This window comes from Azospirillum palustre, from assembly GCF_002573965.1.
Classification (GTDB): domain Bacteria; phylum Pseudomonadota; class Alphaproteobacteria; order Azospirillales; family Azospirillaceae; genus Azospirillum; species Azospirillum palustre.
Genome location: NZ_PDKW01000037.1, coordinates 270,598 through 327,963, shown reverse-complemented (window position 1 = coordinate 327,963; position 57,366 = coordinate 270,598). Strand labels below are relative to the sequence as shown.

General features: G+C 65.5%; 52 protein-coding genes and 3 pseudogenes (1 of these 55 only partly in view). 23 read left to right on the top strand and 32 right to left on the bottom strand.

The features are described from left to right. Positions 1-868 carry the 3' portion of an IS21 family transposase gene (gene istA, locus CRT60_RS03385; protein WP_098735030.1) on the top strand. Its footprint begins 680 nt before the window's first position, so only the last 868 of its 1,548 coding nucleotides appear in the window; its start codon lies beyond the left edge, outside the window; the stop codon is at positions 866-868. 9 nt (positions 869-877) lie between these two features. Continuing rightward, positions 878-1,630, top strand: a complete 753-nt coding sequence (istB, locus tag CRT60_RS03380) for an IS21-like element helper ATPase IstB (protein WP_098735029.1) — start codon at positions 878-880, stop codon at positions 1,628-1,630. A gap of 295 nt (positions 1,631-1,925) precedes the next feature. Here istB (CRT60_RS03380) and CRT60_RS03375 read toward each other — a convergent pair. After that, positions 1,926-2,174 (bottom strand): annotated as a pseudogene (locus CRT60_RS03375) (transposase); the annotation flags it as partial. 128 nt (positions 2,175-2,302) lie between these two features. Here CRT60_RS03375 and istA (CRT60_RS03370) point away from each other — a divergent pair. The 3 genes from istA (CRT60_RS03370) (at position 2,303) to CRT60_RS03360 (ending at position 8,699) form a co-directional block, all read left to right on the top strand. Continuing rightward, a complete protein-coding gene (istA, locus tag CRT60_RS03370; RefSeq protein ID WP_098735136.1) occupies positions 2,303-3,820 on the top strand; it encodes an IS21 family transposase in 1,518 nt (505 codons plus the stop codon). Next, a complete protein-coding gene (gene istB, locus CRT60_RS03365; protein WP_098735028.1) occupies positions 3,817-4,608 on the top strand; it encodes an IS21-like element helper ATPase IstB in 792 nt (263 codons plus the stop codon). Before istA (CRT60_RS03370) ends, istB (CRT60_RS03365) begins: the two co-directional genes overlap by 4 nt. A 530-nt stretch (positions 4,609-5,138) precedes the next feature. Then, positions 5,139-8,699 (top strand): DEAD/DEAH box helicase, encoded by a 3,561-nt coding sequence (locus CRT60_RS03360; RefSeq protein WP_098735027.1) that lies wholly within the window; start codon positions 5,139-5,141, stop codon positions 8,697-8,699. 479 nt (positions 8,700-9,178) lie between these two features. On the opposite strand, the gene CRT60_RS36390 is transcribed toward CRT60_RS03360, so the two are convergent. The 18 genes from CRT60_RS36390 to trbB all read right to left on the bottom strand — a co-directional run bounded on the left by CRT60_RS36390 (position 9,179) and on the right by trbB (position 24,451). Then, a complete protein-coding gene (locus tag CRT60_RS36390) occupies positions 9,179-9,817 on the bottom strand; it encodes a hypothetical protein (protein ID WP_167421613.1) in 639 nt (212 codons plus the stop codon). 48 nt (positions 9,818-9,865) lie between these two features. Beyond that, the gene (locus tag CRT60_RS35435; protein ID WP_143273049.1) at positions 9,866-10,249 is read right to left on the bottom strand and encodes a hypothetical protein; all 384 of its coding nucleotides are present in this window, start codon (positions 10,247-10,249) and stop codon (positions 9,866-9,868) included. A gap of 13 nt (positions 10,250-10,262) precedes the next feature. Next, positions 10,263-10,508: a DUF4167 domain-containing protein gene (locus tag CRT60_RS03345; RefSeq protein ID WP_098735024.1), complete on the bottom strand. Its 246-nt coding sequence runs from the start codon at positions 10,506-10,508 to the stop codon at positions 10,263-10,265. 85 nt (positions 10,509-10,593) lie between these two features. Then, entirely contained in the window at positions 10,594-10,902 is a 309-nt protein-coding gene (locus CRT60_RS03340; protein ID WP_146203742.1) for a hypothetical protein, read from the bottom strand. A 330-nt stretch (positions 10,903-11,232) separates the two neighbouring features. Beyond that, positions 11,233-11,913 carry a DUF3102 domain-containing protein gene (locus CRT60_RS03335; RefSeq protein WP_098735022.1) on the bottom strand — a complete coding sequence of 227 codons (681 nt, stop codon included), beginning with the start codon at positions 11,911-11,913 and terminating at the stop codon, positions 11,233-11,235. Next, on the bottom strand, positions 11,906-12,553 hold the full coding sequence (locus CRT60_RS03330) for a ParA family protein (protein ID WP_098735021.1): 648 nt from the start codon (positions 12,551-12,553) through the stop codon (positions 11,906-11,908). The genes CRT60_RS03335 and CRT60_RS03330 overlap by 8 nt, the downstream gene beginning before the upstream one ends. 126 nt (positions 12,554-12,679) lie before the next feature. Beyond that, positions 12,680-13,609 (bottom strand): replication protein RepA, encoded by a 930-nt coding sequence (locus CRT60_RS03325; protein ID WP_098735020.1) that lies wholly within the window; start codon positions 13,607-13,609, stop codon positions 12,680-12,682. Positions 13,610-14,028: 419 nt separating this feature from the next. Then, positions 14,029-15,414: a TrbI/VirB10 family protein gene (locus tag CRT60_RS03320; RefSeq protein ID WP_098735019.1), complete on the bottom strand. Its 1,386-nt coding sequence runs from the start codon at positions 15,412-15,414 to the stop codon at positions 14,029-14,031. Then, entirely contained in the window at positions 15,411-15,860 is a 450-nt protein-coding gene (locus tag CRT60_RS03315) for a conjugal transfer protein TrbH (RefSeq protein ID WP_098735018.1), read from the bottom strand. Before CRT60_RS03315 ends, CRT60_RS03320 begins: the two co-directional genes overlap by 4 nt. 3 nt (positions 15,861-15,863) lie before the next feature. Beyond that, positions 15,864-16,823 carry a P-type conjugative transfer protein TrbG gene (gene trbG / locus CRT60_RS03310; protein WP_098735017.1) on the bottom strand — a complete coding sequence of 320 codons (960 nt, stop codon included), beginning with the start codon at positions 16,821-16,823 and terminating at the stop codon, positions 15,864-15,866. An 11-nt stretch (positions 16,824-16,834) separates the two neighbouring features. Continuing rightward, entirely contained in the window at positions 16,835-17,533 is a 699-nt protein-coding gene (gene trbF, locus CRT60_RS03305) for a conjugal transfer protein TrbF (protein WP_098735016.1), read from the bottom strand. 56 nt (positions 17,534-17,589) lie between these two features. Beyond that, entirely contained in the window at positions 17,590-18,834 is a 1,245-nt protein-coding gene (trbL, locus tag CRT60_RS03300; protein WP_204561641.1) for a P-type conjugative transfer protein TrbL, read from the bottom strand. A gap of 223 nt (positions 18,835-19,057) precedes the next feature. Beyond that, positions 19,058-19,771, bottom strand: a complete 714-nt coding sequence (locus tag CRT60_RS03295) for a TrbJ/VirB5 family protein (RefSeq protein ID WP_098735014.1) — start codon at positions 19,769-19,771, stop codon at positions 19,058-19,060. An 8-nt stretch (positions 19,772-19,779) separates the two neighbouring features. After that, positions 19,780-20,385: a hypothetical protein gene (locus tag CRT60_RS03290; protein WP_204561638.1), complete on the bottom strand. Its 606-nt coding sequence runs from the start codon at positions 20,383-20,385 to the stop codon at positions 19,780-19,782. Continuing rightward, a complete protein-coding gene (locus CRT60_RS03285; protein ID WP_098735013.1) occupies positions 20,369-22,837 on the bottom strand; it encodes a VirB4 family type IV secretion/conjugal transfer ATPase in 2,469 nt (822 codons plus the stop codon). The genes CRT60_RS03290 and CRT60_RS03285 overlap by 17 nt, the downstream gene beginning before the upstream one ends. A 9-nt stretch (positions 22,838-22,846) precedes the next feature. Continuing rightward, complete coding sequence (locus CRT60_RS03280) at positions 22,847-23,146, bottom strand: conjugal transfer protein TrbD (RefSeq protein ID WP_098735012.1); 300 nt, start codon at positions 23,144-23,146, stop codon at positions 22,847-22,849. After that, on the bottom strand, positions 23,143-23,508 hold the full coding sequence (locus CRT60_RS03275; RefSeq protein ID WP_098735011.1) for a TrbC/VirB2 family protein: 366 nt from the start codon (positions 23,506-23,508) through the stop codon (positions 23,143-23,145). The genes CRT60_RS03280 and CRT60_RS03275 overlap by 4 nt, the downstream gene beginning before the upstream one ends. 7 nt (positions 23,509-23,515) lie before the next feature. After that, entirely contained in the window at positions 23,516-24,451 is a 936-nt protein-coding gene (gene trbB, locus CRT60_RS03270; RefSeq protein ID WP_244592236.1) for a P-type conjugative transfer ATPase TrbB, read from the bottom strand. A gap of 530 nt (positions 24,452-24,981) precedes the next feature. Between trbB and CRT60_RS03265 the strand changes: the two genes are divergently transcribed. Beyond that, complete coding sequence (locus tag CRT60_RS03265) at positions 24,982-25,266, top strand: helix-turn-helix domain-containing protein (RefSeq protein WP_143273045.1); 285 nt, start codon at positions 24,982-24,984, stop codon at positions 25,264-25,266. Further along, positions 25,214-25,558, top strand: coding sequence for a helix-turn-helix transcriptional regulator (locus tag CRT60_RS37710; RefSeq protein ID WP_425290391.1), 345 nt, complete (start codon positions 25,214-25,216; stop codon positions 25,556-25,558). Before CRT60_RS03265 ends, CRT60_RS37710 begins: the two co-directional genes overlap by 53 nt. A 64-nt stretch (positions 25,559-25,622) precedes the next feature. On the opposite strand, the gene CRT60_RS03255 is transcribed toward CRT60_RS37710, so the two are convergent. The 3 genes from CRT60_RS03255 to CRT60_RS03245 are packed head-to-tail and all read right to left on the bottom strand — an operon-like array spanning position 25,623 to position 27,218. Next, positions 25,623-26,054, bottom strand: coding sequence for a hypothetical protein (locus CRT60_RS03255; RefSeq protein ID WP_098735007.1), 432 nt, complete (start codon positions 26,052-26,054; stop codon positions 25,623-25,625). A 5-nt stretch (positions 26,055-26,059) separates the two neighbouring features. Beyond that, positions 26,060-26,833 carry a nucleotide-binding protein gene (locus CRT60_RS03250; protein ID WP_098735006.1) on the bottom strand — a complete coding sequence of 258 codons (774 nt, stop codon included), beginning with the start codon at positions 26,831-26,833 and terminating at the stop codon, positions 26,060-26,062. A gap of 10 nt (positions 26,834-26,843) precedes the next feature. Further along, positions 26,844-27,218: a hypothetical protein gene (locus tag CRT60_RS03245; protein ID WP_098735005.1), complete on the bottom strand. Its 375-nt coding sequence runs from the start codon at positions 27,216-27,218 to the stop codon at positions 26,844-26,846. Between the two features lie 348 nt (positions 27,219-27,566). On the opposite strand from CRT60_RS03245, the gene CRT60_RS03240 reads away from it, so the two are divergent. The 14 genes and pseudogenes from CRT60_RS03240 (at position 27,567) to CRT60_RS03175 (ending at position 41,949) form a co-directional block, all read left to right on the top strand. Then, positions 27,567-27,917 carry a plasmid mobilization protein gene (locus CRT60_RS03240; RefSeq protein ID WP_098735004.1) on the top strand — a complete coding sequence of 117 codons (351 nt, stop codon included), beginning with the start codon at positions 27,567-27,569 and terminating at the stop codon, positions 27,915-27,917. Continuing rightward, complete coding sequence (gene traI / locus CRT60_RS03235; protein WP_098735003.1) at positions 27,914-29,914, top strand: TraI/MobA(P) family conjugative relaxase; 2,001 nt, start codon at positions 27,914-27,916, stop codon at positions 29,912-29,914. Before CRT60_RS03240 ends, traI begins: the two co-directional genes overlap by 4 nt. Further along, a complete protein-coding gene (locus tag CRT60_RS03230; protein ID WP_098735002.1) occupies positions 29,911-31,791 on the top strand; it encodes a type IV secretory system conjugative DNA transfer family protein in 1,881 nt (626 codons plus the stop codon). The genes traI and CRT60_RS03230 overlap by 4 nt, the downstream gene beginning before the upstream one ends. Further along, on the top strand, positions 31,788-32,327 hold the full coding sequence (gene traF / locus CRT60_RS03225) for a conjugative transfer signal peptidase TraF (RefSeq protein ID WP_146203743.1): 540 nt from the start codon (positions 31,788-31,790) through the stop codon (positions 32,325-32,327). The genes CRT60_RS03230 and traF overlap by 4 nt, the downstream gene beginning before the upstream one ends. Then, complete coding sequence (locus CRT60_RS03220) at positions 32,324-32,938, top strand: lytic transglycosylase domain-containing protein (RefSeq protein WP_098735000.1); 615 nt, start codon at positions 32,324-32,326, stop codon at positions 32,936-32,938. Before traF ends, CRT60_RS03220 begins: the two co-directional genes overlap by 4 nt. Beyond that, positions 32,889-33,152, top strand: a complete 264-nt coding sequence (locus CRT60_RS03215; protein WP_244592235.1) for a hypothetical protein — start codon at positions 32,889-32,891, stop codon at positions 33,150-33,152. Before CRT60_RS03220 ends, CRT60_RS03215 begins: the two co-directional genes overlap by 50 nt. Then, positions 33,139-35,397: a zincin-like metallopeptidase domain-containing protein gene (locus CRT60_RS03210; protein ID WP_098734999.1), complete on the top strand. Its 2,259-nt coding sequence runs from the start codon at positions 33,139-33,141 to the stop codon at positions 35,395-35,397. The genes CRT60_RS03215 and CRT60_RS03210 overlap by 14 nt, the downstream gene beginning before the upstream one ends. A gap of 283 nt (positions 35,398-35,680) precedes the next feature. Continuing rightward, a complete protein-coding gene (locus CRT60_RS03205; protein ID WP_098734998.1) occupies positions 35,681-36,277 on the top strand; it encodes a DUF6088 family protein in 597 nt (198 codons plus the stop codon). Next, a complete protein-coding gene (locus CRT60_RS03200) occupies positions 36,270-37,304 on the top strand; it encodes a nucleotidyl transferase AbiEii/AbiGii toxin family protein (protein WP_098734997.1) in 1,035 nt (344 codons plus the stop codon). Before CRT60_RS03205 ends, CRT60_RS03200 begins: the two co-directional genes overlap by 8 nt. 361 nt (positions 37,305-37,665) lie before the next feature. Continuing rightward, a complete protein-coding gene (locus CRT60_RS03195; protein WP_098735133.1) occupies positions 37,666-38,601 on the top strand; it encodes an IS110 family RNA-guided transposase in 936 nt (311 codons plus the stop codon). A gap of 281 nt (positions 38,602-38,882) precedes the next feature. Then, a pseudogene (locus CRT60_RS03190) lies at positions 38,883-39,032 on the top strand (helix-turn-helix domain-containing protein); the annotation flags it as partial. Position 39,033: 1 nt separating this feature from the next. Continuing rightward, positions 39,034-39,411 (top strand): annotated as a pseudogene (locus CRT60_RS03185) (DDE-type integrase/transposase/recombinase); the annotation flags it as partial. 455 nt (positions 39,412-39,866) lie between these two features. Continuing rightward, entirely contained in the window at positions 39,867-40,871 is a 1,005-nt protein-coding gene (locus CRT60_RS03180) for a methyl-accepting chemotaxis protein (protein WP_143273041.1), read from the top strand. A 109-nt stretch (positions 40,872-40,980) separates the two neighbouring features. Beyond that, positions 40,981-41,949 (top strand): IS5 family transposase, encoded by a 969-nt coding sequence (locus CRT60_RS03175; RefSeq protein ID WP_098735132.1) that lies wholly within the window; start codon positions 40,981-40,983, stop codon positions 41,947-41,949. A 238-nt stretch (positions 41,950-42,187) separates the two neighbouring features. Here the strand turns inward: CRT60_RS03175 and CRT60_RS03170 are convergent, their stop codons facing one another. The 10 genes from CRT60_RS03170 to CRT60_RS03125 form a co-directional block, all read right to left on the bottom strand. Next, on the bottom strand, positions 42,188-43,489 hold the full coding sequence (locus CRT60_RS03170; protein ID WP_098734995.1) for a TRAP transporter large permease subunit: 1,302 nt from the start codon (positions 43,487-43,489) through the stop codon (positions 42,188-42,190). A 16-nt stretch (positions 43,490-43,505) separates the two neighbouring features. Continuing rightward, positions 43,506-44,006 carry a TRAP transporter small permease gene (locus tag CRT60_RS03165; protein WP_098734994.1) on the bottom strand — a complete coding sequence of 167 codons (501 nt, stop codon included), beginning with the start codon at positions 44,004-44,006 and terminating at the stop codon, positions 43,506-43,508. 71 nt (positions 44,007-44,077) lie between these two features. Beyond that, positions 44,078-45,130, bottom strand: coding sequence for a TRAP transporter substrate-binding protein (locus CRT60_RS03160; protein WP_098734993.1), 1,053 nt, complete (start codon positions 45,128-45,130; stop codon positions 44,078-44,080). Between the two features lie 48 nt (positions 45,131-45,178). Next, complete coding sequence (locus CRT60_RS03155) at positions 45,179-46,891, bottom strand: hydantoinase B/oxoprolinase family protein (protein ID WP_098734992.1); 1,713 nt, start codon at positions 46,889-46,891, stop codon at positions 45,179-45,181. Positions 46,892-46,918: 27 nt separating this feature from the next. Next, on the bottom strand, positions 46,919-48,997 hold the full coding sequence (locus tag CRT60_RS03150) for a hydantoinase/oxoprolinase family protein (protein WP_161957962.1): 2,079 nt from the start codon (positions 48,995-48,997) through the stop codon (positions 46,919-46,921). Between the two features lie 59 nt (positions 48,998-49,056). Continuing rightward, positions 49,057-50,385, bottom strand: coding sequence for a Rieske 2Fe-2S domain-containing protein (locus CRT60_RS03145; protein ID WP_098734990.1), 1,329 nt, complete (start codon positions 50,383-50,385; stop codon positions 49,057-49,059). A 206-nt stretch (positions 50,386-50,591) separates the two neighbouring features. Next, positions 50,592-51,959 carry an MFS transporter gene (locus CRT60_RS03140; protein WP_098734989.1) on the bottom strand — a complete coding sequence of 456 codons (1,368 nt, stop codon included), beginning with the start codon at positions 51,957-51,959 and terminating at the stop codon, positions 50,592-50,594. Between the two features lie 40 nt (positions 51,960-51,999). Further along, positions 52,000-52,632 (bottom strand): MarR family winged helix-turn-helix transcriptional regulator, encoded by a 633-nt coding sequence (locus tag CRT60_RS03135; RefSeq protein ID WP_204561635.1) that lies wholly within the window; start codon positions 52,630-52,632, stop codon positions 52,000-52,002. Between the two features lie 103 nt (positions 52,633-52,735). After that, complete coding sequence (locus CRT60_RS03130) at positions 52,736-54,019, bottom strand: Gfo/Idh/MocA family oxidoreductase (RefSeq protein ID WP_098734987.1); 1,284 nt, start codon at positions 54,017-54,019, stop codon at positions 52,736-52,738. 26 nt (positions 54,020-54,045) lie between these two features. Continuing rightward, complete coding sequence (locus CRT60_RS03125; protein ID WP_098734986.1) at positions 54,046-54,819, bottom strand: sulfite exporter TauE/SafE family protein; 774 nt, start codon at positions 54,817-54,819, stop codon at positions 54,046-54,048. A 250-nt stretch (positions 54,820-55,069) separates the two neighbouring features. Here CRT60_RS03125 and CRT60_RS03120 point away from each other — a divergent pair, with 250 nt between their 5' ends. Together CRT60_RS03120 and CRT60_RS03115 are read left to right on the top strand one after the other, a co-directional pair. Beyond that, on the top strand, positions 55,070-56,041 hold the full coding sequence (locus CRT60_RS03120; protein ID WP_204561632.1) for a PDR/VanB family oxidoreductase: 972 nt from the start codon (positions 55,070-55,072) through the stop codon (positions 56,039-56,041). 259 nt (positions 56,042-56,300) lie between these two features. Further along, the gene (locus CRT60_RS03115; protein ID WP_098734985.1) at positions 56,301-57,269 is read left to right on the top strand and encodes an ABC transporter substrate-binding protein; all 969 of its coding nucleotides are present in this window, start codon (positions 56,301-56,303) and stop codon (positions 57,267-57,269) included. Positions 57,270-57,366: the final 97 nt, after the last annotated feature.

Sequence of the window (57,366 nt, the reverse complement as noted above, 5' to 3'; positions counted from 1 at the left end):
TTACGACCCGGAGCTCAACCGCAGTTATGCCCACATGGCGCACGCCTACAGCGTCGGCATCCTGCCGGCGCGTCCGCGTCGCCCGCGTGACAAGGCCAAGGTGGAAGCCGGTGTGCGCATTGCGCAATACTTCATCCTCGGCCGGCTGCGCAATCTGCCGTTCTTCTCCCTGGCCGAAGCCAATGGCGCGATCGACCGGGTGCTGGAAGACCTCAACACACGACCCCAGCGTCGCCTTGGGCTCAGCCGCAGGGAGCTGTTCGAACAGCTTGATCGGCCGGCGCTGCGGCCGCTACCCGACACGCCCTACGAATACGCGGAGTGGAAGCTCGTGCGCGTCGGCCCCGACTACCATGTCGAGGTCGCCGGCTTCTACTACTCGGTACCGGCGGCGCTGATCCGCCAACAGATCGACGCACGCCTCACCGCCACCACGGTGGAGTTCTTCCACCGCGGCCAGCGGGTCGCCGCCCATGCCCGCCGACACGGCGGCGAGCGCCACAGCACCGTGCCCGAGCACATGCCGGCGGCACACCGCCGATACGCCGAGTGGAGCCCTGAACGTTTCGAGCGGGACGCCGGCGACCTCGGCCCCAACACTGTGGCGTTGATCCGCGCCATCCTCGCCAGCCGGCCGCACCCGGAACAGGGCTTCCGCACCTGCCGTGGCGTGCTGAAGCTGTTTCGCGGCCCCAACCGGGCCCGTGCCGAGGCGGTGAGTGCCCGGGCGCTGGAGATCGGCGCCACCACCGCCGACAGCATCGCCTCGATCCTACGCAACAACCTGGACCGGGTTCGCTCCACCGCCCGCCCTGAGGCGCCGGCGCTGGACCACGCCAACATCCGCGGCTCGCGGTACTTTCATTAGGAGCCCACCATGCTTTCCCATCCCACCTTCGACCAGCTCAGCGACCTGGGGCTGCACGGCATGGCCAAGGCGTTGCGCGAGATGCAGACCAACCGCGAGGCCGGCACCCTCAGCCATGAGGAATGGCTGGGTGTGCTGCTCGATCACGAGGTGACGCTGCGGCGGCAGAAACGTTTCGAAGCGCGCGCCAAGAGCGCCCGGCTGCGCCATCCCGCCGTGATCGAGGATGTTGATTTCCGGGCGCCGCGTGGGCTGGACCGCGCGCTGTTCCAGAAGCTGGCGACCTGCCGATGGATCCACGACCACCAGAACGTGATCATCACCGGGCCGACCGGCATCGGCAAATCCTGGCTGGCCTGCGCGCTTGGCCACCGTGCCTGCCGCGAAAACCTATCGGTACTCTACCAGCGGATGCCCCGGCTGTTCGAGACCCTGGCCCTGGCACATGGCGACGGCCGTTACGCCCGCCTGATGCGTGGCTTCGCCCGCGTGCGACTTCTCATCTTGGACGACTGGGGACCAGAGCCGCTGAACGCAGAGCAGCGCCGCGACCTGCTCGAGATCGTAGAGGACCGCTACAACGCCGGCTCTCTGCTGATCACCAGCCAAATCCCCACGGACCGCTGGCACGAACTCATTGGGGATCCGACTCTCGGGGACGCGATCTTGGACCGCATTCTTCACAACGCCTACCGCATCGACCTCACCGGAGACTCAATGCGCAAGCCGCGACGCCAGCCAGCCCTGTCCGACGGAGAGTGACGAGACCGCCGGGCGCCCCCGGAGCTCCACAGGCACCTCCCAGGCAAGCCGGCCGCTCTCCAGCGTGATGAGGCGCGCTCGCGACCGGCTTGCCCGGGGCCCTCCTATGGATTCCGGGGACGCCCTCCACCTCGACATGATCATGGCGGCTTGACCCGACGCCATGCTCATGCGACACGAAAAACGCCTCGCGGGGATACGCCACCCCGGCCGCTTTCCTTCGGAACGCTGGCCGGCTTCAGTTCGGAACAGTGGCCGCTTTCAAATCGGAATACCCGGCCGGCTTCATCGGAATCTGCAGCCAAGGCCGCCCGAAGGCGAAGCGCAGCATCAGCCCCGTCTCGATGGCGATGGCCGAGTAATGCAAAGGCCGACCGCGCCGCCCCGTATTGGCCGGCGTCCAGGCGGCGATCGCCTCACGCGTCACTCAGATCGTCAGGTCGCCGCGCCGGCGTAGCGCAGCGTCGTAGGCCGCCCAGTTCGCAACCCGATAGCGGGCCTTCGGAATCTTGTGGCGGCGGGACTCGTTGGCCTTGTACGGCATCGGGGTCTCGGCTGACTGTGCTATCGAAATCCGGCCCACCGTGCTGATGAAATTTGGCCCCCTGTCCCGATCGTGCACCGTTCCTTTCCAGCGACAGCTGGAGGGGCGACATGGACAGGAGACGGAAGGTGGAGCTCTTCGAACAGCTACGGCGTGAATACGAGTTTGGCGTCGGTACGGTCAAAGGCGTGGCCCGGAAATTTGGCGTCCACCGACGTATGGTGAGACAGGCTCTGGCGAGCGCGATCCCGCCGGAGCGCACCTATAAGGAACGCGTCAAGCCGGTGCTGGGGCCGGTCGCCACGTTCATCGACAGCATCCTGGAGGCTGATCGCCGCGCTCCGCGCAAGCAGCGTCACACGGCGCGTCGGATCTGGAAACGGATCCGCCAGGAGATGCCGGAGGTGGCCGCTGCGGAGAGCACGGTGCGCAACTACGTGCACGAGCGCAAACGCGCGTTGGGTCTGATCAGTCGGGAGACCTTCGTGCCGCAGTCCTATGATTGGGGACAGGAGGGCCAGGTGGACTGGTATGAGGCCTACGCTGATCTCGACGGCGAGCGCCTCAAACTGCAGGTCTTCTGCATGCGGGCGATGGCCAGCGGTGGCGCCTTTCACCGCGCCTACCGACATGCCACCCAGCAGGCCTTCCTGGAGGCGCACGAGCATGCCTTCCATTACTTCGGCGGGGTGTTCAGAGTGCTGCGCTACGACAATCTCGGCAGCGCGGTGCGCAAGGTGCTGCGCGGGCGGCTGCGTGAGGAGACGGAGAGGTTCATTGCCTTCCGCTCACATTGGCGCTTCGAAGCGCAGTTCTGCATGCCGCAAGCCGGGCACGAGAAAGGCGGGGTTGAGGGCGAGAACGGACAATTTCGGCGCAATCATTGGGTTCCGGTGCCGTGCGCCGGCGATCTCGCCGTGCTCAACGAGGTGCTGCTGCTGGGCTGTCGAGAGGATGAGCGGCGCGTCATTGACGGCCGCCAGCACAGCGTCGGAGAGGCGATGGCTATCGAACGCGAGCACTTGATCGACTTGCCCGAGAATGGCTTTGATCTCGCCGACATCAGCTTCCCACGGGTCGACAGCGCCGGCTGCGTGCTGGTCAAGACCAACGCTTATTCGGTCCCGGTACGCGTCGGCACGCGTGTGCACGCCAAGCTTTATCCGGCGCATCTGGAGGTCTGGCACGAGGGGCGGATGGTTGCCCGCCATGAGCGTTGTTACAGACGGCGCCAGCAGATCCTCGATCTTGAACATTACCTGGAGGTGTTGGAGCACAAACCCGGAGCCTTGGCCGGTTCCAAGCCGCTGGAGCAGTGGCGTCAGCGTGGCCGCTGGCCGGCTGCTTATGACGCCTACTGGCAGCGCCTGATCGAACGCCATGGCCGTCAGCACGGCACCCGCGCCATGGTAGCGGTGCTGGGGTTCGGTAAGATATTCGGTTATGAGCGCTTGCAGGAGGCGGTGGCCGCGGCTCTACAGATGGGCTGCTCGGATGCCGAAGCTGTTCGCTATCTGCTGACCGCCGACCGATTGCAGCGTCCACCCCTGGACAGCGTTGAGGTTGGGGCACTCGCCCGGTTCGACCGGCCGGCGCCCTCGCTGGACAGCTATGATCAGCTGCTAAGCCAAGAGGTCGCGCCATGAACCGGACCACAGCCACCTTGGCGGCCAGCACCACGCTGATCGAGCAGTCCATTCGCCAGTATTGTCGTCTTCTGAAGATGCCCACGCTGGCGGCACAGTTTGACCGTCTGGCGCAGACAGCGCTGCGCGAGGGGCACAGCCACGTCCAATACGTAGAGGCCTTGCTGGCAGCGGAGGTCGAGGAGCGCGAGCGCAAGGCGGTGCTACGCCGCATCCAGGAAGCCCGCTTGCCACGCGTGAAGACCCTGGAGGAGTTCGAGTTCAGCCAATCGCCACTGCAGGCCAGCCGTCTGGCCGATTTGGCGGGTGGCGGCTACATCGAGCGTGCTGAGCCGATCGTGCTGATCGGGGAAGCGGGTACCGGCAAGACGCATGTCGCAATCAGCCTGTGCGTGGCCGCCTGCCGACAACGGCGGCGGGTACGCTTCACGACGGCAGCGGCGCTGATCAATGAGCTGGTCGAAGCGCGGGCGGAGAACCAGTTGAGCCGCGCTCTAGGGCGCTGGGAGCGGGTGGAGGTGGTGTGCATCGACGAGTTGGGCTACGTGCCGCTCGCCGATGTCGGGGCCGAACTGATGTTTCAAGTTATCGCTGACCGAGCGGAGAAGGCGGCGCTGATCGTGACGACGAACCTGCCGTTTTCCGAATGGGGCCAAGTGTTCCCCAATCCTCGGCTGTGCAAGGCGGTGCTCGACCGTGTCACCGATCGCGCGCACATCCTCGAAAGCGGCGATACGTCCTATCGCTTCCGCCGCACCCTGGCCAAACGCGGGCAGAAACATGAATGAAATCTTGCGATCGACGCTCGCCCCGGCGGGTCCACAGGCAAGGCGGGGGCCGCCACCCAGCGCAATGAAAACGCGGCGGCGGCCCCCGTTGCCTATGGACTGCCGGGACGAGCTGCTGCGCACAGCCAAGAGGTCGGTTATCGGCCATTCAGCTGCCAACCCATGGGAGGTGGGCCAGATTTCATCAGCAAAGTGGGCCATGGTTCGTTGACACAGCCATCGGCGTCAGCGGGCCGCCTCTATACCCGTTTGCACCCCCCCACCGCCACCAGCCGGGCACTTTTGCACCAACGTCCCTCACCATAACCTCCCTGAGGAGCATGATAGTATACGCGGTGTCCACGCATTCGGCCCTCCATCAATCCTGTGCCGTTTATGCGCTGCCCCGGCCCCAACCACATTTGGAAGTGTCACCTACTGCGCTGACGCCGCTTGCGACCGAGGAGTCAGCTGCGGATAATGCGCCACCTTCTGTCATTGCAGGTCGCCCGTTCCAACCACATCTGGACACGTGCGAGGAGACATAGCGCGTGTTTGCCCCCTCCGACCTTCGCCGCTTTGTCGATGCTGGCTCGCTTGAACGGGGGCGGCAATATTGGGCAGATGGCCGCGTTCAGACCATTGAGGTGCAGCAGCGGCGGGGAGATAGCTGGAGCGTGTTGTCGACTGTCAGGGGCTCGGGTCGCGCGCTTTACGCCCAGGACATAACGGTGAAGATCGTCAATGGCGCGCTGCGGCAGGTTGAAGGCGAGTGCGACTGTCCGGTGGGGTACAATTGCAAGCATGTCGCCGCAGCGCTGCTGGCCTGGATAGAACGCGCCGCCAGCACCTCCGCGACCGGCCGGCGGTCTGAACAGCCATTCTCCGGTCTGTCCAGCCCATCATTGCCGGCACCGGCGACGGCTGCCAATCGAGAACAGATGGCTCCCGCGGAACCCGGCCTCTCCTTTCCGGTGAGGGACCTGCTGGCGCGGCTCAATGCGGCGGCGCTCCGTGAAACCGCAGAGCAGTATGCCGATACCGTCCGCAAGCGGCTGCTCTATGTCCTGTGCTTGGATGACACCCCCTCCGGCGAGCGGACGCTGTTGCTCCGTGTCATCTCCGCCACCCTGCGCAAAGACGGCCAGTTCGCCAACGACGACAAGGCGTATGACGCCTATCAGTTTGGTACCCTGAGTTCGGCGAAGTTCGTCACCCCGGCCGATCACGCGCTGCTGAATGCCGTGTCGCGCAACGCACAGGCCGGTTCGTACGGCTTCCTGCTGCCGGCCGATATGGCACCCTGGTTGATCGAGCGCATGCTGCGCACCGGCCGGCTGTATTGGCGGGACTTCCGCACCGGCAGTCCGCTGCACTCAGGCCCGCCGCTGATCGGGACGCCACGTTGGGAGGCCGATGGCGCCGGCCGTCAGCGTTTCACCATCGCGCTTCAGCCGCACTCCACCGACATGGCGCCAGCGATCGTGCTGCCGACGGTGCCGCTGCTCTATGTCGATCCCACAAACGCCACCTGCGGCCCTGTCGACGCCACAACGGTGTCCCCGCAGATCGCCGTCACCCTGCTGACGGCCCCGCCGCTGCCGCCGGGCGAGGTGGCCGCCTTCCGGGCCGAGGCGGAACGGCTCGGCGACCGGCTGCCGGTGCTGCCGGACGCCCCGACACGGACCGAACACCGCCGTATTGTGCCGCGGCCGGTCTTGCGGCTGGGCGTGGCCCGACTGGCGGGAATGTCTTCCTTGTACCCGTCAGCCTATGGGATGACGGAAATGCCCGAACTCCCGGTCGCCGACCTGCACTTCGACTATGCCGGCACCCGCCTGCATTGGAAACGGCGAGGGCCGCCGCTGCAATGGATGGAGGACGGTGTCCTCGTCACCGCCGAACCTCAGCCAAAAGAGGAGAGGAAGGCGATCAAGCGGCTGGAGGAGGCTGGCCTCGCCGTCCCGCCACTGCCGCTCAGCGTCGGTGGCGTCTCGCCGGTCCGTGAGGAGCTGTTCGCCGCCCCCGGCGACGACCTTGATGTGCGCTCGATCTGGTTGAACTTCTGCCATTCAGGGCTCCCCGGACTGCGGGCCTCCGGCTGGAGCGTCGAGATCGCTCCCGATTTCCCCTTCGAGGTTCTGGAGGCGCCGAAGGATTGGGCCTTCGAGGTCGAGGACGGCTCCGGGATCGACTGGTTCGGCCTGTCGCTCGGCGTCGACATTGGCGGTGAGCGCATCGACCTGCTGCCGGTGCTGCGCGAGGTCATCGATGCGCTCGCCCGGATTGGTCCGGACCTGCTCGACGACGGCATGTTTGAGGATGACTTCTTCGTCGATGAGGAGAACACCGCCGGTAGGGCAGGCAGGCTGTCGCCGGGACTGGAGGCAGTGCTGGAGCAGCTGGCGCCTTCCGGAACAATGTTCGTGCGGATCGGCTCCACCCGCTACCTCCCGCTGGAGGTGGAGCGGGTGGCGCCGATGATCGGCGTGCTGATGGAACTGTTCGGCCTTCAGCCGGGCGGTGGGCAACTGCGGATCGGCCGCTCCCATCTGGGCGACCTCTCGGCGCTGGAAGAAGCCGCATCGGCTGCCGGCATCCCACTGCTCGGCGCTGATGCCGTGCGTAGCATGGCCAAGGCCCTGCGCAAGGCGGGAGGCGTTCCGGCGGTGGCCCCGCCGCAGGGGCTGCGCGCCACCTTGCGCCCTTACCAGCAGATTGGGCTTGATTGGTTGCAGTTTCTGAGCACCCACGGCTTCGGCGGCATCCTGGCCGACGACATGGGGCTGGGGAAGACCGTGCAGGCGCTGGCCCACCTGCTGGCAGAAAAGGAGGCCGGCCGGCTTGACCGCCCGAGCCTGCTGATCGCCCCGACCAGCGTGCTTGGCAACTGGCGGGCGGAGGTGCAGCGTTTCTCTCCCGGCCTGCGCACGCTGGTTCTGCATGGTCCCCGGCGCAAGGCGGCGCAGGGTTCGCTGGCCGAGTTCGATCTGGTGGTGACCTCCTATGCGCTGCTGCCGCGCGATCGCGACGTCCTGACGGCCCAAGCTTGGCATCTGGCGATCTTCGACGAAGCACAGTGTCTCAAGAACCCCACCGGCCAAGCAAGCAAGGCGGCACAAGCTCTGCAGGCGCGCCAGCGCCTGTGTCTGACCGGCACCCCGGTGGAGAACACATTGGACGAGCTGTGGGCGCTGTTCGCGGTCAGCGTGCCGTCGCTGTTCGGTGACCGCACCGGCTACCGCCGCACCTTCCGCACCCCCATCGAAAAGCATAGCGACGCCGAGCGCCAACGCGTGCTGGCTCGCCGCGTTCGCCCCTTCCTGTTGCGTCGCACGAAAGAGGAAGTCGCGACGGAGCTGCCGCCCAAGACGGAGATTATGGAGGCGGTGGAGCCCGACAGCGGCCAGCGCGACCTCTACGAGACCATCCGCCTGACGATGGATCAGCGCGTGCGCGACGAGGTGGCGCGCAGGGGGCTGGCGCGCAGCCGCATCACCATCCTAGATGCGCTGTTGAAACTGCGGCAGGTCTGCTGCGATCCGCGGCTGGTGAAACTGGAGAGTGCGCGCAAGCGGGCGGCCAAGGGAGCTGCGTCGGCCAAGTTGGTCCGACTGCTGGAGATGCTGCCGGAGCTGCTTGCCGATGGCCGGCGTATCCTGCTGTTCTCGCAGTTCACCTCAATGTTCGACCTGATCCGGCCGGAACTCGACCGGCTCGCCATCCCTTTCGTTGAACTGACCGGCGACACCAGGGACCGTGAGACGCCGGTCAGGCGGTTCCAGGCAGGCGAGGTGCCGCTGTTCCTCATCAGCCTGAAGGCAGGCGGCACCGGGCTGAACCTAACCGCCGCCGACACGGTGATCCACTATGACCCGTGGTGGAACCCGGCGGTCGAAGACCAAGCGACCGACCGTGCCCACCGCATCGGCCAGGACAAGCCGGTCTTCGTCTACAAGCTGGTCACCAGTGGCACGGTGGAAGAGCGCATGGTGCAGCTTCAAGAGCGCAAGCGCCGGCTGTGCGACGCGGTCTACGAGCAGGGGCAGACGGCGGAGGATCTGCTCACCGCAGACGACCTTGATTTCCTGCTGGCTCCCATCGATGGGTGACATCGGCCGGGCGGATGAGGCTCTCACCAGACCACGCTCCGGTTTGACCGTCCCCTCTCAGCCCAGTTTGATGTTATTGTTCTCAGTGGGAGGGGGCATAACAGCAATGGCAGAGAGCAGCTGACGTCCTTTTGTGCCCATGCCGCACGTCAATCCGCTTCCCCTGAGGAGGATCGCGAGCCGCTCTCCGGCGTGGTCGAGCGCGTAATGATCCGGGCGCGGGCGGACATCTCTTACGCTCTGCTGGACGCGGTATCCGATAGACACCGCGGCCTGCCCGAAGACGACGACCTTGGACTGACGGCACCGTGCTGCAACACGGTGGTCTCCTTCATCCGCTCTGCTCGCCGCAGGCTTCCATGGCGCAGGAAGAGAAAGTCCAAGGTGGGTGGGCTCTTGTTCTCTGATGCTGGGCGGTCGCAGCACGCTCCGTGGAGCGTTCGACATAGCCACTATCGAAACGCGGATAGGGGTCCGTCCTACCCCTCGCGGCTGCCGGGCGCTTCGATCAGGACGCGTTGCGCAACCACAGTGTCAGGATGCCTCTGCATCGCCGCAGCATCCACCATGCTCCAGCAGTCAAGCCCCTCCAGCCTGATGACACAGGCGATCGCCGCCGCGCGGGTCAGGAATTCACGGGGCAGCCGCTGCCCGGTGGGCAGATGCGTCACCACCCACACCATCACGTCATCTGCTGCCGCACGTTGGTCAATGCCGAAGGCGCCGCACACCTCGCCTTCAAGCGCAATGGTGATCACGGCCCCGGTGCCACCATGCTCAGCCGCGACCGCCTCAAAGGTTGCTGGCGTCCAATCCTTCCTGTCGAGCAAGGTGGCATTCCGCCCCGTCGTTTCGAACACCGAACTGTTGTCGTGCCCCGTGTCGATCGGCCCGATGCTGGCACTCGTCTGCTTCGAGCCGGCATCCTCCCGTTTATGCCCGCGGACCTGCAATGGAGGCTCTGATCGCCATTGCATGATTGCTCGGACGGCCGCTAAGGCATCCTCGTTGCGCTGAAGCGGAAAATGCCGGCGCAGCTCGGCCACGGCAGCCCACTCACCGCCGGCCTCGAACACCTGACGGATGGCAGCCCGCTCCTCCTCACTCACCACGAACATGCGCTCATCCTTGCCGCATGGGGGCATTCACCGTCAGAACAGGCTGTATCATGCGAGAAGCCCAGGGCCAGAACCACCTTGTGACGCGTTGTCTTGATCTGCCGCTTGGACAAGGCCGAGCTCTTCAAGCAGATGGCAATACTCGCCCGGAGGAAGGGCGCGCTGATCCTTAGCTATCTGCCGCAGAGCAGCAAGACCGGCCGTGGTGAACCGGGCCCGCAGCCAATGGGCCCCGTCATCCCGCAGCTCCAGCAGACCGCGATCAAGCATCCCTTGAATGACAGCCCCAGGCTTTGGTTTGCCCTTGTTCGGACCGGTCGCCCACCGCTTCACCAGGATGCCGGCGTCCAGCCGCGGCGCTTGGCCGAAGCGGACCATGAACTCGTTGCGGATCAGGGCTCGCTCCTGTGCGCTTAGGACGCTGTCGGTCATGGCATCATCTCCCTTAGTCCTGCCCTCGTGACACGCGGAACCAGTGCTCGGCGTACTGACGGCAGAGTTCGGCCTCCACGCTGTCACCGCTGCGCTCGGCATCGGTTGCTCGAGCAAGCCATTGAGTCTGCTTTTGAAGGGCTGTGCCGTCGACGCGCGCCGGCGCTGGGCGAACACCGGCTGGGCCTGCGCCAGAAGTCCGCGCCTTGCTGAAGCTCGGTCGCGGTGGATGGCCGCCTCGGGGGGTGGGGGGTGCCATACAACCTTTCGGGTTTGTTCGAGAATGGGATGAACGCTTCAAGGGGGGCCTGAGAGCAAACCTTTGTCATCGTGGATTGACCATCTTACGCTTCGCGGCAGACACCAGCGTCGATGCAGGCCGCCAACACAATATCTGTCAGCGGCTGATGAAGCTCCACGGGGAAGGTGATGGTTGGGCTCCACTGCCCGTCGGTGTCCCGATGGAGCGGTGAGGTAACGGACGTCGCGTGATTGCCATCCATGATTTCCCGCGAGACGTGAAGCCCGCGGACCTTGAACTCGATGCCGTGAATGGCAATAGTAACATCGACCAACGCCAGAAGCTTTCCACCAACAGGTGCCTTTCGGACTGCGATGACTTCAGCAGTGACGGTTTCAGTCTCGCTCATCATAGTCTCAGAATGCTGTCGACAAGCCAGTTTTGCGGAAGAGTAGCGTTTCGGTCAACGCTTTCATTTTCAATGTGTGAGTAGGACTAACCTGCCTGAACTCCGCCGACTGTTGGTCAACTCATCCACACTGCAGAGGTGGGGCAAGCGCTGCAGTGCATCACCCCTAACTGGGCCGTTTGGTTAACGCGGTCGATCTGCGGGAACGGGATGCCTCTGTCCGTACATTGAGAGGATGGTTCCTCAAAAAGCCGGCGTGGCTTGGAAACCTTACGGTGTGAGCCGCCCGTCACAGCATGACGGGCGGCATTTTCTAAACCACGGTTTAGACTTTCACGATAGCTCGCGTCCGAGCAATGCCTGCAGTTCGGCCAGCCTCTTACGATCACGTTCCATGCGGGTCAGGAGCTGAGCGAGTTCCCTGCGTGCGGCCGCTCGCTCGTCGACCTCGCCACCGCCCTTACGAAGCCTTCTCTTAAATTCGGCAATCTCACGGCGCGTCACGTTGGGTCGGACGAGTCCCTCCTCCAGCGCCTTCGGGCGCTCGTCATCCTTCAATGTGACCAGCGCGTGAGCAACCGACCAGTTGGGCGGGAGGACAGTCTCCGGATAGATGCCATCATCGACAGCCCTCGCGATCGCCATAAGCCGCTCGGCAATATCGATCGAAAAGGGGAGACGCTGCTGAGCCAACTCCATGAACTCGCCATGGACGAGGGTCGCCTTCGCTTGGTTGATGCGTCGCCCAACTTGGACGAAGGTGCGGCTAGCCTCCCCCCACAGCCGGCCAACCTCATAAGCATATTCGTCTACTGTGCTCAGGGTCGCGTAATCGGCCTCGATCACGTCAGACGCCGGCATCCGGGTAGCCGGCAGTGTCTTGGCAAGAGGTTGCAGAACGGTTTGAACATCCGTCGCTGAAATCGCCTGCAGTTTGTTCCGGCGGCCGCGCGGCTTTGACACAGTCGTGGCGCCAATCTCTGGATTTGGTGCATTTGATTCCCGGTCAACCATGAGCTTCCTCCAGCTTCCGGGTGATCTCTACAGCCATGGCCTCCACGTCGGCGCGAATATGTTGGTCAGCCAGGGGCGAAGCGCCTGCGAAGGAAGACTGACTATAGGCGGTGCGCGATGGAAGATCGGCACCGAGCGCTGACAGGCCGAGGGATTCGAGTTGGCTGCGGCTGTGTTCCGTCACCACGGCGCGACGATTAACTTGTGTCAGGACAGCGAAGTGAGGCGTTCGGAAGTCTGGGATCCGGCGGCGCATCATCTGTTCGGCGTTCTTGACGAATTGCTGCGTCCGGATCGCTTCCATAATGTCCTTGAAGTCTGGCCGTGTGGGAATTAGCACTAGGTCAGCCACACCGGCAGCGTAGACAAGCGCCTGCCCCTGGCTGCCGGCGACATCGATAATGACAACGTCGAACGCTTCGCTGGCTGACTCTGCTTCCTGCACCACATCGTCGTCGCCAACGACCGCACAGGGGAAGGGCTGTCCAGCCCGGCCGAGCCACTGGGAAAGGTTTTTGTTGGGATCTGCGTCTATACACTTCACCGAAACGCCGGCGTCGTGCCAGTAGCTGGCAAGGCACATCGCGAGCGTAGTCTTGCCTGGGCCTCCCTTTGTGGAGGCCGAGACGATGATGCTCATTGGGGTCTCCGTCGGCGCAAGCAATAAAGCTGGCCGGAGAATAGCAGTGACCGTGTAAAGTGCGCACGCTTTCTGGCTGCAGACTGGCACCTAACGGTGTGGCGTGGCGAAAAGGCCGCAGCCGGCCTACAAAATCCCAAGCCTGTCGCGAGACTTAGCGATTGGCGGTGCGCTTGGGTACAAGGTGATGCTGGTAGATTCCACCTGCACTTTGGCATCTGGGTAGGCTGCCAATGCCATGCGAAGCGCCTCAGTGAAGGCTGGCTTGAAATTGCGCATCGCGTTGAACCCAGCACCGAACTGAGCCATTAGCGCCGGCCAAGAAACCGGTGTAGGTTTGCTGAGACTGTGAAGGCGGTAGGCGAGCCAGACATAGATGTCGATCGCCATGGACTTGTTGCCGATCTCTCGGAGCGCCGTTTCGCTCACTGGTACGGGATGGTCGATCAAGGAGCGGTAGAAGGCGTCGTTTAGGGTTACCTTGTCTTGCCACAGGGTCGGCTGGTTGTCATCGTTCAGCATACCGGCCAAGTCGAAGTATTCTTCGACAAACGCACCCTTGGCGACCCGGTCTGCGTGGCCGTGATCCGTAAAGAAGGTCAAGCGGCATGCGGAGATGCGACGAGCCTGCTCGGTAACCATCTTATAGGTGGCTCCGCCGATGGATGCCATTCCCATGTTCTTCATCCAGCCCTTGAGAGATCCGCCGAGTTCAACTTCGCGGCATCGAGTGCGGACGGCCTGGGTTTGAAGGTAGATGAGGATCATTCGGGCTTTTGAACCGTATGGGATACCTACTACATTGCCTTGACGGTCACGGCCTGATTCGACCATCAAGGTAATTCGATGACCCTCACGGCGCCAGAAAGGCTCTATAATGTCTTTGTGAGGTAGCGAAGTCAGAGCAAAACCGGCATGACAAATGCCGAGGGTCTCGCTTTCTTCTGCCAGAACAGCAGCGGCAATCTCCAACTGACGCCGCTCGGCTTTGTCGACGACAAGCTCACGAGCGGCATCAAGGCCATGATCGATCAGCAGCTTATGAATGTTCCTCATGTGGCCTATTTCCTCATTGAGCTGAGAAATCGTCAACGGTGGAATCTACCAGCGCAGGCTATTTGGAGCTATTTGGTTCAACCTATTTGCTTGTCTGGCAGATTCCACTGAGCGACTCGGCTGCCTGCTGGTAAATTCCACCCGACTGGCTTCCAGACTCCACTGAACAACTTTTTCCGCCTGCCAGAGCGATAGATGTCCAGTGGAATCTACCAGCGTGATTGGCCGAATCGGGGACTTTTGAGTGGTGGAATTTACCAGCGTACGCGACTCGGAGGTTGGCTCTTGTACCTAAGCCGGCGGTGGATTCTACCAGCAGAACGGCAACGGCAATGTCAGTGGAATCTACCAGCTTCGGTTCACTTGTCCGGGCGCATGGGTGGAATCTACCAGCAAGGCTGTGGGTCGCACTGTTGGGCTTACCGTAGCCAGGGCTGCATGACCATGTCCTTGCTGACCATGATGTTGAAACGGTAGCCAGGACGGATTTCCAGCGTCGGAGCGACGTTCAGGCCTTTGCGGGCGTACTCCGCACCGAGTTGGCCCATCTGCTGGCCGAGGCTGCCGGCGATGATCTGCTGCGCGTCGTAACCGCCGCGGGTGTCGCCGCGCTGCTGCGGCTGGGAGAGCTGGACGCCGGCCGAGAAGATCGATAGCAGCAGGGCGTTGCCGAAGGTCCGGACATAGTGGTTGTTCACCTGATCGGAGAAGCCGGCATAGCCACCCTGATCGGCGCCGGGCATGCTGCCGAGATCCAGCGACGAGGCGTCGGGATAGATGATCCGGTTCCAGGCGATCAGCACCCGCTCCTGCCCCATCTCCACCCCGTTGTCGTAGCTGCCGATCAGCATGGAATCCTTGGGGATCAGCAGGTATTGCCCGGTGGCGGTGTCGTAGACGTTCTCGCGCACCCGCGCCTTGATGATGCCCGGCAGGTCCGAGTTGATGCCGCTTTCCATGACACCAGGGATGATGGCGCCGGCCTTCACCTCATAGGGCGACAGTGCCGCCTCGCGGGTGCCGGCGAGATAATGCGAGCCACGCGCCGGCTGCTGATTGAGAAAGTTGTGCTTGGCATCCGGGCCGGTGCCCTGGCCCCCGCGCCCTTGGCCGCTGCCATAGCCGCCGGCACCGCCACCAGTGCCACCGGCGGCGCCCAGGCCGCCGCTCGTGCCTGAGCTGCCGAATCCGTTGGCGAATTGGGCAAGTGCTTGCGAGTTGGTGCTGGGGCCGCCCGGACTGGCCGCGGCCGGCTGCTGCATCTGCCCGGGCTGGGTGCGGTTGCCGGGAACGGTGGTCGGCGCTTCCAGAGCCGCCTTGAGGGCTGCCCGGCGTTGCTCCTCGATCCGCCGCACCTCGGCGTCATACTGCTGCCATGCCCGCATCCGGGCATCGTCCTCCGGCGTCCGCCCGCCGTAGGCGCCGGAGGGCCGCCCCATCGGATCCGATGGGGCCCCCGGCATGGTGGCGGGAGTGATCGGTGGCGCCGCCGGGGTGGTCGGGGTCGGAGTTGCCCGCCGCGCTTCGATGATGCCGGCATTCTGCGCCGCGCCGAACAGCGGCTTGGCGTCCACCGGCTCCGGCGCCGCCACCACCTCGCTGTTGCCGGCGCCGGCCGCCCGGCGCTTGGCTCGCTCATTCATCGTGTAGGCGATGGCGATGGCCACGAGGGCGGAAATGCCAATCAGGATGTAAATCGGCACCCGGGTCAGGCGCCGGCCACCGGTCTGGCGCAGGATCGGACCAGCGAGGAAGTCGGGCGAGCGGTCGGGGCCATCAGCCGGTTGTTGCGTCTGATCGGTCATTCTGCGGCGTCCTCCCGCACGGTGAAGGGGGAGCCGGCCTGGAGGGTGCCGGCACTGTTGCGCAGCCACAGGCGCGAGGCCGTGGTCCGGTCGACCTGGAGACGCACGAGCACCCCGGCATCGAGCGGCGTCACCAGATAGCGCAAGGGGTGGGCGCCTGGTGCTTTTTGACCGGCGTCCGCCACCCCGAAGCCGATCCGCCGCAACTCGCCGCGCAGGACCGGCGTCAGGCTGTCGCTGGCCAGCTCGCCGGCCGGCGCATCAAGCGCCATGGTGGTGGCCGCCGCCGGCAGGCGCTCCGCCACGAAGCGGGCGATGTCGGCCGCCAGCACCGGGGCGTCTGCCGGCGTCACCGCCTCGACGTAGGAGGACCGCGGGCCGACGCCGGCACAGCCACCGAGCAGCAGCATCGCGCCGATCGCCGCGGCATGCAGGGGGTGCCGCATGGCTCAGTTCCTTTCGCGCAGGATCTCGACCTTGGTCTGGTCACTGCCGACACCGGAAATCAGCGCTGCATGGCGCAGCACCTTGTCGACCACATAGCGGTCGCCGCTGGCTCGGTAGTTGACGAGCTGTTCCTTGTCATCCGCGCCGATCGCCACCAGGGCGGGGGACTCGTCATAGCGCATCTCGCCGGGAAACTGGATGTAGGTCTTGCGCCCGTCTGTGTAGACCCGCACCGGCCGCCAGGATGGGCTGTCGCCGCGGATCGCGAAATTGAAATCGAGGTTGGCGGCATTGAGGCCATCGGAGAGGGTGGTGGCTTGCTGGCGCCGGTTCACCGCCGCCCGGTAAGCGTCCCAGTCCTGCTGAACGTCCTCCGGATAGACGAAGGATACCAGCGGCATCCAGTCCTTAGTCCGGCTGACGAGCTGGACCACATACATCCGCCGGTCGGTGGCGACGGTCATAGTGGTGGTCAGGCCGCTGTCGCTCGCCTTGATGACGATGACGCTGGTCTGGTTAGCGCCGGTTCCGTAGACGGTCGGCGTGGCCTTCCAACGGGCAATGTCGCCGAGGTCGATCTGCTGGACCACCTCGCCCGGCTGGAGTTCGAGGTTGCAGACCCGCAGAGGCGCGCAGACGACGGAGGGCAGGGTGGAGCCGTAGGTGAAGGTGACGCGGCCAGCCTGCCCGCGCGCCGGGCGGTCCTTGCCGCCGCGCCACTCGCCGGAGAGCGCGATACCGCGCTGTTCCTTGGCGTTCAATTCGGCCTCCTTGCCCGACATCAGGTTGACCGGCGGTGGGGTGCCGGTGCGGCGGGTCAGGACGGCCGGAGGATCGCCGGCCGGCGGTGTGGCGCCGGGCGCTTCCGTCTGCGCCGTCTGGATGGCCGGAACCTGTTGGGCAAGCGCCGGTCCCGCGACGGTCACCGCCAGGGCGGTCAGGATGAAGGTTTCCTTGAGCATGGGGGCACCTGTCAGATGAGCCGCTGGGACCAGGAGTAGCTGTTCACGTAGACCCCCATGGGGTTCATGAGGATCGCCTGTTCGGTGGCCGGCGGGGCGATGCTGATCGTCACCGTGGCCTGCCAGGAGACCGGCGGTTGTTTGGCCGAGCCGTCCCGGTTCATCACGCTTTCCCGCCATTCGATTCGCCACGTGTCCTGACTAATCGGCAGCACCGATTGCACCTCGACGGTCACGGTTTCGGTTTCCGCGCGCTTGAAGGGATCGTTGGACCGGAAGTGTTCGAGGATTTGCGGATAGGCAGCGCCGCGCTTGTTGAGCATGGCGAAGGCTTCGTCGATCAGCGCCCGCTCCGCCGCGGCATCGACATAGACGGAGCGGATGTTGCTGACCCAGCGGGCGAGCTGGGAGCGGATGACCCGCTCGTTGGGCACATAGATCTGATCGGCCCGCCGCACCCCCACCGCATCGCCGAGCTTGTTGGTTTCCACGACATAAGGGACGAGGCGGTTTTGGCTGCCGATCCAGACCACGCCCCCGACCGCCAGGGCAGCGATGGCGAGGCTGGACAGCGCCGTCAGGCGCCAGGCATTGGCGCGGGCAATGTAGGAACCATACCGCTCATTCCACTCGCGCCGGGCCGAGAGGTAGGGGGTCTCGGTCGGCGGTTTTGCCGGAGCTTTCGGCTTGCGAAGGGCGCGGGTCTTCATAGTCGATTGCCTATAGAGCGAAGGACTCCATCCCCTTGGCGTTCAAAACCGAACGCCTATTCGGGGCGGATCACGTTGTCGGATTGGGCCGGCGGCTGTGCCTGCTGGGGGGCTTGCGGAGCCTGTGGCTTTTCGGCAGCGGCCCGCAGCTCGCGGGCCTTGTGGATCATGCTCTCGCCCATGCGCCCGCCCATGGTGCCGTGGTGGCGGCCGGACAGGCGGCGGCCCACGTCCTGCACCGCCGCTTGGCCGAGATTGCCGGCGGCGCGGGCGGCCATACGGGCGGCAAACGCCGGCGGAGGGGACGAGGACAGGCCAGAGCTGGCGAGCTGGGCACTGGCAAGCTTGGAGGCGCCGCCGACCGCCATCCCGGCGCCGGCCGCACCTGCTGCTACACCAGCCACTGCGCCGCCAACAGCGGCGGTAGCTCCAATCAAGGCCCCGCCACCGCTGGGGGCAGTGCCGTTCACGAGGCTCTGCACCATGTCCGGCACCACCTTGGTGATTGCCAGCATGACGACGCCGGAGCCGACGATGACAAAGATGTCGGAGGTGGTGTTGACGAGCCGGGCTTCCCAGCTCTGAATCAACGCTTGCCCAAGTCCGACGAGCAATTGCAGGACAAAGAGTTTGGCGCCGACCGCCACGGCGTAGACCATGATCTTGACGGCATAATCCTTGGTCCAGCGGGAGCCACCGAAACCCATTAGCAAAACACCGGCAGATATGACGATGTAGCTTTCCACCAGGGCCAAGATCAGGAAGGCAGCGATTAGCGCAAAGCAGATGAGAACGATCAGCGCAGCCAGGACATATCCAGCGCTATCCCCAGGAGAGAAAAGCGAAACTTGGTCAACAATACGAGTGGCTAATCTCAGGCCCACATCAAAGATGTTCGAAGGCGTAATCTGCTGCATACCGCCACCGGCCGCACTCGCCTGATTGGCGGCTTGCCGGAAGCTATCGACGATAGCTTGGGCATAGTCGGCCGAGTTGAGCAACAGGGTCAGGAAGAAGCCGATGAAAAGGACTTGGTTGACGACCTCTGTCACCCACTCGCCAAAGTCGGCGCCTCGCAGCACAAGACGGATAGCGGCCCAGGTGAACTCAATCGCTGCCAACAGCCAGAAGAGATTGAGAGCAGCATTCCGCAAGGTTGCCTGCCAAGCAGCCGACCTCTCCTGATACAGCGTTGTGATTTCATCAAGGGAGTTGTTGGTCACCTGTGCGAGAGCATCGCCCGCAGTCAGGATGACTGCACAGAAGGATAAGATAACAAGATATTGAAAAACTGCTCTCATCCGCATCATACCCTCCCTTTTAGAATGCCTTGCCATCCCTAGTGTTTACCGTTGGGCCTGGACCAATCGGTAACCGCCCCAGTGGAACCGGCTCAGCGGTGGCGCAGGAAACGCTCACACTGTAGCGAGTTACGATGTGTGTGATGACCGCAGATCCGGCGATTGAACTCACGAGAATGAGAATAGCGACAGACGTCTTTACTTGGAGCATTCCATTTTCCCTTTAGAAGGCTTTACCGTCCCCGGTTGGTACAGTGGCGGGAGCGGTGAAGCGGCGCAGAAGTTCGGTTTGAGCGTCAGAGCGTGTTTGCGCCGCCGCCGCCGCACTCGCGGTGACCCGGCCGGTGGTCGCCATGGTCATGGTCATGTCGCCGAGCTGGGTCGCCAGCAGGGCCAGCATTTCGTTCGTCGCCTGGAGCTGGCGCACCTCGCCGTCCGAGGATCGCGCGTCGGCCAGGATGCCTTGCGCGGCCGAGACGTTGCGCTGGACGTTGCGCACCACGCCCTGGCTGTCCATCGCCGTGCGCGAGGCGTCCTGCAATTGGCTGGACCAGCGCTGGTAATAGGGCGCTACGTCCTCGGTCGGCACCGATTGCCAGTTCGTTCCCGGCGGGAAGAGCTGGTTGAATTCCTGTTCGATGCCGCCGAGCTGGTAGCCGATCCCCTGAACCCGGCTCATCACCGCGTTGAGCTGGCCCACCTGCTGGCTGAGGTTGCCGTTCAACTCACCGAAGCTGCCGCCGCCCAGCATCTGGAGCGTGCGGGCTTGGTTCTCGATCATCTGAACCTGATTGCTGATCTGCTCCATCTGGTTGGCGACCTGGGTGATCATCTGCGCGATGGCCGAGACGTCGATCACCGGGATGCCTTGCGCGTGCGCCGGCAAGGTCTGGAACACCAGGATGGACAGCAGGATGGCGGAGAGGGGCTTGCGCATCGGGGCACCTATTGCATGCGGACGCGGTGAAAGAGCCGGGAGTCGATGTAGACGTCGAAGGCTTGCGGCGACTTCGGTTGCAGCCATTGCACGGCGTCGTAGATGGAGACGGTGATCCGCTCATCGTCCGAGCCGCCTTGGACGGTGGTGCCCAGCAGGGAGCCGACACAGGCACGCGGCCCCAGGCGGCCGCCGTGGTCGCTGGTGATCGACGCTTCTGACTGGGCCGGCCGGGCGGTTTGCCACTCGGCTGGCAAGCCCCCAAGCGGTAAGAGTCCAAGCAGCGAGCGGCTGCCGACCCACTGGCCGGCCGGCGCCGGCTGGAGACCGGCTGGGCAGAGGTCGTAGGGGTCAAACACCTGCTGGACGTAAGAGCCGCCGCTCTCCGGCGAGCCGGCCATGTCGCAGGTCGGGAAGCTGCCGCCGCGGCGCAGATGCCGCCACAGCCGCTCGATCGGCGGAACGCATTCCGAAAACTGGGTCGGGCCGCCGGGGTTGCTCATGCAGAGCAGGACCTGACAGCCCCAGTCATCCGCCCGAGCCGGCGCCGGCAGCAGGGCGAGGCCGGCCAGCAGCGCGCCGGCCGAGGTGACGGCATTACAGAAGGTGGTCATAGCGCACCCCTTTCTTCTGGAGCCACTGGAAGGGCCAGTTGGCGCCATGGCTGGCGGCCAGCTCGCGCACCTGCACCACGCTTTCCTTGTCGGAGACGCCGACGAAGGCGAGGGCCACCGGCCCGAGAGCGAGCGAGAACAGCCGGCGGCCGTCCGGCGACAGGTAGTAGTAGTCGCGCTTCTTGGCCGCGGTCTTGAGGATGCCGATCTGCACCTCGTTCAGCCCGATGGCGCTGTAGAGGTCGCGCGGCCCGGGAACCTGCGGGGTGCCACCCTTGTTGGCTTCCTCGTTGGGCAGCAGCAGCTTGGTGGGACAAGACTCCAACAGCACGTCGAGCAGGCCCGAGCGCACCGCATCCGACAGGCTTTGCGTGGCGAGCACGACGGCGCAGTTGGCCTTGCGCAGCACCTTCAGCCATTCCCGGATTTTCTCGCGGAACACCGGGTGCCCGAGCATGACCCAGGCCTCGTCCAACAGCAGAAGCGCCGGCTGGCCGTGCAGGGACTTCTCAAACCGGCGGAACAGGTAGAGCAGGACTGGGATGAGGCTCTTCTCGCCCATGCCCATCAGCTCCTCGATCTCAAAGACGGTGAAGGCGTCCTCGCCCAGCCCGTCGCGGGTGCTGTCGAGCAGATGGCCGAGGGGGCCGCTGATCGTGTAGGGCGTCAGGGCCGAGCGCAGCTTTTCGTCCTGCACCGTCAGCAGGAAGTCGGTCAGGGAGCGTTCCTCCGGGCCCTTTTCCTGGCTCAGCAGCCGCATGGCGCGGTGGATTTCCTCGCGCTGGGCTGGGGTCGGCGGCATGCCGCTCTGGAGCTGGTAGCAGGACTCGATCCAGTCTTCCGCCCAGGCGAGATCCCCGGCGGTGTCGAGCGCGGCGAGCGGGGCGAAAGAGAGCCGGCTGGCCTCGCCGGCGATGTCGTGGTGAGCGCCGCCGCAGGCGAGCGCCAGGGCCTGCATGGAGCGGCCCTTGTCGAAGGCCACCACGGTGGCGCCGGGATATCGGCGGAATTGGGCCGCCACCGTGCCCAGCAGGGTGGATTTGCCGGCGCCGGTCGGGCCGAATACCAGAGTATGCCCAACGTCGCCAACGTGCAGATTGAGCCGAAATGGGGTCGATCCGGGGGCAGAGCCATACAAAAGCGGCGGTGACGCCTCCGGATAGAAGGGGCAGGGGGCGGCATCCAGCCCAGCCCACACGCTGGCGAGCGGCAGCAGATCGGCGAGGTTCAGCGTATGGATCAGCGGCCGGCGGACGTTGGGGTTGGGATGGCCGGGGAGGGTGCCCAGCCATGCTTCCACAGCGTTGATCGTTTCCAGCCGGCAGGCGAAGCCGAGGCGCTGCACCTCGCGCGACACCAGCCGGGCGCTGTCGAGCAGTTGGCCGCGGTCCTCGCCCATCAGCACGATGACCGGGGTGTAGTAGCCGAAGGTCACCAGAGCCGAACTGGCGTCGGTGATCGCCGCTTCGGCTTCGCCGGCCATCAGCAGGGCATCCTCATTGATGACGCCGCCTTGGGTGCGGAAGACCTGGGACCAGAAGCCGCGCACCTTCTGCTTCCATTTGCGGCGGTAGCGGTGGAGGTGGGACACCGCCTCGTGCTGGTCGAGATGGATGAAGCGCGAGGACCAGCGATAGGCCACCGGCAGATGTTCCAGCACGTCGAGGACGTTGGGATGGGAGGCGCCGGGGAAGCCTTCGAGCGAGACACAGGCGATGTAGCGGTCGCCGATGCGCGGGGTGTCGCCGGTCCACAGCTCGCGCCCGCCAATCACCGCGTCGAGATACATCCCGTCCGGCGGGATGTTGAGCGGGGTGTCGTCGCCGGTCAGGCAGAAATGCAGATAGTCGACCAGCTCGTCGCGCAGGTGCTCGCGGTCCTGGGCGCAGACATGGGTGTAGCTGGTCATGCGGCGCACCGTCAGCACGGTGCCGAGCGCGTCTTCCAGATCGTCGAGCGCCTTCCGGAAAGCGGCCAGCGTCTGATCGGCTGGCGACAGCGGCGCCGCGGTCGGATCCTCATCCCACAGGTAATCCTGGATCTTGGTGTTGCGCCGCAGCGGCGGGGTGTATTGCACCACCAGGGCATAGTCGGACTCGTAGTGCGCGCCATGGGTGGTGAACTGGCGGCGGCGCTCCGCCTCGATCAGGCGGCTGACCGGATCGGGGAACGCCGACGCCTCGGCAGACGGATAGCCGGCCGAGGGCAGGCGGGCGGCCTCGAACCAGCTCGCCCAGCCGCTTCCCAGCCGGGCGAGGGCGGCGTTGACCCGCTCCGTCACATAGTTGCGCTCATCGGCGGTCGAGGAGGCGGTATCCGGTCCCCGGTAATAAAAGCCGGCGAGCATGGCGCCGCTCTTGCCGAGAACGATCCCGTCATCGACCAGGGCAGCCCAGTCGAGCAGATCGGGCACGCCCCTGGCCTTGTCGCGATAGGTCTTGAGAGCCAGCATGCCGCCTCCTTATCGGTCGCGGGAGGGCCGCGACCGGGCCGGGTAGTAGGCTTGGTATTGGAGATGGCGGGTGTAGACATGGCTGAGGCGGGGATCGGCTTTGGCCATCGTCCGCAGGAAGCCGATCAGGCCGAACCAGACGCTGAAACCGACCGCCGTGGCGATCCAGTTCTGCGCCGTCAGGATCAGGCCGCCGGCCACGAGCGCGGTGAACATCACCAACTCGCGCTCGCCGCCCATCAGCAGGTTGGCGCGGTGCAGCGCCCGGCGGAACTCCGTCCGCCGCAGGCCGCTGACGCCGCCGCTCACGCCAGCACCACTCCGGCGCCGGCCGCGGCGATCACCGCGCCGACACCGAAAAGCTGGGTCAGGATGTTGGTGGCGAAGACCAGCAGGGCGACCACCAGCACCAGCATGACGAAGCGGCGGGCGAACTCGTTGATTTCACCGCCCCAGATCAACATGGCGCCGCAGACGACGATGCCGAGCAGCGAGATGGCAAAGGCGACCGGCCCGGTCAGCGAGTTGACGAAGGTCTGGAGCGGCGCTTCCCAGGGAAGCCCGCCGCCACCACCGCCAGCAGCGAGCGCCGGTTGGGGAGCAGTCAGCAGAACCGTGAGGGCAGCCGTCAGGGTGGCGGCTGAGACGCCGCGTAAGAGGGGATTGCGCATGGGGGCTTTATCCGAGTTGTGACAGGACGTAATTGCTGCCGTCGAACCCCTCGACGGCGAGAACGGCGGCGATGCGCCGGCCGGGGCTAGACGAGGTCTTTTCGATGTTCACCACCAGGTTGACCGCCTCGGCGATCAGCGTGTGCATCGGCGTCGGGGTTGCTTCGGCAATCAGGCTTTCCAGGCGGACCAGGCCGGCGGTGCCGACGCTGTCGCTGGTGTTGGAGTGGACGGTGGCGACGCCGCCGGGATGGCCGGTGTTCCAGGCTTTCAGAAGGGCCAGGGCCTCCGGACCGCGGGTCTCACCGACCAGAATGCGATCGGGACGCAACCGCATGGTGGCCTTGAGAAGGCGCAGCATGCTGACATGCTCGGTGGCGCGCAGCGGCACCGCGTTGGGCGCGCTGCATTGAAGCTCCACCGTGTCCTCGATGATGATCAGCCGGTGGTGCGGGGTGGCAAGTTCGATTTCCTTGATGAGGGCGTTGGTCAGCGTCGTCTTGCCGGTGCCGGTGCCGCCGACCACCAGGATGTTGCGGCGGGAAGCGACGGCCTCCACCAGCACCGCCCGCTGGCACTCGGTCATGATGCTGCGCTCGACATACTCGTCGAGCGTGAAGACGCGCGACGCCTTGCGGCGAATGGCGAAGGTGGGAGCGGCAGCGACTGGTGGAATAAGGGCCTCGAACCGGGAGCCGTCAAAGGGCAGCTCGCATTCGAGAATAGGATTGTCGCGGGTGATGGTGGTGCGCAAAGCTGCGGCCACCGTGGTCATCAGGGATTCCGCCTGGCTGGCCGACATGGTGCCAACCGGCATCATCTCCTGCCCCAGGCGCTCGACCCACAGCCGGCCGTCCGGGTTCAGCGTGATTTCCACGACATCCGGTTCGGCCAGAAAACCGCACACCAGAGGGCCAAGCTCACGGCGTAGCTTCTCTTGCACGCGACGGTCGTGTTCCTGTTGGAACGAGGCGGCAGTGGTCACACTCATTGGCACCTCATGGTGTCGCCGTTTCGTTCTCTCCTGCGGCAGCCACTATAGCCCCGACATAATCATCTAAGAACGGCTAAAAGGGCATAGGAAGACCCATCAATGGTCGTGGTAAGGTTGTACCGTCAAAAGGACAGGACCGCCACAGAGGAGTCCGCACACGCATTGTTTCACAAAATGCGCGCATATTTGGGTATGCCGTTTGAGTATACGGGTTTAAGCGCAAGCGGCTTGAATTCCAAAATTGCCACAGTACTGTGGAAGCGAGAACACGGCAGTGTAGCTAATTGGGCAGGGAGTGGGACGTGACGTTCCTAACAAACAGGCCGCAATATTGGGGTTTTGTGCAGTTACGCGTCTTACAACGTTCATCGAAAGTTTGAGTGAACGAGCTTCTCAAGCCGGTTGTGATACAGAACTACCTGCTCAGCCAGCTTGTTGTGATGCTCACCGTGACAGAATAGTAGGCGCGGGCAAAAGACTTGACCGGACCAGAAGAAAAGCCAGAGCCAGCTCTTCCCAAACGTCGGATGTCCCACAAAGACAAACCGGTGGAGCTGTTGATCTTTGCTCATAATTTTAAACAGGCCCGCCTCGCTGCAGGACTGACACAAACCGACATCACCAAAAGAATCGGCATTTCCCAGGCTTATGTTTCGGAAGTGGAGCGTGCGGTTGTTGACCCGAGCTTGACCCACATGGCTTTGCTGGCACGTGTGGTGGGCAGACCTCTGCACGAGCTTCTCAAGCCTTCACCAACGAAGTGATGGTCGTCAAGCTGTGACGGAAGAAGGCAAAAAGTCCCGTACCCCGCGCAAAACTCATAAGCAGCGCGTCACTGAAGAGACTGCGCCGCCAGAGCTCCTAACATTCGCAAGAAATTTCAAGAAAGCCCGGCTGGAGGCAGGCCTTTCTCAGTATGATATCATGAGGTTGACAGGTATAAGCCAGACCTACCTCAGCTTTCTCGAAAGATCACTGCACTCGCCAAGTTTGAGCTATATGTCTTTGCTGGCGCGGGTCGTTGGAAAGCCATTACACGAGCTGCTAGAACCATAATTCATTGTGCCCTGGCGTTAGACCGATCGGTGAGCGTCGGGTGAAACATTCGGAGACAGATTCGCTAAAAGGCGATGGCTCCCACCAGAAGGCCGAAGAGGCAACACACGGCCCCCACAGCCACCAAGGCGGCGTAGAGAGCCGTCCGGCGGGCCATGGCCGCCTGCTCGGCAGCTTCCTGTGCTGCCTGCACCTGCCGGCCGAGTGAGGCGAGAAGCTGCGCCTGGACGGCCTTCCCGGCTTCCTCAACCTGCCCGGCCACGTAGCCTCCAGTTTCGGTGACCAGCTTGCCTGCCAACTCACGAGCTGCGGCGATCTGCTGAGCCGATCCCGCAGCCGTCCGATCCTCAGCCTGCTCTAATACCGCATTCAGCCGCTCTACGTAGCTGGATAACACCAGCTCGTTGAGGGTGAGTGTGACGAGGATCGGGTCAGAGGGGCCGAGCAGTACGTTGTGCCGCTTGGCAACCTCCCCGATTAAGCGTTGGACGTCCATGGCGGTCAGACGACAAGAGCGATCTGATTGAAAATATCACGTTTCATCATCGTCAGACGTTGCTTTGCCATCAGGCCAAAATCGGGGCTGCTGACTGCCTCATCAAATGTGAGCTTGCGATCCAGCATCATCTCCATGTCCTTGCCGAAGGTCTCTCCGGTGTAGCGTTTGATCTTTACCAGCCCTTTTACCAGATGCTTGTTGAACTGGTATGTCTTCATTTCTTCGAAGTTCTTTCCGTCGGCGACGATGTCGCCGAAATACTCGTTGAGCCACACCACCATCTGGGCGCTTTCGGGAAGCTGGCGGGCGAGCTGATCAAAGCCGGTAAGGGTATCCATGATGGCCTGACCGCCAGTGACGACGGTATGGATGACGAGCTGCCTTCTTGAAGCGGCCAGGAGGTCGGCAACGCCGTTCTCGAGCATATAGCTGGTGAGGGGCAGAAAGGAGGCGGCACCATTGTCGACCACGACGCTGGCGTCCTCTGACACCAGCAGCTCGATCATGGTGTCGAAGTTACGGGTGTTGATCTGATTGCCCTGGAGGAGGTCGAGGCGGTGGGCGTTGAGGGCTCCGTAGCCCGAGAGAGTGTCGTTGACGGGATCGGTGTCGATGCAGGTGACGGGCCGGTTATGGGTGATGAGGTATTGTGCTAGGAAGGACGAGACCATTGACTTTCCGACACCCCCTTTTCCCTGGAGTGTCATGTGAATTTGGGAAGGCGATTGGGGTAACGCTGCGAGCTCATCAGTGGCCTGTTTGACCTTTGTCGTCATCGGTGACTCCTTAAATCAGGTCCTCGGGGTTTTTCGCGCGAGGATTGTATGTAAAATGACGGATCATGGGACCGGCGTTCGGATCGGAGGGCGGCCGCGGCGTAGGGGACGCGGGTAGGTCGGCCTTATTGGGAGGAGCGGTCACGTCCCTGTCGCTCTTTCGTCGCCGACTTTCTGCAGTGTCCACCTCAGTGATGTAGCGTTGCACATAGCGGGCGAAGCTTGAGTAGCTGACACCCAGACTGGCGGCGTAACGCTGGTGGATCACCGTCAGCGGGTAACCCTGGGTCACGTCCTTGCGAACGGGTTCAAGGATGGTCAGGAAGGCGATTCGGCCGGCGCCCCAGTGGCGCGCAGGGCCGGCACTGTCCGGCTTGTCCATCATCGGCTCTCTCAGCGGCTACTGAGGCCCGAGTCTCGCAAAGTTTCGAAGAGTTCCGCAAACTCTCCGACGGTATAGACTGCGAAACTCTGCGAACCATTGCGAAGGTTTTAGAGGCTCTGCAAATCTTTGCGATTGAGACTCAGGTGGGATAGACCGTCGCAGAGACTTGCAGACTATTGCAGAGTTTCGCAGAGTTTTGGTTGGCAAGATATGTGGTGTAGGCCTACACGGCAAAGCCGTGCAGGCCTACACCACCCGCGCTTACTCGCCCTTTGGGCTCGACGCTGATCTTGCTCTGCGAGGCATACGGCGGCTGCCGCCGCTTTGAACGCCAGGAGAGAAACCCCCATGACAGCACTGACTGCGGGTGAGACCCGCGACCGGCAGCGGCCATTGAAGGTATGGGTGAATGCGGCCGAGCGGGTGCGGATTGAGGCGCAGGCTGAAGCGGCCGGATTGTCGGTGTCGGCCTATCTGCGCAGTGTCGGGCTGGGGCACCAGCCGCGTAGCGTGGTGGACCTCGATGCAGTGGAGCGGCTGATAAAAGTGAACGCCGACTTGGGGCGGTTGGGCGGCCTCTTAAAGTTGTGGCTGACCGACACACCAGGGCGGGGGGCCGCGGTTGCCGACGTGCGCGAGCTGCTGGGACACATCAAGGATACCCAGGACGAGCTTCGCCATGCGGTGACGCGATTATGATCGCCAAGCGGGTCAAGCGCACCAAGGCGACGTCCGATTTTGCAAGACTGGGTCGTTATATTCTGGCGGCCAAGACCGAGGCGGCGGCGCAGTTATGGACACGGACGGCGGACTACATTCTGGACGTCGAGGGCGGCGGGGAAAAGCTGGCGTGGTCGCGCATCACCAACTGCACCAGTGACGAACCGGGGTGGGCGATCCGCGAGATCCTGGTGACACAGGAGCGCAACAAGCGGGCGAAGGGCGACAAGACCTATCACCTGATCGTCAGCTTCCCCGAGGGGGAGGTGCCAACCAGGGCCCTGCTGGAGGACATCGAGGACACGTTGTGCGCCGGCATCGGTTATGCCGAGCATCAGCGGATCAGCGCCGCCCACAGCAACACCCAGCACTTCCACATTCACATCGCGATCAACCGGGTGCATCCCCGCACTCTGCGGTGCGTCGAGCCGTTCTACGACCACCCGACTCTGTTCCGGCTGTGCCGGGCGCTGGAGCAAAAGCATGGCCTTCAGCTCCATCCAATGGATGGCTCGACGCTGCCCGGCCGGCCGGGCGACATGGAGGCGCATTCCGGTGTGGCGTCGTTCCTGCGGTGGGTGAAAGAGACCGCCGGCGCCGAGCTGGTGGAGGGGGCAGCCAAGGCGGCGAGCTGGGGCGAGCTGCACGCGGTGCTGGAGCGCTACGGGCTGGCGATCCGTCCCAAGGGTGCCGGTCTGGCCATCGTGCAGGAGGCAACAGGGCTCGGCGTGAAGGCGAGCAGTGTCGACCGCAGCCTGTCGGCCAAATCGTTGACCAGGCGGCTGGGCGCTTACGAGCCGCCCCCAATGGCGGCCCAGCGCCGGCCGAACGGTGCCAGTTTGCAAGGAGGCGCGGACGCCGCCCGTTTTATCACATCGGCGCCGGCGGGCGATTCCGCGCACCCAGGGCGCGGCTACCAGAGAGTGCCGCTGCACCGCCATGGCAACAGTGAAGCGCTGTACCAAGAGTACCAGGCACAGAGGGAGGCGCTGCTCAAGGCACGGGCCGCTCAGCGGGCGGCCCTTCGGCAAGCTCAGGCGGACCACGCCAAGGAGCTGGCGGCGTGGTATGCGGCACGGCGGGCGGAGATCAAGCGCAGTCCGGTGCTGACGGCGGCCGAGCGCCGCCATGCCTACGCGATGCTGGCGCATCAGCGCCGGGCCGATGCGGCTGCGTGGCGGCAGGAGCGAAGCCGGCAGCGCCAGGGTGCGGCAGAGCAGGGTTTGCCGACGTGGCAGGAGTTCCTGACGGCAGAAGCCAGCCGGGGCAATGAGGGCGCGGTGGCGGTGCTGCGCAGCCGGTCCCGCCGGCAGCGCCGCATGGCGGAGACCCTGCTGACCGCTGCCGACGCCGATGTGGCCCGGCACATCGTCTATGAACGGCTGCGCCCGAAGGCCGGCAAGGACGGCGCGCTGGTCTACCGGGTCGAGGATGGCGGGGTGGTCAGCGACGAGGCAGCCCAGGTGCGGGTGACCGAGGTCACCGCCGGGGCGGCCTTCCTCGCCCTGTCGCTGGCCGACGATCGCTTCCGCGGCCAAGCCCTGGTGGTCGAAGGCACCGACGCCTTTAAGACGCAGGTGGCGCAGCTCGCGGCGGTGAAGGGGTTGGAAGTGCGCTTTGCCGATCCTGAGCTCGAGCGGGAGCGCACTCGAATGGCTCAGCCTATGACCCAGGCCGAAGGATCTACATCCGTTACCGACTTCATCTCCCGCCGGAACAATAGGAGGGAGAGCGTAACGTCGATAGACTATACGCGCCTGTGGACGGCGAAGGACGCCGGCCCGGTGGTCTACCAAGGCCGCCGTAGGTTGCAAGACGGTGCCGAGGTGGTGCTGCTGCATCGAGGCGGCGAGACGCTGGTCAAGCCGGTCACCCCCGCCCAAGCCGCCAAGGCGAGCACATGGCAGCTGGGGCAGACGGTCGAGCTGGACAGCCGGGGCCGCTTCCTATCCCCATCGAGAGGGCGCAAGCGATGACGACGGCCGGTCCCTTAAGTCCGACCCTCCAGCCCAAGCGCAAGCGATCATGGGTGCGGCTGTTCGGGCCGCTGCTGCTGGCCGGGACGGCGGTCGGGCTGTCGAGCGTCTGCACCCAATATGTGGCGCAGAGTCTCGGCTATCACCCGGCGCTGGGGGAGCCAGTGATTGGGGTGGTCTATCCGCCATGGGCGTGGTTCCGCTGGCAGATGGACTGGTACTGGAACGCCAAGGAGGTGTTCGACACAGCCAATCTAGGCTTTCTCGGCGGCTTGGGCGCCAGCATCCTGACCACTGTGCTGGCCGTTGGTTTCGCGACGCGCAGCGCCACCCGGCATGAGGGCGTGCATGGCACCGCCCATTGGGCGGGCCGCAGCGAGGTGGAGCGCAGCGGGCTGTTGCCGGCGGCGGACAAGCCGGGTGCCGGCGTCTATGTCGGCGGCTGGACTGATCCGGCGACCGGCCGGCTGCATTACCTGCGGCACAACGGGCCGGAGCACATCGCCGCCATCGCGCCACCGCGATCCGGCAAGGGCGTCGGGCTGGTGGTCCCCACCCTGCTGTCCTGGCCGCACAGCGTCGTGGCCCACGACATGAAGGGCGAGCTGTGGGCGATGTCGGCGGGCTGGCGCAAGGCGCAGGGCCATGTGGTGATGAAGTTCGATCCGGCGGCGGCCGAGGGCAGCGTTGCCTTCAACCCGCTGGCGGAAATCCGCTTCGGCACGCTCTACGAGGTGGGCGACGTGCAGAACGTCGTCACCATCATGGTTGACCCCCAGGGCACCGGGCAGTTGGACCACTGGGCGGCATCGGCGCATGCGCTGCTGACCGGGGTCATCATTCATCTCAGCTACAAGGAAGCCAAGGACGGGCGGGCGGTCACCCTGCCGGCGGTGGCGCAGGCCCTGTCCGATCCAGAGCGGCCGGTGATCGAGCTGTACGAGGAGATGCTGGAGAACCGGCATCTGTGGAAGGCGGGGGCCAGCGAGGCGGTGGCCCATCCGGTGGTGGCGGCAGCGGCCCGCGACATGCTGAACACCGAGGACGAGGAACGCGCCTCGATCCTCTCGACCGCACGGCGTTTCTTGAGCCTCTACCGCGATCCGCTGGTGGAGCAGAATACCGGGCGCAGTGATTTCATGGTCGGCGATCTGATGGACCATGAGCGGCCGGTGTCGCTCTACCTGGTTGTCCGCCCCGCCGACAAGGACCGGCTGAAACCGCTGATGCGGCTGGTCATCAACCAGATCGTCCGGGTGCTGGTGCGCGACGAAATGACCTTCGTCGACGGCCAGGAGCAGGCGCTTCATAAGCACCGTTTGCTGCTGCTGCTGGACGAGTTCGCCAGCTTCGGCAAGCTGGAGGTCTTCCAAGAGGCGCTGTCCTTCATCACCGGCTACGGCATCAAGGCGTATGTGATCGTTCAGGACGTGGCGCAGCTGTGGAGCCTCTACGGCAAAGACGAGAGCATTCTGTCCAGTTGCCATGTCCGGGTGGCCTACGCGCCGAACAAGGTCGAGACGGCCGAATGGCTGTCGAAGATGACCGGCACCACGACGATTGTGAAAGAAGACATCTCCACCAGCGGGTCGCGCTTCGGCGCCGTCTTGCAGACCGTGACACGCTCCTATCACGAGGTGAGCCGGCCGCTGCTGACGCCCGACGAGGTGATGCGGCTGAAAGCCCCGGTGAAGGACGAGACCGGCCGGATCAGCGAGCCGGGCGACGTGCTGGTGTTCACCGCCGGCCATGCCCCGGTCTATGGTACGCAGAGTCTCTACTTCCGCGATCCGGTCTTCGCCGACCGGGCCAAGGTCCCAGCTCCGCCGACCGACCGATTGCGCGGCCCGGCACCGGGCAAGGCGTTCGTGCTGTGAGCCGGCGCTTTGCCATGGGAGTATGGTGCGCCGCCATCCTGACCACGGTGGCGACCACCACCGCCGGCACGGCCGGCTGGCGGATCAACGCCACGCCATCCCTGCCGGTCGGGCTGTGGCGGGTCGATGCGGCCGGCGCCGTGACTCTCAGCGTGGTGGTCGAGTTCTGCCCGCCCAACAGCGAACCATTCCGGCTGGCGCGCGAGCGCGGCTATGTGCCGGCGGGGTCCTGCCCCGGCGGCTATCAACCGCTGTTCAAGCCTATCGTCGCCCAGGCCGGCGACGAGGTAGTGCTGACAGCCGAGGGGGTGCGGGTGAACGGCGTGCTGCTGGTGAACAGCCGGCCGCTCGCCACAGACGGCGCCGGCCGGCCGATGCCGGTGCTACCGCCCGGCCGCTACCGGGTCGAGGCCGGCACCGTGTGGGTGGTGTCCTCCCATCACCCGGCTTCCTTCGACAGCCGCTATTTCGGGGCGCTGCCGCTGGAGAGCATCCAGGGCACCGCGCGGCCCATCCTTGTGCAGGGGGCGTCATGATCGACCTCATTCTTGCCTGCGCGCCGGACGTGGCGCCGCAGACCGTGCAGGAGATCATCCGGGTGGAGAGCGGGGGCAATCCCCTGGCAATCAACATCAACGGCGCCACGCTGGCGCGGCCGGCCATCGATGTGGCCGACGCGGTGAAGTTGGCCAGTTCGGCACTGGCCGCCGGCCACACGGTCGATCTCGGCCTTATGCAGGTGAACTCGGCCAACCTGCCGAGGCTCGGCTACACGGTCGAGCAGATGTTCGACCCCTGCACCAACCTGAAAGCCGGGGCGGCGATCCTGACCGCCAACTATGGGCGGGCGATCGAGCGCCACGGCCCCGGCCAGGAGGCGTTGAAGGCCGCGCTCAGCGCCTACAACACCGGCAGTTTCGAGCGCGGGTTCCGCAACGGCTATGTCGCCCGCTACTACGGCGGGGGCGTGACGCTTGCGGCCGGTGCAGCTTCGGGCGACGCGGCAGCGCCGCGCCAGCCCTTCCCCCAGCCGGCGCCCAAGGCGGTGCCGGCCGATCCGTATCACGTCGAAACCACGGCTTACCGGAGGACGACCAATGTCCAACAGCAGCTTGACCGCCGGGGCTCTGCCCCCGGCCGCCAATGACGCCGAACAGGCACCGACCCGCATCCAGCAGGACGCGATCCTCTCCACCAGCCTGTCGGACTTCGGCACGCCAGGGGTGGTGGTCGAGGTCGATCCCGACGAGGCCGAGGCGCTGGGCGCGTTCGAGGAAACCGCGCTGACCGAGGCGGCCGCTTGGGAGTCGAACGCCGACTTAGGCGACGCGCTGGAGGGCCACGGCCATGGCGTCGAATGAGTTCGTCCAGACTGTCGCAGACACCATCATCAACCAGCTCAAGGAGGGAACGGCGCCCTGGATCAAGCCGTGGAAGCCGGGCGAGCGGCACCTGCCCTACAACCCAACCACCGGCAACGACTATCGCGGCGCCAACACCCTGTGGCTGATGGCGGTGGGGCAGGCCAGGGGCTACGGCGATCCGCGCTGGATGACCTACAACCAAGCCCAAAGCTTTGATGGCCAGGTGCGTAAGGGGGAGACGGGCACCCGCGTCCAGTATTGGAAATGGCAGGGCCTGGAGCCGGTGCTGGGGCAGGACGGCAAGCCGGTAACCGGCGAGGACGGCCAGCCGCTCAAGCAGATGGTGCGCTATGAGCGGCCCCGCGTTCTCTCCGCCGTGGTGTTCAATGCAGCTCAGGTTGACGGGCTGCCGGCGGCTGAGGCGAAGCCGGCGCTGCCGGAGTGGCAGCGGCAGGAGCAAGCGGAGCGCCTGCTGTCGGCCGGCGATCCGAAGATCCTCCATGAAGGCGGCAACCGCGCCTTCTACAGTCCAGTATGGGACCACATCGTGCTGCCGGAGCGCTCGCAGTTTCCGAGCGCCGACGGCTTCTATGCGACGGCGCTCCACGAGAAGGGGCATTGGACCGGACACAGCTCCCGCCTGGACCGCGACCTGTCGCACCCGTTCGGCTCGGCGGGATACGCGAGGGAGGAATTGCGGGCGGAAATCGCCTCGATGGTGCTGGGGCAGCAGCTTGAAATCGGCCACGACCCCGGCCAGCACGTCGCCTACATCGGCTCGTGGATCGAAGCCCTGCAGGAGGACCCGCGTGAGATTTTCCGCGCGGCGGCCGACGCCGAGAAGATCGTGAAGCACCTCAACGGGCTGGGGCAGCAACTTAGCCAGGATCAGGGCCCCGACCAAACCTCGGTGCCGGCGCAGGGCCAGGACGAGGGGGTGCAGGTCAAGATGCCGGTGCTCATCACAGAGACGCAGGCTGTGGCAATGCAGACGGCCGACGAGCGGGTCTATCTGGCGGTGCCCTATGCGGAAAAGGACGAGGCGAAGGGGCTGGGCGCACGGTGGGACCGCGAGCAGAAGGCGTGGTATGCGCCGCCCGGTGTCGATCTGGCGCCGCTGGAGAAATGGCGGCCGGGGCATACCGATCTGCATGTGGACGCCGGCTGCGATCCCCGCGCCGAGTTCGCCGCCGCCTTGCGGGAGGCGGGCTTGCGCCTGGACGGGCCGCCGGAGATGGATGGGCAGATGCGGCGGGTGAAGGTGGAGGGCGACAAGCCAGGCGAGCGCAGCGGCGCCTATGTCGGCCACACCGATGGGCATCCGGCCGGCTACATCAAGAACCACAAGACGGGGATGGAGCGGAATTGGAAGGCGCCAGGCCGGGTGCAGGCCGCCACAGCGGTGGACCGGGCCCGGCTGACGGCGGAGGCGGCCCAGCGCCGGCAGACCCGCGCGCAGGAGCGCGAGCTGGTGCAGGAGCGGGCGGCCAACGCCGCCGAGGCACGGCTTGCCCAGGCCGAGCCGGCGACTGACGATCATCCCTATCTGCGGTCCAAGGATGTGCCGTCCTACGGGTTGCGCCAGGACCGCGAGGGGAACCTGCTGGTGCCGATCCGGGACATGGATGGCAAGGTGATGTCGGTGCAGGCGATCACCGCCGAGGGGCGCAAGAGCTTTCAGAAGGAGGCACGCACCCAAGGCGGGCACTTCCTGATCGGGGATGCCGCGACCTCAAAGTCGGTGCTGGTGGCGGAGGGCTATGCCACCGCGGCGACGCTGCACCGGGAAACCGGGTTGGCCGTGGCGGTGGCCTTCAACGCCGGCAATCTTGGGCCGGTGGCCGAGGCGCTGCGCCAGCGTTATCCGGACAAGCCGCTGGTGATCGCCGGCGACAACGACCACGTCAAGGAGCGCCAGGGCAAGCCGAACGTCGGGCGGGAGAAGGCCGAGGACGCGGCGGCCAGGGTTGGAGGGACGATGTTGCTGCCGACCTTCCGACCGAATGACCGCGGCACCGACTGGAACGATCTGGCACGCTCGCAGGGTAGGGGAGAGCTGGTCGAACAGGTGTCGGCCGGACTGGCGCGGGGCGAGCGGCAGCGCATGGCAGCCGACCTGGCGCAGGCGCGCGGCACCCAGGCGCAGGTCGATGAGCGAGGTTTGCGCCAAGGAGACGGCAGGCGGCTGACCCAGGTTGAGTATGACGCCCAACGCCGTAAAGCACGGAGCAGCAGGAGATGATGCCGAAACGCTGGATTTGATTGCTCGGCTGGATGGTGCAATGCGGATCCGTTTGATCTGCTGCCAACGCGACCAAAGTAGATTTCTCAGCAACATCAACGTAATAGGGCGCAAAGCAATGCCCCAGACTTGGATTTTGGTTCACACCATCCGGCCTCTACCCTGCACATTGGCGGGATAGCAGGGCACGCTCCACATAACCGACCACCTCTTGAATGTCAGGAAAAAATAGCCTATTTTCTGACATATGAAAGCTACAGCCACATCGGTTCCTGATCGGATCATGAAACGCGCCCGTGCCCGCGGGCGTGGTGGCGTTTTCACGCCGAGCGACTTCTTGGACGTGGCAGGACGGTCGGCGATCGATCAGGCGCTTTCGCGGCTGGCCAAGAGCGGTCAGCTTCGTCGTCTGGCGCGGGGGCTATACGACTTTCCCAAGATTCATCCGAAGCTCGGCCCTCTTTCACCGGCACCGGATGATGTGGCCCACGCATTGGCGCGGGAGACGGGTTCGCAAGTGCAGGTCGCTGGTGCTCGTGCAGCCAATGAGCTCGGTCTGTCGACGCAGGTTCCGGCAAAGAGTACCTACCTCACTAATGGCCCCTCCCGTCGGGTTGTGCTGGGCAAGCGCGTCGTCGATCTTCGGCACGCTTCGCCCAAGCACCTCATCGCGCCGGGAAGTGCGGCCGGCACCGTGGTCCAAGCCTTGCGTCATGTCGGGGTCTTCCGTGCCGCCGACGTTGAGCAGGTTGCGGCTCGTCACCTTTCTGCCAAGGATAAGAAGACGCTTGCGTCTACAGCCGTTCAGGCGCCTGCATGGATGCGGCCGACGCTCGTGTCTATCGCAAACACCGTGTCGTCAGGTGAGGCTGATGGATAAGGTCGCTCTACTTCCCGCCCAAGATCGTGCCGCCCTATTCGGGGAGACCGGCGCGTCTCGCGGCGTCGCGGATACCATCATTGAGAAAGATTTCTGGGTCTGCTGGACACTGCGCCGTCTCTTTGAGCAACCGGCCGATACCGCGGCGCTCGTGTTCAAGGGCGGCACCTCTCTCTCCAAGGCCTTCAACGCCATCCGTCGCTTCTCGGAAGATATCGACCTGTCTTTCGATCGGGCCGATCTCGGCTACACCGGGGACCGAGATCCGGAGAAAGAAGGCCTAAGTAGAAAGAAGGCGGGGCAGCTCATCGACAAGCTAACTCACGACGTCGAGTTGTACATCGCTGAAAATCTTCTTCCTGCGCTTCGTATTGCAATCATCAAACAGCTTGGCGAACCGACCAATGACGAATGGGCATTGGAGATCGATGCCGCCGACGCTCAAACATTGAACTTCCACTATCCTACCGCGCTCACAGCGACGGAATACAGGAGCATGGGGTACATCACTCCCCGCGTGAAGCTCGAATTCGGCGCTCGCGGCGACCCCTGGCCAACTGAAGAGCGGATCATCCGGCCCTATGCAGCGGACGATTTTCCTGACTTCTTCGAAGACTCGGACAGCACTGTCGTCGTCCTATCCGCTCGACGCACCTTTTGGGAGAAAGCGACGGCGTTGCATGCCGAGGCTCACAGGCCCGCTGGATCGCCGACACCACAATATTTTTCACGGCACTATTACGATCTCGCCATGCTCCTCGATACCAGCGACGGAAAAATCGCCGCTGGGGACTTTGAGCTTCTCGCGCAGGTCGCCAGGCACAAAGCCACGTTCTTCCGCTCCGGCTGGGCCAATTACGATACCGCTCGCCCAGGAACGCTGCAGCTCTTGCCGCACGAGACGAGGATCAAGGACCTTCGCGCCGACTACAGAGCAATGGCACCCATGATGTTCGATGAAAAGCCTCCGTCTTTTGATGACATACTTGCGAAAATCAAGACGCTTCAAGAAACAATAAACAAATAGCGGGATTAAGCTGGAGCAGTACTTGTGCTCTGATGCAGCGCAGACAACGGAGGTTGCCGTCGGCATCACGGTACTTGACCGCACGATCGATCTTGGGCGCTCGAACTCCGTCCGATTCTCATGGCCGACGGTGGGGCCGGAGTGATCTCCAGCCCTTGTGTCTTTGAATTTTGCTAGAGAAGAAGCCCTGGGGGGTGGGGCATGCCCCACCCCCCAGGGTGGAGCGGCACCCGCTAAACCCTTGGCCCTGGCCGGCCGCGGATGAGCTTGGGACCGCTCCGCCGTCTTCCACGCCCGAACAGTTGCCTGGCACGACCGCCGAACAGGCAAGGAAGGGATCCGAAGAATGGCACTTCTTCTCATATTTGTCGGCATTGATGTAAGCAAAGACGCTCTCGATGTCCATCTCCTGCCCGGCAACGCTTCCTGGCGCGCGGACAACACCGAGCAGGGCTGGAAACAACTGATGGCGTGGCTGCAACGCCACGGCGAGCCGGCCCAGATCACCATCGCCCTGGAGGCCAGCGGTGGCTTCGAGAAGGGCTGCGCCCGCAAGTTCGCCGAGGCGGGCTATACCGTCTCCATCCTCGATCCGGTACGCGTGCGCCGCTTCGCCGAGGCCGCCGGTCAGTTCGCCAAGACCGACGCCATCGACGCCCGCGTCATCGCCCGCTTCGCCCAGACCTTCACCACCACCCCGGCGGTCTTCGACCAAGCCACCGAGCGGCTGGCTGAGACTGTGCGCTGGCGCCGCCAGCTGATCGAGCAGAAGACCGCGCTGGACAATCAACTGCGTGGCTTGACCAGCACCTCCCTGCGCCGTGCCACGCGCGGCCTGCTGACCCGGCTCGAAACGCTGATCGAGCGGATCAGCGACGAGATCGCCAAGCAGATCCAGGCCAATCCGGCCTGGACCGCCGTGACCAAGCCGATCCACTCGATCAAGGGAGTCGGCCCGGTCACGGTCGCCACCCTGCTGGCCGAGTTGCCTGAACTGGGCAGGCTCGACCGGCGAAAGATCGCCGCATTGGTTGGGGTGTGCCCTTACACCCGCCAAAGCGGCAAGAGCGACGCCAAGCGCATGATCCGCGGTGGGCGCCTTGGACTGCGCAACGCACTCTACATGGCCGCACTAACCGCCATGCGATATGATCCAACCCTCAAAGCCTTCTCCGAGCGCCTCAGAGCCGCCGGAAAGCCGGGAAAGGTCGCTGTCGTCGCTGTCATCCACAAAATGCTGACAATTCTCAACGCTCGGGTCCGTGACGCACTGGCAGCCATTCCCACCAACACATGAACAAGACAGTTGCTCATCACTTCCGTGCAACATGGTCCCATGATGTTGAGATGATGTTGAGGTCACTTGATAATCATCAACTTTGACGAACGCTTCCCTTGGCCTGATTGTCAATGATCCAGGACGTGAAACTTTTGCGTTTTTAGACCTATGCGATATCGCATGATCGGATTCTATTTCCATAACACAGATTATGTGCGTTTTATCTTGTAAGCGCGGTAGGTTCTATTCTGAAGTGCAACTTTCTTGTAATCACAGGGCTTTACGGGTCGTGAGCGCTGATGGGTGAGCATTATTCGCAGATCGATTTCGCCGAGCGCCGCCGCATCCAGGATATGCGCGACGCCAAGATGCCGGTGACGGCGATCGCCGAGGCTTTGGGCCGTCACCGGTCGACCATTCACCGGGAAATCCGGCGCAACTTCTATCACGCGCGATGCCAAGGCGGCCAAGCGCCTGCTCCGCAAGCTGCTGAAGAAGCAGGGTTCGGCCCCGCGGGTGATGGTGACGGATAAGCTGAAGTCCTATGCGGCCGCCAAGCGGACGATCATGCCGGGAGTGGAACACCGCCAGCATAAGGGCCTCAACAACCGTGCCGAAAACTCCCACCAACCGACCCGACGACGCGAGAGGCAGATGAAACGCTTCAAGTCAGCCCGCCATGTTCAGCGTTTCCTGTCCATCCACGACCCGATCGCCAACCTCTTCCACCTTCGCCGCGACCACCGCCCTGCTGCCGACTATCGGAAGGCTCGCACCCAGGCGTTCCAGGTCTGGGCCGCAGTCGCCGGCGCGCCGCTGTTCGCGTAATCAGCAGACCGCTGCTGTCCGCCGTGCCTTCACTCTGCCTAGTCGTCGACAAATTGACGGTGCCATCTCGCGCGTTGACACCACAGGGCTCAGTCCAAGGCGGAACTGCGAATGAAGAATGTGCGCATCGCCGGGAAGATTCTCGGCATCGTCATTGTCCTGGGAACGGTCTCGGTACTGACCACCTTGGTGGGCGGCTATGGCCTGTCGAAGCTTGGCGGCGAATTGCGCCGGGTCGAGTATGCCGGCCATGAAGCGGCACAGGGTGCCCGGCTCTACCGCTACTTGGTCGAGCTAAGCCGGGCCGAATACCAGATGGGCGCCAACCCGACGAGCGTGGCGACGATCGAAGTGGTCGTCGCCGACCGCAAGGCTGAGGTGCGCGCACATCTGGATCAGGCGCAGACCAGGGGATCGTCAAGCCCATCGGCACGGCGGTGGCCTGCCTGCGCCGCTTGGCCGACGGCGACCTCTCGGTCGACATTACCGGCGCCGACCGCCGGGATGAGGTGGGCGACATCGCCCGCGCCTTGGCGGTGTTCAAGGAGAACGCCCTCGACCGGCAACGCATCCAGGCCGAACAGGAAGCGGAGGCCGAGCGCAAACTGGCCCGGGCCGACAAGGTCAGCGAGACCATCCGCCTGTTCGACCGCGAGGTCAATGACGCCCTGACTGTCATGAGCGCCGCCTCTGCCGCGCTGGAGACGACGGCCCACTCCCTGTCAGCCACGGCGGAGGAGGCGTCGGGACAGATGGCCGCCGTCGGCAGCGCCGCGAGGCAGACTGCCTCGAACGTGCAGACGGTTGCCGCGGCGACCGAGGAGTTGACCTCAACCGTGCAGGAAGTCTCGCGTCAGATGAACGAGGCGCGCAATTTCGCCAGCGAGGCGGCGCGGCAGGCAGAGCAGGCGCAGGGCCAGGTTGGCGCGTTGACCGAGTCGGGCCAGCGGATCAACGACGTGATTGATCTCATCCAGGGCATCGCCAGCCAGACCAACCTGCTTGCCCTGAACGCCACCATCGAGGCGGCACGCGCCGGCGAGGCCGGCAAGGGCTTCGCCGTAGTGGCGTCCGAGGTCAAGCAGTTGGCCACCCAGACCTCGCAGGCGACCGACGAGATCCGCAGCCAAGTCAGCGCGATGCAGACTACCATCGGCGGAGCGGTTTCGGGCATCCAGTCGATTGCGGCGGTGATCTACCGCCTCAACGAAATGGCGACCATGGTGGCCGCCGCCGTCGAGCAACAGGGAGCGGCCACCGCTGAAATCGGCCGCAATGCCGTCGAGGCCGCGCAAGGTACCGCCGAAGTGACCCTCAACATCGGCAGGCTGAAATTCGCTTCGGAATCGACCGCAACGGGATCGAACCAGGTCCTGCAATCCGCTCAGCGAGTGGCAGAGCGGGCCGTCGCGTTGAAGGCCGGCATTCACGCCTTTATCACGGAGGTGAAGGAGGCGTGATGGGGGATGCCATCGTGTGAAGTCGCGCGACTTTGGCGCACAACGGGCTATTGCACGGATAGGGCTGATGCCGTAGGCCATGGCTCCGCCTCCGTTCAGGTTCCTGGCCGTGCCCTACAAAGCGAACGCTGCCCGCCGTCACCACATCACACGGCCGAAGCGGCGCGTGACCAATTGGGCCGCTTATGACGAGGCCTTGCGTCAGCGCGGCAGCCTCACCGTCTGGGTGAGCGACGAGGCGGTCGCGCAGTGGAAGGCGGCGCCCCGGACCACACCGGGTGGTCAGCCCCACTACTCGGACTTGGCGATCACCACGGCCTTGATGCTGAGGGCAGTGTTCCGTCTGGCGCTGCGCCAGACCGAGGGGCTGATCGGTTCCGTCTTGCACCTGCTCGGGCTTGATCTGCCGGTGCAGGATCACTCCACCATCGCGCGCCGGGCCCGGACGGTGACGCTGCCCTCAGCACCGCGCTCGAGCGGCGCGCCCATCCACCTGCTGGTGGACAGCACCGGGCTGAAGCTGTGTGGGCCGGGCGAATGGCTGATCGAGAAGCATGGTACCAAGAAGCGGCGCTCCTGGCACGCCTTGCACATCGGCATGGACGCGGGCAGCGGCCGGATTGTCGCCGCCACGCTGACCGACCGCGGCGTCGATGACGCCTCGCAAGTCGGCCCCTTGCTCGATCAGATCGCCAGACCGGTGGCCTCGCTGACCGGGGACGGCGCGTATGACCGGAGCGGCGTCTACGCGGCCGTGCACGAGCGCCATCCCGAGGCGGCCGTGGTGGCACCACCGCGCAGCGATGCCGTGCTCGGCGACACCGCCCAGACCGTGCCCAGCCAGCGTGACCGCCACATCCAGATAATCGCGCAGCAGGGCCGAATGGCGTGGCAGCGGGCCAGCGGCTACAACAAGCGGGCGGGCGTGGAAAGCCAAATGGCGCGCTGGAAGGGTGTCCTTGGCGAGGCGCTGCGCTTCCACTGTGACGCGGCGCAGGCCACCGAGGTGGCCATCGGCGTCGCGGTCCTCAACCGCATGCTCGACCTTGGACGCCCGAACTCGGTCCGCGTCGTCTGATTATCAACGGGGCTCGGGCAATCTCTTGCTCAGCTCACCTCGCTGCAACACGCCGATCGGGGCGCGTCGTCATGCCGTCCCATACCCCGCACGGCCCGCCCCGGCAACTGGGTGGTTAACAAGTTGACGGTACCGGATCTCCATATCCGTTGAGAGCCGATCCCCTTCAGGTGGTGTCACTCACCAGAAACAGGGGCGTCCATCCCATCAGAACCAACGCTGCTCTGAGCGGTACCGGTCAGCGCATGGCCGTGACCAATACGGAGACGATCCCGGGAAAGGCGAGCACGACCCCGACCGCCAGCAGTTCCAGGACGACGTAGGGACCGCAGATCCGGTAGATTTCGCCCATGCTGATGTCCGGCGGCGCCACCGCCTTCAGCGCGAACAGGTTGAGGCCGAAGGGTGGCGTGATGCCGCCGATGCCAACGATCATCGAGAACAGCACACCGAACCACACCGGCTCGACCCCCAGGGTCTGGATGGCGTTGATCACCAAGGGAATGGTGACGAAGATGACGGAAGTCTGATCCATGAAACAGCCCAGTACCAACGCGATCAGCAGAACGATCAGCACCGCGACGGTGGGGGAACTGGTCACGCCCGCCAGAAACTCGGCGAAACCCGGTGCGATCCCGGTGATCGCCAGGATCTGGCTGTAGGCCTTGGAACCGGCGACGATCAGCATGATCATCGCCGCGATCTCCAGGGCGTCCATCAGGCTTTCGTTGAAGACACGCCAGTTCATCCGGCCATAGGCGGCGGCGACGACAAAGGTCGCGAACGCCCCGGTCGCCGACGCCTCGGTCGGAGTCGCCACCCCCAGATAGATCACCCCGGTGACGAAGAACACCGGCACGATCATCGGCAGCAGCAGCAGCACCCCGCCGAGCCGTACGCGCAGAGTCGCCGGCACCTCCGCCAGCACGCCAGTAAAGCGGCGCGCCTTGATGGCAATGTAGCTGCAGAACAGCAGGATGACGACGATGGCCGGACCGACTCCGGCAATCAGCAGGTCGGCGATGGGAATGCCGGCGAGGCTGCCGATCAGCACGGCCCCGAGGCTCGGCGGGATCAGGTTGGCCAGCGTGCCCGATCCGATGATCGGTCCCATGGCCAGCGTGTTGTCATAGCCGCGCCGCCGCAGGTCGCCGACCATGGTCGCTCCCATCACCGCGGTGGAGGCGACGCTCGCCCCCATCAGCGCACCGTAAAGCGCCCCGCTGCCGATCGCGACGTAGCAACCCGATGCCCGCACGCCGGACAGGATGCGATCGACCGCGTCCAGCACGACGCTGCTCAGCCCGGTGCGGACGAAGATCGTCCCCATCAGCAGGAAGAAGGGGATCGCCGTCAGATGGATGCTGGCGACGCTGGAGAAGGAGGCATGGACGACGAAGGACAGCGCCTCCACCGATCCGAACAGGAAATAGGCGGCGACGATATTGATGATACCGAAGGCGAAAGCGACGGGGATGTTGCTGGCCATCGCCAAGACAAGGCCGCCGGCAAGCAGCAGAAACGCGGTGTACCATTCCATGACCGATCCCTCCCCTTCACTCGGCCGCCACGCGCGGGGCCGGCACGCCGCGCAGGTAGGCGCGCAGATCCTCGATGCCGTTCAGCGCGAACTCCAGGGCCATCAGGCCGCTGCCGACCGGCAGCACCCAGTAGATCGTCCATTGCGGAACCAGGATGGCGTCGGAGAACTGCGAATCACGGGCCAGGATGCGGGCCAATTCGCTCCACGCCAGCCATGTGAAGCCGGCGTTATAGAGGAAGCCGACCAGCCCCAGCACGGCGCCCAACAAGGGGCGGGTCTGCGGGCCGAGGGATTCCTGCAGCAGATCGACAGCGATGTGCCGCCGTCGCGCCAGCACCCAGGGCGCCGCCAGGAAGGTGATGTAGACCATGCCGTAACCGGTGATCTGGTCGGCCCAGACGACCGGTGAGTCGAAGACGTAGCGCAGCACGACGTTGGTGCAGACCAGCCCGACCAGCGCCACGAGGACGACGCGGCTGAACAGCTCCAGCGCCTTGGAGATGGGACGGACCATGATGGCTCCGTTGCGTGTGGAACGATGCAGGACGCCGAGGTCGCGCTCCGGCGCGCCGTTGGCTCATCGGATCAGTTCACGGCCGATCTCAGCTCGAACTTCTCGATGATCTCGTCCTTGTATTTGGAATTGCCGACCAGCCCGGTCAGAATCTCCTTGGGGATCGTCTGGTTCAGGATGGTCTTCAGTTCAGGGGACGACGGCACGACCTGCACGCCGTAGCGCGTCTTCATCTTGTCCATCGCCGCCGCAACGCGGTTCTTCATCCAGGCGAAGCCCTCGACCTCGGTTTCCCGCGCCGTCTCGTCCAGCATCCGCCGGAGGTCCTCCGGCAGCGCATCCCAGCTCTTGGCCGAGATGTAGGTCTCGGTCTCGATGTCGGCGACGTTGGCTTCGGTGACGAATTTCAGCAACTCGCCTTCGTTCAGCAGGTCGATCGACAGCGGATCGCGCAACGCGCCGTCGAGCAGGCCGGTACGCAGAGCCGAATAGACCTCGTTGCTGGCGATGCTGGTGGGCACGATGTCGAGATGACGGACCAGCGGTGCAGTGGTGTCGCCGAAGGTGCGGATCTTCTGACCGCGCGCGTCTTCCGGCTTGGCGATGGGCCGGTTCTTGGTCCACAGGTAGAAGGACAGGCCGGGGCTGGAATATTGCAGGAAGACGACGTCGGCCTTCTCCCGCGAAATCCTCTGGAGCAACGGCGCCGCCTGCTTGGCAGTGCGAATGTGCTCATCGAAGGGCAGATAGTGGAAGAACTGGAGGTCGCGCAACTCGTTGAAGTAGAGCGACGTCGCGACCATCATATCGAACTGGCCGGTCTGCAACGCCTTCAACTGGTCGAACGGCGCCACGATCTCCGGCCCGCCGATGACGCGGATGCGCGCCTTGCCGGTTGCCTTCTTATTGAAGCGTTCGATGAACAGCTTCACCACATGCATCTTGTCGCCCGCCGGGCCGTCGAGCGGGAAGGAGCTGATGAGGGTGAGCGTCCTTTCGGCCGCGGCGGCCTGCGTGACGGGGAACAGCGCAGCCCCCGCCGCCAGCAGGACCGAAAGCGCCGCGACCAGCCGCCCGCGGGAATCGCCCTGGATGGACCGGCGCCGGAACAATGGAATGGCCATGTCTTTTCCTCCGTGTTCGTTTTTCGTCGTCGCCTCGGACGTCCGCCGTCACGCCACCCGTTGCGGAACGGCGGCGCGGTAGCGGCCCCCCGGCAAGGGGGTCAGCACGATCCCGTAATCGGCCGCCGCCCGCTCCGGGGTGACGTAGCCGTCCTCGACATCGGCCAGCACCGCGTCGGGCGACCGCTCCCTCGGGTCGCCCCAGCCGCCGCCGCCCGCCTGCTCGATCGCCACGCGGGTGCCGGCGGACAGCGACATCTGGACCAGACCGGGCAGCGACCGTTCGTCCGGCCCGCCCGGATTGATCAGCGTGTGCGAGATCGCCGCCGGCCCGCCGCCGTTGATGCCGCGCGCCCCGAAGGTGCGCTGCGCCAGCCGCGAGATGAACTCGGCGTCCTGCAACAGCTCGAACTCCCGCCGGTAGCCGAGACCGCCGCGATGCTTGCCCGCCCCCGCCCCGTCGGGCCGGATCGAGAAATCGCGGACCAGGACCGGGAATTCGCGCTCGACGATCTCGATCGGCTGGATCGTCTCGAAGATCATGATCGGGTGGATGATGCCGCAGCCGTCGCCGTGCGCGGTGGCGCCCAGGCCGGTTTCCACGATCTCGTAATGGACGTAGTTGTCGCCGGTCCCGCTGGCCTTGTAGCCGAAGGCGAGCGCGCCGACGCCCAGTCCGGAATCCGCCACCGCCTTGTCCGGCGCCAGCTTGCCCAACGCCTCCATCACGCCATTGAACACCAGATGCGTGGTCGGCATGTAGGAGTTGACCGCCGCCGGGAAGCGCGGGTTGACCACCTTGCCCTCTGGACAGACGAAGCGGATCGGCCGGCGCACCCCGTCGTTGTTGGCGATGGAGTGGTCGACGATCGACAGCACGGCGCCGATTGCCGCCGCCTGCACCACCTGGAAGACGGCGTTGGCCGGGCCGGCGCTCTGATCGGCGCTGCCGGTGAAGTCGATGGTCAGCTCGTCACCCTGCTTGGTCAGCGCGATGTGGACGCGGATCGGATCCTTGGACACGCCGTCGCCGTCGTGCCAGTTCTCGGCCTCCGCCCGGCCGTCCGGCAGGGCGGACAGCGCCGCGCGCAGCCGTTTTTCCGACGCGTCGAGAAGCTGGTCGATGGCGCCCAGCACGCCGGCGGTGCCGAACCGGGCGCACAGCTCGCGCATCAGCTCCGCCCCGATGCGGGTGCAGCCGATCTGGCCCCGGATGTCGCCGATCAGCAGGCGCGGCGTGCGCGAGTTGTTCTCCAGAATGCGGAAGACGCTACGGCTGGGCACCCCCGCCTCGACGATCTTCACCGGCGGGATCAGCATCCCTTCATGAAAGACCGAGCGCGAGGCCGGGCTGCCCGATCCCGGCGACAGGCCGCCGACATCGGGCTTGTGGCCGAAGCTGGTGCAGAAGGCGATCAGTTCGCCGTCCACGAAGACCGGCGTCGCCACCGCCACGTCCGGCGTGTGCGAGACGCCGCCGCGGAAGGGGTCGTTCGACACGAAGGCGTCGCCCTCGCGGATCTCCTCCACCGGGTAGGCGGCCAGGATGCCCTCGACCAGCTTGGCGTAGGGGATGGTGTGAGTGGTCATGCCCGACGCGCCGACGATGCGGCCCCGGCGGTCGGTGATGCCGGCGCTGCCGTCGAAGGATTCGCGCAGGATGGTGGAATAGCCGGTGCGGAACAGCCGGTGCTTCATGATCCGCTGGATTTCATCCAGCCGGTTGGCGATCACTTCCAGCGTGATGGGATCGACAGTCATGGACGCTTCCTTGGCAAGCGGCAAAGGTCAGGCGGCGAAGGTCAGGATCAGATTGCCGTGGCGATCGATCTCCGCCCGCTGGCCGGGAATGACGACGGTGGTGGTGTCGGCCTGCTCGACGATGGCCGGGCCGTCGAACCGGTCGCCCGCCCGTAGGTTCGGCCGCCAATAGACCGGCGTGTCGATCCGCTTGTTGGTGCCGTCGAAGCAGACCGGGCGGCGGCGGGCAATGGCGCGGTCGGGGCTGCCGCCGTCGGCCGGCGGGCAATCCGGCAGCCGCAGCTTGGGCAGCACCGCCAGCGAATCGACGCGGAAATTGACGATCTCGACCGCCGTCTCCTGGGCGCAATGTCCATAGGTGCGTTCGTGCAGGCGATGGAAGGCGGCGCGGATCGCCGGCTTGTCGGCGTCCTCCAGGCGGTCGCCCCCGCAGGGCACCGGCAATTCATAGCCCTGGCCGGCGTAGCGGATTTCCAGGATGCGGGTGATGGCCAGCGCGTCGGCGTCGGTGCCCTCCCGCCGCGCCTCGTCCCGCGCGCGCTCCTCCAGCCCGTCGAACAGCGCGTTCATCGCGTCGCAGTCGTAGCCGTCGAGCAGGCCGGGGTTCGATTGCAGGTAGGTGTGGCGGATGTCAGTCAGCAGCAGCCCCATCGCCGACCCCAGCCCCGGATAGGGCGGCACCACCACGGTGCCGATGCCCATGCTGGCGGCGACCATGCTGGCGTGCACCGGCCCGGCGCCGCCGATGGCGACCAGCGCGAAGTCGCGCGGGTTCAGGCCGCGCGCCATCAGGTTCAGCCGCAGTTCGCTTTCCATGTTGCTGTTGACGATCTTGACGATGCCGAAGGCCGCCTCGGCGACCGTCAGCTTCAGCGGCCCGGCGAGGCGGTCGGCGATGGCCCTGGTCGCCCCGTCGAGGTCGAGCGCCAGCCGGCCCTCCAGGAAGCGCGCCGGGTCGAGGAAACCCAGCACCAGATCGGCGTCGGTGACGGTCGGCTCCTCGCCGCCGCGCCGGTAGCAGACCGGACCGGGAACCGCGCCGGCGCTGTCCGGCCCGACATGCAGGCGGCCGTCGGCGCCGATGCGGGCAATGGTGCCGCCGCCGGCGCCGATGGTGCCGATCTCGTTCATCGGCACCGAGCTGTCATGGCCGGCGACCGTGCCTTCGGTGGTCTCGGTGATCTCGCCGTTGACGATGGTGGCGATGTCGGTGCTGGTGCCGCCGACGTCGAAGGTCACGATATTGGGCAGCCCCAGCAGCTCCGACAGGTAGCGGCCGGAGATGACGCCGGCCGCCGGTCCCGACAGCAGGGTCTGCACCGGGTTGGCGCTCGCCACGTCGATGCTCATCAGGCCGCCGTTGGACTGCATGATGAAGACCTGCGGCGTCGTCACCCCGCGCGCCGTCAGCCCGTCGCCCAACCGCCGCAGATAGCGGTCGAGCGTCGGCCCGACATAGGCGTCGAGCACCGTGGTGGACAGCCGCCGGTACTCGCGCACGATGGGCAGGATGTCGCTGGACAGCGAGACGCGGACGTCGGGGAACGCCTTGCGGATCAGGTCGCGCGTCGCCCGCTCGTGCGCCGGATCCATGAAGGAGAACAGGTAGCACACGGCGATGGAGGTGACGCCGTGCGCCTCCGTCAGTTCCTTCACCGCCCGCACTACCTCGCCGGGGTCGAGCGGCGACAGCACCGACCCGTCGTGGGTCAGGCGTTCGCCGATCTCGCGGGTCTGGCGGGCGGGGATCAGCAGGGCCGGCTTGCGGAACTCCGGGTTCAGCATGTCGGTGGCCGAGGGCTGGCGCGACATGCGCGCCACGTAGACGGCGTTGGTCCCCTTGGTGATGAGCAGGCCGGTGCGCACGCCCTTGCGCTCGATCACCGCGTTGGTGGCGACCGTGGTGCCGTGGGCCAGGAAGCCGATGTCGCCCGACTCGACGTCCGGCTCCATCTCCAGGAAGGCGGCGATGCCGTTCAGCACCGCTTCCGACGGGTCGTGCGGCATGGACGGGGTCTTGATGGTGCGCAGCCGGCCGGTCGCCCGGTCCAGTGCGATGACGTCGGTGAAGGTGCCGCCGGTGTCGATGCCGATCATCCAGGACATCGTGGTCCTCATGTCATGGGGGGCTTGTTGGGGGAACGGGACGGGTCGGCGCGCGCGCCCTACCCCGCCCGGCGGACGACCGATGCCAGATCGCGGAAACCGGCCCTCTCCTCCGCGCCGACCGCGAAGTCGCGCCAGGAGGCCGTCTTGTCGATGATGCCCTCGAAGGACCGGATGGCGGTCTGCGGCAGGCGCGGTTCGTCGGTGCCCAGCGCCGGCGCGCCCTCCAGGAAGGCCTTCACCCCGGTCAGCATCATCTGGCGGAAGCGGACGATGGCGACGTCGCTGGCTCCCAAATTCTCCCGCGTGCGGTCGACGATGGAGCCCATCGTCTCCTGCATCGCCATGTCCTGGTTGGGAATGCCCTCGATCCCGGTGAAATCGCCCAGCTTCATCAGCAGGCGGTTTTGCAGGTAATCGTTCTCGCGGTTGCGCAGCTTGCGGAAATCCTGGTCCAGGTCGATGCCGGGGCGTGCGTGGTTGTCGCGGCGCCAGCGCTCGGTGTCCAGCGTGATGCGGTCGCTCCAGGCGACGAAGTAGAACATCGTGTTGTGGTCGTCGACCGGCACGAAGACCTGCCCCGACCGCCAGGTGTCGTGCGGCGGGATCAAGGTGGTGAAGGGCGCGATGTAGACGGTGACGCGGACATAGTCGGTGGTGTCCGCGTTGTTGATCGGCGTGCGGATCGCCGCATAGCGGAAACCGTACTGCGTGTGCTGCACCTGGATGCGCGGCGCCTTGTCGACCGATGGACGGACCAGCAGCAGTCGTTCCGTGCCGCCCCGGTCGGTCGACCCGGTGACCGTCGCGTCGCTGCGGATGCTCGACGAATGCAGGGTGGAGGAATGGGCGGAATCGATCGATCCCTCGACGCTCTGGACCCAGTTCGCCGCCTCATGGATCTTGGCGATGGCGATGCTGTTGTCGGGTTTGTCGGCCCAGGGCGGCGGCTGGAACCCGGGCATCGTCGCCTTGTCGCCCATGTAGGCCCAGACGAAGCCGCCGGACTCAACCGTCGGGTAGGCGACGTGCTTGACCTTGGTCCTGAAGGCGCTGCCCGGCGGTTCCGACGGCATCTCGGCAATGTTGCCCTCCAGATCGACGGCCCAGCCGTGATAGAGGCAACGCAGCGTGCAGTTCTCGTTCCGCCCCAGCGCCAGCGATGCGCGGCGGTGCGGGCACAGCTCGTCCATCAAACCGACGCGCCCGTCGTCGGCGCGGAACGCCACCAGATTCTCGCCGAACAGGCGCAACCGCTTGGGCTTGCCGCCGGGTTCGGGCAATTCCTCCGACATGCAGGCCGGCACCCAATGGTGCCGCAGCATCCGTCCCATCGGCGCGTCGCCCTCGACGCGGCACAGCAGTTCGTTGTCCTCTCTGGACAGCATGAACGTCCTCCCCGATCGCGTTCGGTCTTTTCGTTGTGGGTGGTGGTCGGCAATCGTTTGCCGTCGCGGGTCGATGACCGGCGTGATGCGAGGCCGGCGCGACCCGGATGCCAGTGGAAGTTTCGGCAGGACGCCGACAACGTAGATATCTAAGTATTATCGTACGTGAACCAAACAATCATGTCCAGCAGCAATGTCTGAGAGCTCTAAGTATTTTCTGCCGTGGTGCCCGTCGGGCGGCGCAGCAGGCTGGCGACGCAGGCGACGGCGGCAAGCGCGCTGGCGAGGCCGACGGTGATCCCCGTCCCCGGCGCGCCGACCGCGCCGGCCAGTCCGAAGACGACGGCCGCCAGCGCGGCGCCGGTGGTCTGACCCAGCAGGCGGGCGGTCGCCTGGATGCCGCTGGCGCCGCCGCTGCGTTCGCGCGGGGCGCTGGTCGCCATCACCCGGTTGTTGGGCGATTGGAACAGGCCGAACCCCAACCCGCACAACACCATCCGCCACGCGATGTCGGCGACCGTCGGCTGGTCGGGCAGCAGCGCGACCGCCGCCAGTCCGGCGGAGAACAGCGCCAGACCGATGCCGCCCAGCACCCCGGCGTCGTGGCGGTCGGCCAACCGGCCGGCGAAGGGTGCCACCAGGGCCACCGCCGCCGGCCATGGCGTGATCAGCAGCCCGCTTTCCATCGCCGTCCGCCCTAGCCCGTGTTGCAGGTAGAAGGGCAGCGACACGAAGGCGAGGCTCTGCGCGGCGAAGGAGCAGACCGATGCCGTTACCGACAACGCGAAGATCGGCAGGCGCAGCAGATCGACCGGCAGCATCGGCGCCGCCCGCGCGCGCTGGCGCCGCACCAGCAGGGCGCCGCACAACAACGCCGCCGCCACCTCCAGCAACGGCCGCGCGGCGCCGTGGTCGCCGAGATCCTTCAGCCCGTCGATCAGCAGCCCGAAGGTCAGGACGTTCAGCCCGGCGCTGACCAGATCGTACGGCCGCGACGCGCGCGGCGTGTCGGGCAGCGAGCGTGCGGCGATCAGCGCGGTCAGCCCCAGCGGGACATTGATGGCGAACAGCCAGTGCCACGACGCCAGCGACAGCACGAAGGCCCCGGCGGTCGGCCCGGCGGCGGACGCGGTGGCGACGATCAGCGCGTAGAACCCGACCCCCCGTCCCAGCCGCTCGGGCGGGAAGATGTAGCGCAGGAAGGCCAGATTGACGCTCATCGTGCCGGCGGCGCCGAAACCCTGGAACACGCGCGCGACGGTCAGCGTGGTCAGCGAATCCGCCGTGGCGCAGGCCAGCGAGGCCAGCGTGAAGACCGCCAGCCCGCCCAAGTAGACCCGGCGGCAGCCGACGATCTCGGCGAGTGACGACAAGGGGAACAGCAGCACCACAACCGCCAACAGGTAGGCGTTGACGACCCGGATCGAGTCGGCCGCGCCGATCCCGAAATCATGCGCGATGGTCGGCAGCGCCACGTTGACGGCGGCGCCATCCAGCACCGCCAGCAGCAGCGACACCGCCATCGTGAACATGGCCCAATAGCGCCGGGGGGCCGACAGGCCCTTCTCGTCCATGCAAGCGTCCGTCGTTCCGGTGAAGGAAGAGTGAGAGTCGTCAGGGAGCCTTGGACACGCGGGGCGCGCCGGCAGCCTTGGTGCCGTTGCGCCGCCGCTCGGACCGGTCGATGATGCGCGACACCTGCCGGGTGGACGGCATGCGGCGCTGCTCCTTCAACCCGTCCGCCTCGTCGGCGATCAGGTTCTGCACCATGGCGACCAGCGTGCGCCGCGTCGCCGCGATGTCGGCGGGATCGACGCCGCGCACCGCGATGGCGTTGACCTCCTCGGCCAGCGGCACGAGCGTGTCCTTCAGCGCGTGGCCTTCCGGCGTCAGGAAGACATGCACCTTCTTGCGGTTTTCCGGCAGATGGCGGCGGATGACGTAGCCCAGTTTCTCCATCGCCACCAGCGCGGAGAAGGTGGTCGATTCCATCAGCCCGGCGTGGTCGCTCAGCTCGCGCTGGGTCAGCCCGTCGTGCTCCCACAGGATGCGCAGGAAGGTCCAATGGCCGAAGGACACGTCATGCTCGGTCAGCCGCATCTGCAACCCGCGCGACAACCCCCGCAAGGCGTCCTTGACCAAATGGGCCAGACGGTCGTTGGGCACCGCCTCGCGCCATTCCTGGCCGGCGACGCTGGTCGGCGGATCGATGCCCAGCGCCGGGTCGGGGTCACCGCCAACCCTCACTATCTTGTCTTCGGAGCGTGTCACACAGCCACCCATCGCGTTACGGGAACAGACCAACGAGCCGATGCGGCAACGCCACCGGCCTTCAAGCTAACCCACCGCTTCACCGGCTGCCAAGCTCCGGCGATGCGGCCATGCCGGGAACGCCGTCGGGCCGGCCGCGACTGAAGATAGGCGCGTTGCCGGGAACCGCAACCTGGCGGCTCAACGTTACCTCGCGCCCCTCGCGCGCCGACCGCAGCATGGCCAGACAGACCTCCAGCGTCGCCAAACCCCAGGCGCCGCCGTGGACCGGCGGGCGGCCGTCCAGGACGGCGGCGCACAGCTCGTCCAGCACCTCGGCACGCGGCACCGTCGGCGGGGGCAGCGGGTCGAGATGGCGGTCGGCGTCGCCGTAGACCAAGACGCCGCGCGGCGTCGGGCGCAGGTCGGCGCGGTCGCAGGACACCACCACCACGCCAAAATGCTGATGAAAGGGCGGGTCATCGGGAAAGGCGCCCGGCGGTTCGTCGGCGCCGCCATAGATGCGGGTGCTCTTGAAGGCCGCCTCGTCGTCGGGACCGGCGACGCGGCCCAGCAGCCGGCGGGCCTGCCCATAGCGCTCGGGATCCTTGGGCTGGCCGCTCTCGCCGACCCAGCCGCAGAACTCGTCGCTGTCGAAATGGGCGTAGCCGCTGTAGGTCAGGGTCGCGACGGCACCGTTCTCGAAGGTCAGCAGGGCGCTGTAGGCGCCCTCGGTCGGGCGGGCCTGGTCCCAGGCGCCGGTGACCGCGCGCACGCTGCGCACCAGCCCGCCGCCCAGCAGCCGCACGACGTCGACCTGATGGGGCGCCTGGTTGAACATCACGCCGCCGCCCCGCTCCGTCGCCAGCTCCTCCGGCCGGCGGGGCCGGTAGAGGAAGTCGGTGTAGTCCATCGCGGTGATCATGCGGACCGCGCCATACTCCCCGCCGGCGATCAGGTCGCGGGCGCGCAGGATCGGCGCGTCGAAGCCGTGGGTGTGGCCGACGATCAGATGGACACCCGCCGCGTCGGCCGCCGCGATCATCGCCCCGGCCTCCTCCAGCGTCAGCGCCATCGGCTTCTCGACCAGGATGTGCTTGCCCGCCGCCGCCGCCAGCGCGACATGGGCGGCGTGGAACTGGTGCGGAGTCGCGACATAGACGGCGTCCAGCGTCGGGTCGGCGCAGAGCTCCTCCACCGTCGCGTGGGCCGGGGCGCCGCAATCGGCGGCGAAGCGGCGGCGCGCCTCCTCGCGCGGGTCGGCGGCTCCGGCCAGGACGACGCGAGGGTGCCGGGACAGGGTCGCCCGCATCGCCATGAAGCCGCGCCCCAATCCGGCGATGCCGAGCCTCAACCGCCTGTCCGCCGTGCCGTGGTCGGCCATGGGGGTCTCTCCCTTCCGTGGATGGTTCAGAACAGCGCCGATTTGACCAGCAGGCTGAGGCCGCTGATCATCAGGACGCCGGTGATGACGCGGCGGAACTGGCGTTCGTTCAACGCCTGGCGCAGCCTCTGCCCGATCAGCAACCCGCCATAGGCGGGTGCGCCGAGCGCCAGCGAGCCGAGCAGGACCGGCCAGCCCACCGCGTCGCTGGCGATCAGGCTGATGTAGAGCGGAATCGCCCCGCAGACGTAGAACAGCGAGATCGTCACCACGAAGGCGTGGCTGGACAGGTTCAGCCGCAGCAGATAGGCGACCAGCGGCGGCCCCGAGAAGGACGAGATCCCACCCAGCAACCCGGCCACCAGCCCGACCAGCGGCGACAGCAGCCGCTCGTGCCGCACCGGGCGGCGTTCCGCCGCGCCGCGCCGCATCTGCATCAGCGCCATCGCCACGGTGACCAGCCCCAGCCCGATGTTCATCGCGCGCGGCGAGGCCGCCACCAGCGCGTTCGCCCCGATCACCGTGGCCGCCAGCAGCGCCAGGATCAGTCCCCAGAATCGCGCCACCGCGCCGGCCAGCAGGTCGCGGTCGTCCAGTTGCAGCAGGTTGCTCGCCAGCACCGGCACCGCCATCAGCGTGATCGCCAGCGGGGCGGACACCACCTGCAGCATGAGCGGGACGGCGATCATCGGCAGGCCGACCCCGGTCGCCCCCTTCACCACCCCGCCGGACAGCACTGCGACCGTGCAGGCCAGCGCGACGGACAGCGTTCCGCCATCGAAACTCAGCGCGGGATTCATCGTCGGGGTTGGCCTTTCGGGACGTGGCTGTCGCGGCGGACGACGGCGCGGAAAAGACGGCGCGGAAAAACCGGCCGCCGGAAAACCGAGAGGGACCGTCGGATTTAACTTGAACAGGCTATCTTAGACGTCTAAGTTTTGTCAATAGTTGGCGTGCCTAACAAACTTGCAAATCGCCGCGGGCTCCGGACCCACCGTCCGACGATGCCCGCGACGACGACGCCGCCCTTCCAATCCAAGGACCGAAAGCATGGCCGAAGACATCGCCGGCACCGACATGACGACGCTGCGCGTGCGGGACATCGCGCGGCTGGCCGACGACATCGTCGCGTTCGAGCTGGTGTCCCCTGACGGTGCCGAGCTGCCGCCCTTCACGGCGGGTGCCCACCTGTCGGTGCGGGTGCCGAACGGGGCGATCCGCCGCTATTCCCTGTGCAACGACCCGGCCGAACGCGACCGCTACGTCATCGCCGTCAAGCGCGACGCGCAGGGGCGTGGCGGCTCAATCAGCCTGATCGACGACACCCGCGTCGGCGACCGGCTGACGGTGTCGGCGCCGCGCAACGACTTCCCGCTGGACGAGGACGCCGCCCACCACATCTTCATCGCCGGCGGCATCGGCATCACGCCGATCCTGTCGATGATCCGCCGGCTGCGCGCAATCGGTGGGTCCTTTTCGCTGTATTACTGCACGCGAACGCCGGAAATGACCGCCTTCCGCGCGGAGCTGTCGATCCCGGAGCTGGCCGATCAGGTCGTGCTGCACCATGACGGGGGCGACCCGGCCTGCGCGCTGGACCTCTGGCCGGTGCTGGAGACGCGGCCGCGCGGCGCGCATCTCTATTGCTGCGGACCGCGTCCATTGATGCAGGCGGTGCGCGACATGACCGGCCATTGGCCGCCCTCGGCCGTGCATTTCGAAGATTTCGGCACCACCACGACGGTGGATGCGGCGGAGGACCGGCCCTTCACCGTCCGCCTCGCCCACGGCGGCGACACGGTGGAGGTGCCGGCCGGGGTCAGCATCCTGGAGGCGTTGCGCGGTCGCGGCCTGAACCTGCCCAGTTCGTGCGAAAGCGGATCCTGCGGGTCCTGCCTGACCGGGCTGGTCGACGGCGACGTGGATCACCGCGACCTTGTGCTAACCCCGGAGGAACGCAAACGGCACATCATCATCTGCGTGTCGCGCGCGAAATCGGGAACGCTGACCCTCGACCTTTGAGAAGGCGGATTCACGGTTTTGCTTGTGGACAAGAATGTTTGGCATGCTAACCTTATTCTTAGATATCTACGATAAAATGCGGGCCGCAAGGCTTTGCGAAAAAAGCGGGCGACACGCCCGGCGGCGCCGAAAACCGGCGTTCGCGACAGGAAGACGGCCGCCAGTCCACAGGGGACGCCCCCAGGGGCTGCGGAACGGCCGCACCGTCCAACAATCCGCCCATCATTGACCTGATGCGCCGTACGGGAGGAAAGAGACGATGAGAAAGATCGCGCTGCTGTTGGTGGCCCTGTGGACGGCGCCATCCCTGCCGGCCGCCGCCGAGCAGATCAACGTCACCCATTGGGGTGAGATCATGCTCGGCGTGCCCTACGCCGTGGCCTTGGAAAAGGGATACTTCAAGGAGGCCGGCGTCGACATCACCGGCATCATCAGCGCCAAGGGCGGCGGCACCACCGTCCGCAACATCATGGCGAGCGAGTTGCCCTATGGCGAGGTGGCGCCATCCGCCGCCATCGCGGCCATCAAATCCGGCTTGCCGATCAAGATCGTGAACGGCAGCGTCCGCACCATCTCAGACTTCGTGCTGGTGGTGCGCCCGGACAGCGACATCAAGTCTTTGAAGGACGTCGTCGGTAAGAAATGGGGGCTGACCAGCGCCAAGTCGAACACCGACATCCTGTCGGCCATGATGCTGGAAAGGGCCGGCATCCCGCGCGACTCCGTGCAGCGCCCGGCCATCGGCAACCAGGCCGCCGTGCTCCAGGCCATCGAGAACGATTCCGTGCAGATCGGCTTCATCCTGGAACCGATGTGGACCAAGGTCAGCAGCCGGATGCGCAGCATCGGCCGCGCCTCCGACGTGTTGCCGCCGATGCTCCAGACCGTCGGCATCGCGTCGACCGACGTCATCAAGGCGCAGCCCGCCAAGATCCGGGCGATCATTGCCGGCCGCCGCAAGGGCGTCGAGTTTGCCCTGAAGAACCCGACGGAGGCCGCCGACATCCTCGTCAAATACTACGAGGGGCTCGATCCCAAGATCGCCCGCGAGGTGGTCGCCGCGCTCGCCAAGGAGAATTACTGGAGCCCCGGCGACATCGAGATGACCGCTCTGCAACAGACCGTCCACGGCCTGGAACTGGTCGGCGAGGTGGAGAAGGGGTTCGACCTCGCGCCCATCATCGACACGTCGATGCTGCCGACCGATCTCCAAGCGAAGTCCAACTGAGACAGCTGCGGAAGACGATGTCATGCTGACCGCCGAAGAGAACGATCTTCTGTGCCGCGTCGAGGGCGACGCCCCGATGGGCCGAATGATGCGGCGC

Coding starts and splice junctions, on each gene's coding strand:
- istB (WP_098735029.1), top strand. CDS start 878: ATGCTTTCCCATCCCACCTTCGACCAGCTCAGCGACCTGGGGCTGCAC.
- istB (WP_098735028.1), top strand. CDS start 3,817: ATGAACCGGACCACAGCCACCTTGGCGGCCAGCACCACGCTGATCGAG.
- CRT60_RS36390 (WP_167421613.1), bottom strand. CDS start 9,817: ATGTTCGTGGTGAGTGAGGAGGAGCGGGCTGCCATCCGTCAGGTGTTC.
- CRT60_RS35435 (WP_143273049.1), bottom strand. CDS start 10,249: ATGACCGACAGCGTCCTAAGCGCACAGGAGCGAGCCCTGATCCGCAAC.
- CRT60_RS03345 (WP_098735024.1), bottom strand. CDS start 10,508: ATGGCACCCCCCACCCCCCGAGGCGGCCATCCACCGCGACCGAGCTTC.
- CRT60_RS03340 (WP_146203742.1), bottom strand. CDS start 10,902: ATGATGAGCGAGACTGAAACCGTCACTGCTGAAGTCATCGCAGTCCGA.
- CRT60_RS03335 (WP_098735022.1), bottom strand. CDS start 11,913: ATGGTTGACCGGGAATCAAATGCACCAAATCCAGAGATTGGCGCCACG.
- CRT60_RS03330 (WP_098735021.1), bottom strand. CDS start 12,553: ATGAGCATCATCGTCTCGGCCTCCACAAAGGGAGGCCCAGGCAAGACT.
- CRT60_RS03325 (WP_098735020.1), bottom strand. CDS start 13,609: ATGAGGAACATTCATAAGCTGCTGATCGATCATGGCCTTGATGCCGCT.
- CRT60_RS03320 (WP_098735019.1), bottom strand. CDS start 15,414: ATGACCGATCAGACGCAACAACCGGCTGATGGCCCCGACCGCTCGCCC.
- CRT60_RS03315 (WP_098735018.1), bottom strand. CDS start 15,860: ATGCGGCACCCCCTGCATGCCGCGGCGATCGGCGCGATGCTGCTGCTC.
- trbG (WP_098735017.1), bottom strand. CDS start 16,823: ATGCTCAAGGAAACCTTCATCCTGACCGCCCTGGCGGTGACCGTCGCG.
- trbF (WP_098735016.1), bottom strand. CDS start 17,533: ATGAAGACCCGCGCCCTTCGCAAGCCGAAAGCTCCGGCAAAACCGCCG.
- trbL (WP_204561641.1), bottom strand. CDS start 18,834: ATGAGAGCAGTTTTTCAATATCTTGTTATCTTATCCTTCTGTGCAGTC.
- CRT60_RS03295 (WP_098735014.1), bottom strand. CDS start 19,771: ATGCGCAAGCCCCTCTCCGCCATCCTGCTGTCCATCCTGGTGTTCCAG.
- CRT60_RS03290 (WP_204561638.1), bottom strand. CDS start 20,385: ATGACCACCTTCTGTAATGCCGTCACCTCGGCCGGCGCGCTGCTGGCC.
- CRT60_RS03285 (WP_098735013.1), bottom strand. CDS start 22,837: ATGCTGGCTCTCAAGACCTATCGCGACAAGGCCAGGGGCGTGCCCGAT.
- CRT60_RS03275 (WP_098735011.1), bottom strand. CDS start 23,508: ATGCGCAATCCCCTCTTACGCGGCGTCTCAGCCGCCACCCTGACGGCT.
- CRT60_RS03255 (WP_098735007.1), bottom strand. CDS start 26,054: ATGGACGTCCAACGCTTAATCGGGGAGGTTGCCAAGCGGCACAACGTA.
- CRT60_RS03250 (WP_098735006.1), bottom strand. CDS start 26,833: ATGACGACAAAGGTCAAACAGGCCACTGATGAGCTCGCAGCGTTACCC.
- CRT60_RS03245 (WP_098735005.1), bottom strand. CDS start 27,218: ATGATGGACAAGCCGGACAGTGCCGGCCCTGCGCGCCACTGGGGCGCC.
- CRT60_RS03240 (WP_098735004.1), top strand. CDS start 27,567: ATGACAGCACTGACTGCGGGTGAGACCCGCGACCGGCAGCGGCCATTG.
- traI (WP_098735003.1), top strand. CDS start 27,914: ATGATCGCCAAGCGGGTCAAGCGCACCAAGGCGACGTCCGATTTTGCA.
- CRT60_RS03230 (WP_098735002.1), top strand. CDS start 29,911: ATGACGACGGCCGGTCCCTTAAGTCCGACCCTCCAGCCCAAGCGCAAG.
- CRT60_RS03220 (WP_098735000.1), top strand. CDS start 32,324: ATGATCGACCTCATTCTTGCCTGCGCGCCGGACGTGGCGCCGCAGACC.
- CRT60_RS03215 (WP_244592235.1), top strand. CDS start 32,889: ATGTCCAACAGCAGCTTGACCGCCGGGGCTCTGCCCCCGGCCGCCAAT.
- CRT60_RS03210 (WP_098734999.1), top strand. CDS start 33,139: ATGGCGTCGAATGAGTTCGTCCAGACTGTCGCAGACACCATCATCAAC.
- CRT60_RS03205 (WP_098734998.1), top strand. CDS start 35,681: ATGAAACGCGCCCGTGCCCGCGGGCGTGGTGGCGTTTTCACGCCGAGC.
- CRT60_RS03200 (WP_098734997.1), top strand. CDS start 36,270: ATGGATAAGGTCGCTCTACTTCCCGCCCAAGATCGTGCCGCCCTATTC.
- CRT60_RS03170 (WP_098734995.1), bottom strand. CDS start 43,489: ATGGAATGGTACACCGCGTTTCTGCTGCTTGCCGGCGGCCTTGTCTTG.
- CRT60_RS03165 (WP_098734994.1), bottom strand. CDS start 44,006: ATGGTCCGTCCCATCTCCAAGGCGCTGGAGCTGTTCAGCCGCGTCGTC.
- CRT60_RS03160 (WP_098734993.1), bottom strand. CDS start 45,130: ATGGCCATTCCATTGTTCCGGCGCCGGTCCATCCAGGGCGATTCCCGC.
- CRT60_RS03155 (WP_098734992.1), bottom strand. CDS start 46,891: ATGACTGTCGATCCCATCACGCTGGAAGTGATCGCCAACCGGCTGGAT.
- CRT60_RS03150 (WP_161957962.1), bottom strand. CDS start 48,997: ATGTCCTGGATGATCGGCATCGACACCGGCGGCACCTTCACCGACGTC.
- CRT60_RS03145 (WP_098734990.1), bottom strand. CDS start 50,385: ATGCTGTCCAGAGAGGACAACGAACTGCTGTGCCGCGTCGAGGGCGAC.
- CRT60_RS03140 (WP_098734989.1), bottom strand. CDS start 51,959: ATGGACGAGAAGGGCCTGTCGGCCCCCCGGCGCTATTGGGCCATGTTC.
- CRT60_RS03130 (WP_098734987.1), bottom strand. CDS start 54,019: ATGGCCGACCACGGCACGGCGGACAGGCGGTTGAGGCTCGGCATCGCC.
- CRT60_RS03125 (WP_098734986.1), bottom strand. CDS start 54,819: ATGAATCCCGCGCTGAGTTTCGATGGCGGAACGCTGTCCGTCGCGCTG.
- CRT60_RS03120 (WP_204561632.1), top strand. CDS start 55,070: ATGGCCGAAGACATCGCCGGCACCGACATGACGACGCTGCGCGTGCGG.
- CRT60_RS03115 (WP_098734985.1), top strand. CDS start 56,301: ATGAGAAAGATCGCGCTGCTGTTGGTGGCCCTGTGGACGGCGCCATCC.